The organism is Isoptericola sp. NPDC057191, assembly GCF_042670225.1.
In the GTDB taxonomy this organism is placed as follows: Bacteria; Actinomycetota; Actinomycetes; order Actinomycetales; family Cellulomonadaceae; genus Isoptericola.
In genome coordinates this window covers 1-40,383 of record NZ_JBHUWC010000016.1, presented here as the reverse complement: position 1 = coordinate 40,383, position 40,383 = coordinate 1, and the positions used below count along the sequence as shown (strand labels likewise).

The window sequence follows — 40,383 nt, the reverse complement described above, 5'->3', positions numbered from 1 at the left end:
CCCTCCCTCGGCTCCCGCCAGGCCCGACCAGCCCGGCGACGAGGAATCCCCCGCCCCCTCCTCGGCCTCTGCGGGCTCCGATGCCGACGTCCCGCCCGAGACCGGCGGGGAGCAGTCGTCGGCCGAGCGGCCGGCGACGGCGCCGGGGGACGAGAGCCCGGGGCGGTCGCCGTCGGGCGGCGACGCGAAGCCCGAGCCCGAGAAGGAGGGCCGCGGAGATGACTGACCTGATGCCGGTGCTCACGGACACGTGGGACGCGGACCGCTCGTGGAAGCTCGCCGCCTACGAGGCGGCGGGCGGGTACGCCGGGCTGCGCAAGGCCCTGACGATGGAGCCGGGCGACATCGTGCAGACCGTCAAGGACTCCGGGCTGCGCGGGCGAGGCGGCGCCGGGTTCCCCACGGGCATGAAGTGGGGCTTCCTGCCCCCGCCCGACGGCGGGCCGCGCTACCTCGTGGTCAACGCGGACGAGTCGGAGCCGGGCACCTGCAAGGACATCCCGCTGATGCTGGCGAGCCCGCAGCACCTCGTGGAGGGCATCGCGATCACGAGCTACGCGATCGGCTGCGACCACGCCTTCGTGTACGTGCGGGGCGAGGTGCTGCACGTGTACCGGCGGCTGCTCGCCGCGGTGCAGGAGGCCTACGACGCCGGGTTCCTCGGCAAGGACGTGCTCGGCTCCGGCTTCGACCTGGACGTCACCGTGCACGCCGGGGCCGGCGCCTACATCTGCGGCGAGGAGACGGCGCTGCTCGACTCCCTCGAGGGCAAGCGCGGCCAGCCGCGGCTGAAGCCGCCGTTCCCCGCCGTCGCGGGCCTGTACGCGCGGCCCACCGTGGTGAACAACGTCGAGTCCGTCGCGTCGGTCCCCGGCATCGTGGCTCGCGGGTCCGACTGGTTCGCCGGGATGGGCACGGAGAAGTCGCAGGGGCACGGGCTGTTCTCGCTGTCCGGCCACGTCACCCGCCCGGGGCAGTACGAGGCGCCGCTCGGCATCACCCTGCGCGAGCTGCTCGACCTCGCCGGCGGGATGCGGGCCGGGCACCAGCTGAAGTTCTGGACGCCCGGCGGCTCGTCGACGCCCCTGTTCACGGCGGACCACCTCGACACCCCGCTCGACTACGAGTCGGTCGCGGCGGCCGGCTCGATGCTCGGCACGCGCGCGCTGCAGCTCTTCGACGAGACGACGTGCGTGGTCCGGGCGGTCAGCCGCTGGACGGACTTTTACGCGCACGAGTCGTGCGGCAAGTGCACACCGTGCCGCGAGGGCACGTACTGGCTCAAGCAGGTGCTGCACCGCATCGAGGCGGGCCGCGGCGAGGAGCGCGACGTCGACCTGCTGCTCGACCTGTGCGACAACATCCTCGGCCGCGCGTTCTGCGCGCTCGGCGACGGCGCGACGTCGCCCGTGACGTCGAGCATCCAGCTGTTCCGCGACGAGTACCAGGCGCACATCGACTCCCACGGGTGCCCGTTCGACCCGCGCGCGAGCGCCCTGTTCCCCTACACCCCCAAGCAGGCGCCGGCGCTCGCCGGGGCGGGAGGTCACTGATGACGGCGACCGTCGACAACACCGGCGCGGCGGGCGGCGGCCCGGTCGAGCGACCCGTGGAGACCGTCACGCTCACCATCGACGAGGTCGAGGTGACCGTGCCGAAGGGCACGCTCATCATCCGCGCCGCGGAGCAGGTGGGCATCCAGGTCCCGCGGTTCTGCGACCACCCGCTCCTGGAGCCGGCCGGCGCGTGCCGCCAGTGCCTCGTCGAGGTCGCGATGCCCGACCGCGAGGGCAACGTGCGGCCCATGCCGAAGCCGCAGGCCTCCTGCACGATGACGGTGACGCCCGGCATGGTCGTCAAGACGCAGCGCACCTCCGCCGTGGCCGACAAGGCGCAGCACGGGGTCATGGAGCTGCTGCTCATGAACCACCCCCTGGACTGCCCGGTGTGCGACAAGGGCGGGGAGTGCCCCCTGCAGAACCAGGCGATGAGCAACGGCCGCGCCGAGACGCGGTTCGAGGACGTCAAGCGCACCTTCCCCAAGCCCATCGCGGTCTCCACCGAGATCCTGCTCGACCGCGAGCGGTGCGTGCTGTGCCAGCGCTGCACCCGGTTCAGCGACGAGATCGCGGGCGACGCGTTCATCGCGCTGCAGGAGCGCGGCGCGCACCAGCAGATCGGCCGCTTCGACGAGACCGTGCTCGACTTCGCGCCGCCGCAGGGCGAGCTCCCCGAGGCCACGTTCGGGTCCGCCGCCGCCACGGCCGGCGGGCAGCCGTTCGCGTCGTACTTCTCCGGCAACACCGTGCAGATCTGCCCCGTGGGTGCGCTCACGGGCGCGGCGTACCGGTTCCGCTCCCGCCCCTTCGACCTCGTCTCGACCCCGGGGATCTCCGAGCACGACTCGTGCGGCTCCGCGATCCGCGTCGACCACCGCCGCGGCGTCGTGCTGCGCCGGCTGTCGGGGGAGGACCCGGCGGTCAACGAGGAGTGGATCACCGACAAGGACCGGTTCGCCTTCACCTGGCAGGCCGCGCCCGACCGCCTCACCACCCCGCTCGTGCGCGACCGGGAGCTCGCGGCCGACGGCCGCGTCGTGTCCCGCGGCGAGCTGCGGCCCGCGTCCTGGGCCGAGGCGCTCGAGCTGGCGGCCGAGGGCCTGGCCGCCGCCCGCGCCGCGGGCGGCGTCGGCGTCCTCCCGGGCGGCCGGCTCACCGTCGAGGACGCCTTCGCCTGGTCGCGGTACGCGCGCACCGTCCTCGGCACGGACGACGTCGACCAGCGGGCCCGCGTGGGCTCCGCCGAGGAGGCGGCGTTCCTCGGCCACGCGGTGGCCGGCACCGGCGTCGGGGTGACCTTCGGCGACGTCGAGGCCGCGCCGGCCGTCCTGCTCGCCGGCCTCGAGGCCGAGGAGGAGGCGGGGATCACGTTCCTGCGGCTGCGCAAGGGCGTGCGCAAGCACGGGACGAAGGTCTGGTCGCTGGCGCCGTTCGCCAGCCGCGGGCTGGCCCGCCTGGACGGCACCCTGCTGCCCGCCGCGCCCGGCACCGAGGCCGAGTGGCTCGGCATCCTCGCCACCCGCGCCGGCGGCGGCCTCGTGCCGGCCGACTCCGACACGGGCAAGACCGGGGAGGCGCTCGGCGCCGTCGCCGACGGGCTCGCCGGACCCGGCGCGCTGATCCTCGTGGGCGAGCGGCTCGCCTCCTCGCCGGGCGCGTACGCGGCGGTGCTGCGGCTCGCCGCCGTCACCGGTGCCCGCCTCGCGTGGATCCCGCGGCGCGCGGGGGAGCGCGGCGGCCTCGAGGCCGGCCTCCTGCCCGGCCTGCTGCCCGGTGGGCGGCCCCTGACCGACCCCGCCGCCCGCGCCGAGGTCGCCGCCGCGTGGGGCGTCGGAACCGACGCCCTGCCCGCCGCCCCCGGCCGGGACGCCGCGGAGATCCTCGACGCCCTGTCCGTCGGACAGCTCGGCGGCGTCCTGGTCGGCGGCGTGGAGCTGGCCGACCTCCCCGACCCCGCGCACGCCCGCACGGCGCTCGCGGCCGCGGGCTTCGTCGTCTCGCTCGAGGTGCGCACGTCCGAGGTCACGCGGCTTGCGGACGTCGTCCTGCCGGTCGCCCCGCCGGCCGAACGAGCCGGCTCCTACTGGAACTGGGAAGGGCGCGTCCGCGCGTTCGGCGCGGCGCTGGAGAGCGCCGCGCTGCCCGACCACCGGGTGCTCGACGCGCTCGCCACCCACGCGGGCATCACCCTCGGCGCCGCCATGCCGCTCGACGCGCACCGGGCGATCGCGGCCCTGCCCGCCTGGGGCGGGGCCCGGGTGCCCGCCCCCGAGGGCGAGCCCGTCGAACCTCCGACCGTCCCGCCGGGATCCGCCGTCCTGGCCAGCTGGCACCTGCTGCTCGACGACGGCGCCCTGCAGGACGGCGAGCAGTTCCTCGCCGGCACGGCCAAGCGGCCCGTGGCACGGATGTCCGCCGCGACGGCCGCCGCCGTCGACGTGTACGACGGCGACCGCGTGACGGTCGCGACCGACCGGGGCGAGATCACCGTCCCGGTCGCGATCACCGACATGGTCGACCACGTCGTGTGGCTCCCGCTCGCGTCGCGCGGCTGCCGCGTGCACGACGCGCTCGGCGCCGCACCCGGCGACCTCGTCCGCATCGGGCCGCCCGTCGAGACCGTCGGCGCCGGCACGACCGCAGGCACGACCGACGCACAGGGAGGGGCCGCATGATCCCCGGAGTCGCCGCCGACTTCAGCAACGACTGGCTGTGGGTCTCGCTCATCAAGGCCGTGTTCATCGTCGTCTTCCTGCTCACGAGCGTGCTGTTCGCGATCTGGTTCGAGCGCAAGGTCGTGGCGCGCATGCAGGTGCGCCCCGGCCCCAACTGGCACGGCCCCTTCGGCCTGCTCCAGTCGCTCGCGGACGCGATGAAGCTGCTGCTCAAGGAGGACGTCAGCGTCACCCGCGCCGACCGGGTCGTCTACCTGCTGGCGCCGATGATCTCCGTGTTCTGCGCGCTGCTGGTCTTCGCGGTCATCCCGTTCGGCCCCGAGGTGACGATCCCGTTCACCGACTACACGACGCCCGCCCAGCTCACCGACTTCCCGGTCGCGATCCTCTACGTGCTCGCGTGCGCGTCGATGGGCGTGTACGGCATCGTGCTCGGCGGCTGGTCCTCCGGGTCCACATACCCGCTGCTCGGCAGCGTGCGCTCCACGGCCCAGGTCATCTCCTACGAGCTGGCGATGGGGCTCTCCCTGGTCAGCGTGTTCATCATGGCCGGGTCGATGTCGACGTCGCAGATCGTCGCGTCGCAGGCCGGCGTCTGGTGGTTCTTGCCGCTGCTGCCCGCCTTCGTCGTCTACGTCATCTCGATGATCGGCGAGACCAACCGCCTCCCGTTCGACCTGCCGGAGGCCGAGGGCGAGCTCGTCTCCGGGTACATGACCGAGTACAGCTCGATGAAGTTCGCCTGGTTCTTCCTGGCGGAGTACATCAACATGCTCAACGTCTCGGCCGTCGCCACCACGCTGTTCCTCGGCGGCTGGCGGGCGCCGTGGCCCCTGTCGGCGGTGGCCGACGGCATGCTCAACACCGGCTGGTGGCCGGTGCTGTGGTTCCTCGCCAAGCTCTGGCTCGTCATGTTCGTGTTCGTCTGGGTGCGCGGCACCCTGCTGCGGCTGCGCTACGACCAGTTCATGTCGTTCGGCTGGAAGGTGCTCATCCCGGTCGCGCTGTGCTGGGTCGTGGTGCTGTCCGTGTTCCAGTACCTCGGCCTCGCGGGCATCACCCGCACCCAGCTCATCACCGGCGTGATCGTCGCCGCCGCGGTCGTCGTCGGGCTGCTCTGGCTGTGGCCCGACCGCAAGGGCGCCACCGCCACGGCCGCCGCGACCGGGTCCTCCGGGCCGCCCGGCGGCGCCCGCCGGACCGGCGGCGACTTCGACGCCTTCGCCGACGGGTTCCCCGTGCCGCCGCTGCCGGGCCAGACCCTGCCCCCGTCGCCCCGTGCGCGCCGGCACGTCCCGCAGGCCGCCGAGGTCCCCGCCGCCGCCTCCGCCGTCGACCGATCCGAGGAGACGCGATGACCGACAAGCCCTACGAGCCGCTGCGCCCGAGCAAGGGGCCGCTGGGCGACCTGTTCGCCCCGGTCGCCGGGTTCGGCGTGACGTTCTCCTCCATGTTCCGGCCCACGGTGACGGAGCAGTACCCCCGCACCAAGACGCCGCCGCAGCGCCGCTACCACGGCCGCCACCAGCTCAACCGGTACGCCGACGGGCTGGAGAAGTGCATCGGCTGCGAGCTGTGCGCCTGGGCCTGCCCCGCAGACGCGATCTACGTGGAGGGCGCGGACAACGCCGACCTGGCCGACGGCGCCCACCTGTCGCCCGGGGAGCGGTACGGCCGCGTCTACCAGATCAACTACCTGCGCTGCATCTTCTGCGGGCTGTGCATCGAGGCGTGCCCCACCCGGGCGCTCACGATGACGAACGACTACGAGCTGGCCGGGCCCGACCGGGCGGGGATGATCTACGAGAAGAAGGACCTGCTCGCCCCGCTCGCCGAGGGCATGCTCGCCGCCCCGCACCCCATGGTCGAGGGCACCACGGACACCGAGTACTACCGCGGCGAGGTCAGCGCGCCCACGGCCGAGCAGGTCGCCTGGGTGCGCGAGCACCGGCCCGACGACCCCTCCCTGGACGCCGCCGCGCGCGTCGTCCACGGGGACGCGCCGCCCCCCACGCCGCGCCGGCACCGTCTGCGCGGCAGCGCGACCAAGGCGGCCGTCGCGACCCGGCAGGCCGCCGAGGGCGGGCACGTCGGCAACGTCGGCAGCGTCGGCAACGTCGAGAGCGAGGCCCGGTCGTGACCGCGTCGGGCGCGGAGGCCGCGCTGTTCTGGGTGCTCGCGCCGCTCATGGTGCTCGCCGCGCTCGGGCTGCTGTTCGCCCGCAAGGCGGTGCACGCCGCGGTCTGCGTCATGTTCGTGATGGTCGGTCTGGCCATCCTGTACGTGGCGCAGGAGGCGTCGTTCCTCGGCGTCGTGCAGGTGGTCGTGTACACGGGCGCCGTGATGATGCTCTTCCTGTTCGTGCTCATGCTCGTGGGCGTCGACGCCGCCGACTCGCTCACCGAGACCATCAAGGGTCAGCGCTGGGTGGGCGTCCTGCTCGGACTCGGGCTCGTCGTGGTGCTGCTCGGCGTGCTCGCGCAGGCGAAGTTCCCGCCCGCCGTCGGCCTGGAGACCGCCAACGCGGTCACCAACCCCGTCGCGCTCGCCCGGGTGCTGCTCGGCGACTACGTCCTCGCGATGGAGGTGGTCGGCGTCCTGCTCGTCACCGCGGCGCTCGCGGGCCTCGTGCTCACGCACCGCCGCCGGCTCAGCGTGCGGCCCACCCAGCGGGTGCTGGCCGCCGCGCGGGTCGCCGGCATCGAGCAGGGCCGCACGCTCACCCCCCTGCCCGCGCCCGGCGTGTACGCGCAGAACAACGCGATGGACACGCCGGCGCTCGGGCCGGACGGCGCGCCCCTGCCGCACTCGGTGCCCCGGGTGCTGCGCATCCGCGGCCAGGAGCGGTCCGCCACGGCCGTCCTCGCCGAGGAGGAGACGCTCGTGCCGCGCGACGACCTGCGCCTCATCGGCGTGGGGCCTGCCGGGGACACGACGGTCGAGCAGGCGGGCGACCCCGTGGCGACAGGCACGGCCGACGCCTCGGGCGGACGCCCGGCCGGCGCGGGCGACGAGGACGGGGAGGTGCGCTGATGGAGATCACGAACTACCTGGGGCTGGCCGCGATCCTGTTCGCGATCGGTGCGACGACGGTGCTGCTGCGCCGCAACGCCATCGTCGTGTTCATGGGCGTGGAGCTGATGCTCAACGCCACCAACCTCGCGTTCGTGACGTTCGCGCGCATCCACGGTGACGTGACGGGGCAGGTGCTCGCCTTCTTCGTGATGGTGGTCGCCGCCGCGGAGGTCGTCGTGGGGCTCGCGATCATCATCACGATCTTCCGCTCCCGCCGCTCGGCCTCGGTCGACGACGTCAACCTGCTCCAGAGCTGAAGGGCCCCGGTGACGACGCGATGATGCAGACTCTCTCCCTCGCCCCCTGGCTGGTCGCGACGCCCATGATCGGCGCCCTGGTGCTGCTGGTCGCGGGCCGGCGCACCGACCGGTGGGGGCACTGGCTGGGCGTGCTGGCCAGCGCCGCGACGTTCGTCGTCGGGCTGGTGATGCTCCTCGACATGCTGGGCACCCCCGCGGACCAGCGGGTGGGCACCCAGACCGTGGGCACCTGGATCGACTCCGGCCCGCTGCACGTGGACGTCGGGTTCCAGGTGGACCCGCTGTCGATGACGTTCGTGATGCTCGTGACGTTCGTCGGCACGCTCATCCACGTCTACTCGGTGGCGTACATGGACCACGACGTCGACCGGCGCCGGTTCTTCGGCTACCTCAACCTGTTCGTCGCGGCCATGCTGCTGCTGGTGCTCGCCGACTCCTACCTGCTGCTCTTCGTCGGCTGGGAGGGCGTGGGCCTGGCGTCGTTCCTGCTCATCGGGTTCTGGGACGGCAGGCGCGAGAACGCGGTCGCCGGCAAGAAGGCGTTCGTCATGAACCGCGTGGGCGACATGGGCCTCATCGTCGCGATGATGTTCATGCTCGCGACCTTCGGGGCGGTGGACTTCGCGACGGTGCTGCCGGCGGCGGGCGAGGGCGCGACGGCGGCCGGCCAGGGCGTCATGACGGCGATCGGCCTCATGCTGCTGCTCGCCGCGTGCGGCAAGTCGGCACAGCTGCCGCTGCAGGCGTGGCTCGGGGACGCGATGGCCGGCCCGACGCCGGTGTCCGCGCTCATCCACGCGGCCACGATGGTGACCGCCGGCGTGTACCTGCTGGTGCGCTCCGGCCCGCTGCTCGAGGTCGCCCCCGACGCGCAGCTCGTCATCGCCGTCGTCGGCGCGCTGACCCTGCTGTTCGGCGCGATCGTCGGCTGCGCGAAGGACGACATCAAGAAGGCCCTGGCGGCGTCGACGATGTCGCAGATCGGCTACATGATGCTCGCCGCGGGCCTCGGCCCGGTCGGGTACGCGTTCGCGATCTTCCACCTGCTCACGCACGGCTTCTTCAAGGCGGGGCTGTTCCTCGGTGCCGGCTCCGTGATGCACGCGATGGACGACGACGTGAACATGCGCCGGTTCGGCGGCCTGGGCCGGCTGCTGCCGGTCACCGCGGTCACGATGGGCCTGGGCTGGCTCGCGATCCTCGGCGTGCCGCCGTTCTCCGGCTTCTGGTCGAAGGACAAGATCATCGAGGCGGCGTTCGTCGGCGAGGGCTGGCGGCCGTGGGTGTTCGGCACGGCGGCGCTGCTCGGCGCGGGCATCACCGCGTACTACATGTCGCGGCTGGTCTTCATGACGTTCCTGGGCCGCCGGCGCTGGGACGACGGCCGTGACGGGGCGGCGGACGACGGCCGGCCGGTGCGTCACCCGCACGAGGCCCCGGCGCTCATGACCTGGCCGATGATCGTGCTGGCCGTGGGGTCCGTGGCCCTCGGCGGGATCCTGGCGCTGGGGAACCGGTTCGTCACCTGGCTGGAGCCGGTGACCGGGCACGCCGAGCACCACGAGCCCGTCCTGCCGGTCTGGCTGCTCGTGACGGTCACGCTGCTGCTCGTGGCGCTCGGCATCGTGCTGGCGTGGCGCCAGTACGTCGTCGCCGCGGTGCCGGTGGACCCGCCGCGGGCCTCCGCCCTCGTGCGCGCCGCTCGCGTCGACCTGCACCAGGACGACGTCAACGAGTCCCTGGTCATGCTGCCGGGCCAGTACCTGACGCGGTCGCTCGTCTACACGGACCGCGCGGCGGTGGACGGCGGCTGGCTCGGGATGGCCGGCGGGATCGGGCGGCTCGGCGCGAGGCTGCGCCGGATGCAGAACGGCTACGTGCGCTCGTACGCCGCCACGATGCTCGGCGGCCTCGGGGTCGTGGGCGTCGTCGTGTGGGCGCTGGCGAGCTGACGGGGCCCCGCTGATGACGCCGATGACCCGGACGAAGGAAGGATGACGATGTCCGCAGCAACGTCCACGGCCATGAGCGCAGGGTTCCCCTGGCTGACGGTCCTCATCGTGTGGCCGCTGGTGGCCGCCGCCGCGACGGCGCTCACCGGGGTGGGCCGGGGGCGCCCCGCCGCGGGCGCGGTCACGGGTGGCGGCAGGTTCGGTGCGGGCGCGGCCCGCACGGTCGCGCTCGTCGGGGCGCTCGTCGAGGTGGCGCTGCTGGTGGGGGCGTTCGCCGCCTTCGACACCGGCGACGCCGGGGCCCACCAGCTCAGCGAGACGCACTCGTGGATCCCGGCGCTGGGCGCCAGCTACGCGGTCGGGGTGGACGGCGTCGGCCTGCTGCTCGTCGCGCTGTCGGTGGGTCTCGTGCCGCTGGTGATCCTCGCCGCGTGGCGCGAGCAGGGCGGCGACACCGTGCGGCTGCGGCGCTACCTCGCCACCGTGCTGGTGCTCGAGGCGTTCATGGTGACCGTCTTCGCGGCGCGCGACGTGTTCCTGTTCTACGTGGTGTTCGAGGCGATGCTGATCCCCGCGTACTTCCTCGTCGGCGGGTTCGGGCAGGGCCCGCAGCGTCGGTACGCGGCCGTGAAGTTCCTGCTGTTCTCGCTCGCGGGCGGCCTGGTCATGCTGGTGGGCGTCATCGCGCTCTACCTGCAGGTGCCGGCGGGGGAGCGCGGACCGGAGACGTTCCTCACCGACAACCTCACGGGGCTGGCGCTCGACCCGACCACCGAGAAGCTCATGTTCTGCGCCTTCTTCCTCGCGTTCGCGATCAAGGCGCCGATGTTCCCCGTGCACTCGTGGCTGCCCGACGTGACGCAGCACGCCACGCCCGGCACCTCGACGCTGCTCATCTGCGTGCTGGACAAGGTGGGCACCTTCGGGATGCTCACGCTGTGCCTGCCGCTGTTCCCCGAGGCCAGCCGCTGGGCGGCGCCGTTCGTCGTCGTGCTGGCGGTGATCTCGATCCTGTACGGGGCGATCCTCGCCATCGGGCAGAGCGACGTGCTGCGCCTCATCGGGTACACGTCGGTGTCCCACTTCGGGTTCATCATCCTGGGCATCTTCACGTTCACGTCGCTGGGCACCGCCGGCTCGAGCCTCATGATGCTCAACCACGGCATCTCGACCGGGGCGCTGTTCCTGGTCGCCGGGTTCGCGATCGCCCGGCACCCGCGCCAGAGCCAGCTCATCGCCGACTACGGCGGCCTGCGCCGGGTGGCGCCGATCCTGGGCGGCACCTTCCTCGTGGCCGGCCTGTCGGCCGCGTCGCTGCCCGGCCTCGCGACGTTCGTCTCCGAGATCATGGTGTTCCTCGGCTCGTACTCCCGCTGGCCCGCGGCCGTGCTCGTGGCCGTGCCCGCCGTCGTCCTCGCCGCGGTGTACGTGCTGCTCACCTACCAGCGGATGTTCACCGGCGCGACGACGCCCGAGCTCGTCGGCGCGCGGGACCTCGACGGCCGGGAGAAGACGGTCGCCGGCGTGCTCGTCGGCGCGCTGCTGGTGCTCGGCCTCGTGCCCGGCCCGGTGCTCGACTACGTCCGCGCCCCCGGGGAGGTCGCCGTCGAGCAGGTGGGGGAGACCGACCCGCCGCCCGTCCTCTCGTCGTCGGCCGCCGACGCCGCGCCCGGCCCGTCCGCCTCCGTCGAGGGGAGCCTGCTGTGAACGACTTCGTCCCTCCGCCCGTCGACTGGGCGGCCGTGTCCCCGGTGCTGATCGTGCTCGGCGCCGGCGTGCTCGGCGTCCTGCTGGAGGCGTTCGTCCCGGCCCGGGCGCGCCGCGTCACGCAGCTGTCCCTGGCCCTCGTGGCCCTCGCCGGGTCGCTCGTGGCGATCGGGCTCCTGTGGGACCGGGTGCAGGACGGCGCGGTGTCGGTGGTCGGCGGGTCGTACCTGCTGACCCCCTTCGGCCTCGGCGTGCAGGCCGTCGTGGCCGTGTGCGCCCTCCTGGGCGTGCTCGTCGTCGCGGAGCGCACGACCACCGGCCAGGACGCGTTCGCGCCCGCGGCCGCCGCCGTGCCTGGTACCGCGTACGAGGACGAGACCCGCCGGGCGGGCCTGCAGCAGACCGAGATCTACCCGCTGCTGCTGTTCTCGACCGGGGGCATGCTGCTGTTCCCCGCCACGGACGACCTCATTGTCATGTTCGTGGCGCTCGAGGTGCTCTCGCTGCCCCTGTACGTGCTGTGCGCGACGGCCCGCCGCCGGCGCCTGCTCAGCCAGGAGGCGGCGTTCAAGTACTTCGTGCTGGGCGCGTTCGCCTCCGCGTTGTTCATCTTCGGCGTGGCGCTGGTCTACGGCTTCGCGGGCACCGTCCGCCTGCAGGAGGTCGTCGCGGTGCTGGCCGACCCGTCGACCTCGCCGCTCGGCACCATGCCGGCGCTCGTGGTGGTGGGTCTGCTGCTCGTGCTCAGCGGCCTGCTGTTCAAGATCGGGGCGGCGCCGTTCCACGCCTGGACGCCCGACGTGTACCAGGGGGCGCCCACCCCGATCACCGGGTTCATGGCCGCGTGCACGAAGGCCGCCGCGGTCGGGGCGCTGGTGCGGGTGCTGTTCACCCTGGCGAACGGTCTGACCCCGTCGATCCGCCACGACCTGGAGGTCGCGCTGTGGGCCGTCGCGATCCTCACGATGCTGGTCGGCACCGTCGCCGGTGCCGTGCAGACCGACGTCAAGCGGCTGCTGGCGTACTCGGCGATCGCGCACGCCGGGTTCCTCCTGGTGGGCGTGGTCGGGATGGACGAGACCGGGTCCCAGGCGGTGCTCTTCTACCTCCTCGCGTACGGGCTGGCGTCGATCGGGGCGTTCGCCGTCGTCACGCTGGTGCGGGAGCGCACGGTGTCGGGGGACGACGTTCCCGGTGACGGGCCGGTCGCGGACGACGGCGTGGTGCTCGGCGAGGCCACCCGCCTCGCGCAGTGGGCGGGGCTGGGGCAGAAGGCGCCGTGGCTCACCGCCGCGTTCTCGCTGTTCCTCCTCTCGATGGCGGGCATCCCGCTCACCGCGGGCTTCGTGGCGAAGTTCGGCGTGTTCTCCGCCGCCGTCGAGGCGGGGGCGTGGCCGCTGGCGCTGCTCGGCGTCCTCGCGTCCGCGGTGTCCGTCTTCTTCTACGTCCGCGTCATCGTCCTCATGGTGCTGACCCCGGCGCCGGGGCACGACGCAGCACCGGCTGCCGGGTCCGGCGCGCCCGCCGGGTCGCCGGCAGAGCGGGGCGAGGGCACGACGGGAGGCACGGCGACCCTGACGGGGGCGGCCACCCGCACGCTGGTCTCGCGCACGGTGGTGACGGTGGTCGGGTCGCGCGGCCCGGCGGCGTTCGCGATCGCGGTCTGCGCGGTGGGCGTGCTGCTGCTCGGCATCCTGCCCGCGGGCGCCCTGGACCTCGCCGCGCAGGCGGCGCAGTTCCGCCCGTGACGGGCGCGGCGGCGGGGCGGGCGTGAGCGAACCGACGCGGTCCGCGGGCGGTTTCGGTGCAGTGTTCAGCGCCGGGGACGGATAGGTTCGGACAGTGACTCGCGCACCTTCCGCACCGGCCCCCCGGCCGGGGCACACGCCGCCCTCGCCGCCGACGGCGATCCCGCTGTCCGACCCCGCGCTCGCCGAACGGCTCGCGGAGCGCATGGTGCAGGTCGACGCGGCCCTGGACGCGGCCGTGGCCTCGGCGGACGCCCTGGCCGACGACGCGTCGCGCCACCTGGTCGCGGCGGGCGGCAAGCGGTTCCGGCCGCTGCTGACGTTGCTCGCGGGCGAGCTCGGTGACGGGTCGCGCCCCGAGCTGGTCGACGCGGCGGTCGTCGTGGAGCTCACGCAGGTGGCGTCGCTCTACCACGACGACGTCATGGACTCCGCCCCGGTGCGCCGCGGTGCACCGTCCGCGCACACGGTGTGGGGCAACTCCGTCGCGATCCTCGTGGGCGACCTGCTGTTCGCGCGGGCCTCGGCGCTCGTGGCCGGCCTCGGTCCCGAGGCCGTGGTGCTGCAGTCGCGCACGTTCGAGCGGATGTGCCTCGGCCAGCTGCACGAGACCCTCGGCCCCCGCGACGGCGAGGACCCGGTGGAGCACTACCTGCAGGTGCTCAGCGACAAGACGGCGTCGCTGCTCGCGACGTCGGCGCGGCTCGGCGCGATGTTCGGCGGCTGCGCCCCCGAGGTCGTGGACGCGGTCACCGCCTACGGCGAGAAGGTGGGCGTCGCGTTCCAGCTCGCCGACGACGTGCTCGACATCTCCTCGACCGGTGACGAGTCCGGCAAGACGCCCGGCACCGACCTGCGCGAGCACGTCCCGACGATGCCGGTGCTGCTGCTGCGGCAGCGCGTCGCGCGCGGCGAGGGCACGGAGCAGGACGCCGCGCTCGTCGCCCGGCTCGACGGGGACCTGTCGGACGACGCCGTGCTGGCCGCCGTCGTCGCCGACCTGCGCGCCCACGACGTGCTGGCCGAGACCCGTGCCCTGGCGGCCCGCGGCGCACGCGAGGCCGCGGCCGAGCTGGCGCCCCTGCCCGACGGGCCTGTCCGGCAGGCGCTCGCCGACCTCGCCGAGACCCTCGCGGACCGCACCGTCTAGCTCGCGGGCCCGTCACGGAGCGCTTCCTGCGCTCCTGCGCGGGGACGAGGAGGAACCGCTACGTCGATCCCTCAGAGCCGGGCGACCGTGAGCGCCAGCGCCGCGCCCACGAGCATGTACGGCCCGAAGGCCATCGCCGTGCCGCGCCCCGCCCGACGGGTGACGAGGAGGACGAGGGCGACCACGCCGCCGAGCAGGAACGGCAGCACCAGGCCCGCCCACAGCACGGGCCACCCGGCCCAGGCGGTCACCAGGCCGAGCAGGACGGCGAGCTTGACGTCCCCGCGGCCCAGCCCGGCCGGGTTGACGAGGTGCAGCACCAGGTACGCGCCGCCGAGGACGACGGCTCCGAGCCCGGCGCGCAGCGCGGCGTCCCAGGCCCCCGTCGCGGCGGCCGCGAGCAGGAGCAGGGCCGCCGTGGCCGCGGTCGCGGGGTAGGTGAGGGCGTTCGGGAGCCGGTGGGTGCGGGCGTCGACGACGCCGAGCGCGGCACCGGCGGCGGCAGCGACCACCAGGGCCGGCGAGGACCAGCCCGGCCCGCTCACCCAGAGCGCCCAGGCGACCGCGACCACCACGGCCACCGCGACCCAGCGCCGGTACGGCGCGATCTCGTCGCGGGCGCGCTGGTAGACCGAGGACACCATCGGATGCTATGCGACGCCTGCGGGGACCGCGGCCGGTCACCCACAGCCCCCTGCACCCCGGGCGGCGCGCGGTCGGGGTGGTGCGAGCTCGGCCACCGGTCCTTCGCGCGCGGCTTCACCCGCGGTGACCGTTGACGGTGGAAACCGCGAGCCGTACGTTCCACCCATGTCGCGCGACGGGGCGGGTGGCCGGAGGCAGGGCGGGCATCCGCTCCTCCGGCTCGGTCGGGTGCCCGTGCGGCGCGCGGTGGTGCTCGGCGCCGTCGGTGCCGTGCTCGTCCTCGGGGCGGGGGGTTGCTCGAGCGACGGCCCACCGGAACCTGACGGGAGCGGGCTGCTGCAGACGGGGTACGTCGGCTCCGGGACGATCTCGCTCCGCCCGCCGAACGACCTGCGCCCCGGAGAGCGATGGAGCGGGACGTTCGGCAGCATCCTCCCGTGCGAGGCGCAGGACGTCGGACCGCTCCGGATCACCGGGCTGACGTTCGGCGACCGCTCCGGCCCCCGCCCCGTGTCGGCGGTGGCGTACGTGCGGACCTTCGACTCGTCGACGGACACACCGATCGGCAGCATGCTGGGAGACGCCAGGGACCCGCAGGTCGACATGGGGTCCCTGCGCCTGCACGAGGGCGTGGAGGGGCACGAGGTCGACGTCGGCTGCTCCGACCTGCTCGGCTACGACGGCCGGCCGACGGACGAGATCCTCGTCAGCCTCACCGCGGACGCACGCGGCGCCCACGTGGGTGGCCTGACCCTGACCTACGTCACGCAGGACGGCGACGAGCACGCTGTCCAGGCCGATTGGGACCTCTACCTGTGCGGGTCCCAGGTACCCGAGGAGAGGTGCGGCATGGCCGACAGCCCTCCGGACGCCGATCCCGGGGCGGCGGGCTAGCCGTACTGACCCGGCAGGACGGCGACCGCGTCGCCCGCGAGCACGAGCTGCGCGACGCACACCGCGGCCACCGCCATGCTCAGCAGGAACGGCGCCCGGCTGTGCGGCCGCCGCAGTCCCACCACCCCCGCGGTGGCGGCGAGCACCAGCGACGCCCCGGTCAGCACGGCAGAGGGCGCGGCGGGCGGACCCGGCGGTCCGAGGAGGGTCACCACGCCGCCCGTCGCCAGCACCACGGGCGCCAGCACGCTCGACGCCCGCCGCCCCAGCCGGTGCGGCAGCCCGCGGACGCCGGTGGCACGGTCGTCCTCGAGGTCGGGCAGCACGTTCGCCACGTGCGCGCCCACGCCGAGCAGGGCAGCCGCCGCGACCGTCCATCCCGCCACGACGCGCCCGTCGAGGCCCGCCGCCACCACGAACGCCGGGAGCAGCCCGAAGCTCACCGCGTAGGGCAGCCACGAGACCGGCGTCGACTTGAGCCAGGCGTTGTACGACCAGGCGCTCCCGACCGCCGCGACGTGCAGCAGGCCCGGCACCACCCCGGTCGCGAACGACAGGACGACGCACACGCCGAGCGCGACGAACGCCCCCGCACGCAGCAGCCGCGGCGTGACCGTGCCGGCCACGGTCGGCTTGTCCTGGCGCCGCACCAGGCCGTCCCGGGCGGCGTCCAGCCAGTCGTTGCTCCACCCCACCGAGAGCTGGCCGGCCGCGACCGCCGCGGTGACGAGCACCGTCCGCCCGGCCGGGAGCCCCACGCCGAGGGCGAAGACGAGGGCGAGCGCGGTGACGACGGCCGCCGGAGCCGGGTGCGTGGCCGCGAGCATGCCCCGCACCCGCGTCGTCGTGCCCGCCGCGTCGCCGCCCATGACCCGGAAACTACCGCTCCCCGGCCGCCCCCATCTCGCCGAACAGGTGGTTGTTCACGTTCTGAGCTGTGAAAGGGGGCGTAACCACCTGTTCGGCGCGGAAGAAGGGTGGGCAGTGGCCGGGTGACGTGACCGGTGCCACGATGCGAAGCATGTCGCGAGTCCTCGCCGTCGCCCCCGTCCTGCCCGGTCCGGCGCACCCGCAGGAGGAGATCGCCGACGTCGTCGCGCCGCTGCTCGCCCCCGCGGGACCGCGCCGCGAGCTGGCCCGCCGCCTGCACACCGCCTCCGGGGTGCGCACCCGCCACCTCGCGCTCCCGCTGGCCGACTACGCCCACCTGGCGGGCTTCGGGGCCGCCAACGCCCGGTTCGCCCGGGCGGGCACGGACCTCGCCGAGCAGGCGTGCCACGAGGCGCTCGCGGCGGCCGGCCTCGGCCCCGAGGACGTCGACCTGCTCCTCTTCACGACCGTCACCGGCGTCGGCGCGCCGTCGATCGACGCCACCCTGGTGGGGCGGCTGGGGCTGCGCCCGGACGTGCGGCGCATGCCGTCGTTCGGCCTCGGCTGCGCCGGCGGCGCGGCCGGGCTCGCCCACCTGCACGAGTACCTGGTCGGGCACCCGGACCAGGTGGCCCTCCTGGTCTCCGTCGAGCTGTGCTCCCTGACCTTCCAGCGTGACGACCCGTCGACGGCGAACCTCGTGTCGTCCGGACTGTTCGGGGACGGCGCCACCGCGGTGGTGGTGGCCGGGGACGACGTCGCGGCGCCCGCGGGCCGCCCGGTCCCGGAGGTCGTGGGCACGCGGAGCCGGATCTACGCGGGCACCGCGGAGCACCTGGGGTGGGACGTGCGGGACACGGGGTTCGCCATCGTGCTGTCGGCGGAGCTGCCGAGCCTCCTGGGCGCGCACCTCGCGGGAGACGTCAAGGACCTGCTCGCCACCCACGGCCTGGAGCTCGGCGACGTCGGCACCTGGGTGGTGCACGCCGGCGGCCCCAAGATCGTCGACGCCGTGCGCGACGCGCTCGGGCTGGAGGAGGCGGCGCTCGCCCGCACGCGCGCGACGCTGGCCGCGCAGGGCAACCTGTCGTCCTCGTCCGTGCTGCACGTGCTCGCCGCGACGCTCGACGACGGCGCGCCGCCCCCGGGCGGGTGGGCGGTGCTCATGGCCTTCGGGCCGGGGGTCTCGACCGAGCTCGTCCTGCTGCGCGGGCGGGACGACGCGTGACCGCGTCGGTCGCCCTGTACGTCGCCCTGGTCGCGGCGACCGCGCTGGAGCGACTCGCGGAGCTGGTGGTCTCCGCCCGCAACGCCCGCTGGTCGTTCGCGCGCGGGGGAGCGGAGTCGGGGCGCGGCCACTTCCCGGCGATGGTGGCGCTGCACACCGGCCTGCTGGTCGCGTGCGTCGTCGAGGTGGTGGCGCTCGACCGGCCGTTCCTCCCGTGGCTCGGCTGGCCGATGGTCGTGCTCGTCCTGGCGAGCCAGGGCCTGCGGTGGTGGTGCATCACGACCCTGGGCCCTCGGTGGAACACGCGCGTGATCGTCGTCCCCGGTCTCCCGCTGGTGCACGGAGGCCCCTACCGGTGGTTCCGGCACCCGAACTACGTGGCCGTCGTGGTGGAAGGGTTCGCCCTGCCGCTGGTGCACTCGGCGTGGCTCACCGCGGTCGCGTTCACGGTGCTCAACGCGTGGCTGCTGCTCGGGTTCCGCATCCCGAGCGAGGAGCGCGCGCTGCGGCTCGCGGACGGCCCGCGGTGATCGCGGCCGCAGACACCGACGTCCTCGTCGTCGGCGGTGGCCCCGTCGGGCTCGCCGCCGCGATCGAGGCGCGCCGTGACGGCTGGGGGGTCGTGGTGCTCGAACCGCGCGCGGCACCGGTGGACAAGGCCTGCGGCGAGGGCCTCATGCCCGGCACGCTCGCCGCGGTGCGGCGCCTCGGCGTCGACCCGGAGGGCCGGCCGCTCGCGGGGATCTCGTACCGGCAGGGCGGTGTCGTCGCGGACCACCGGTTCGACCGGGGCGTGGGGCGGGGGGTGCGCCGCACGGTGCTCCAGGGCGCCCTGCACGAGGCGGCGACCGCCGCGGGCGCCGTCGTCCTGCCGCGCCGGGTCGGCGGCGTGCTGCAGGACGGGACGTCGGTGGTGGCCGCCGGCGTGCGGGCACGCTGGCTGCTGGCGTGCGACGGCCTGCACTCGCGCGTGCGGCGCGAGGTGGGGCTGGAGACGCCGCCGCGGCGAGGGGGCCGGCGGTTCGGGCTGCGCCGGCACTACCGGGTGCCGCCGTGGACGGACCTCGTCGAGGTGCACTGGGGCCCGCACGTCGAGGCGTACGTGACCCCGGTGGCCGACGACGTCGTCGGGGTGGCGCTGCTGGGCCCGGCGGGTGTGGACTTCGACGCCGAGCTCGCGACCCTGCCGGAGCTGGCCGCGCGGCTGGAGGGTGCCGTCCCCGACGGTCCCCTGCGCGGAGCCGGCCCGCTGCGGGTCCGCACCCGGGCCCGCACGGCGGGCCGGGTCCGCCTGGTGGGCGACGCCTCGGGGTACGTGGACGCGCTGACGGGCGAGGGGCTGCGGGTGGGGCTCGCGCAGGCGCGTGCCGCCGTCGAGCACCTCGACCGCCCTGCCGCGTACGAGCGCGCCTGGGCAGCCGCGACCCGGGACTACCGGGTGCTGACCACGGGGCTCGTCGCCGCCGCGCGCTCGCCGCTGCGCCGGGGCGTGGTCCCGGCCGCGGCGCGCCTGCCCCGGCTGTACGGGACGGTCGTGGAGCGGCTGGCCCGCTGAACGCCCGCCCACGACGAGGGCGGGCGGGCGCACGGTGGGGACCTCTCCCCATGCCCGAGGGGCGGGAACCGTTGCCGGGAGCGGGTGAACTCTGGCTATCCTGGCGGCGCGATCGCCTCGGGCCGACGTCGGCCCGGGCAGGGGAGCAAGGGCCCCGTCGTCGTCCACCAGGGGAGTCTTGAGCGTGTTCACGCGTCTACGCGGCAACCGCCGTGCGTCCGTGTCGACGGCGGTGGTGCTGGCGGTCTCCGCGGGCATGGTCACGGCGGCGGTCCTGTACGACGGTCAGGCGACGGCGGACGTCGACCTCGACGACTCGGGCGTCTGGGTGACGAACCAGGCCTCGGGGCTGGTGGGCCGGTTCAACACCGCGGCGAAGGCGCTGGACGGCACGATGCTCGCCGGCAGCTCCGCCTTCGACGTCGACCAGCAGGCGGGCGAGGTCCTCGTGGCCGACCAGGGCTCCAACGCGGGCAGCGTCGTCGACGTCGCGCGGCTCAAGTTCGGGTCCACCACCAAGCTGCCCGCGGGGGCCGAGTCGTCCCTGGGCGGCGGGCGCGTCGCCGTGGTGGACGACGAGTCGGGCTCCCTGTGGGTCACGACCGTCGACCGCTTCGCCGGCCTGGACACGACGAAGACGGACCCGACGGCGGAGCTCGACGGGTCGGCGACGGCCGTCGTGTCGCAGGCGGGCACCACCTACGCCGTCGTGCCCGCCCGGGACGTGCTCTGGACGGTGGCCCCCGGCGAGCAGCCGCGGACCACCGAGCTCGGGATGCTGTCGGAGGGCGACGACGTCGCGCTCACGACGGTGGGCGACGACGTGGTGTTGCTGGACCGCACGACCGGCGAGCTGCGGCTGCCGGGGGGCGACACGGTCACCGTCGAGGACGCGCAGGACGCGGCGCTGCAGCAGCCGGGCGAGAAGTCTGCGACGGTCGCCTACGCGACGTCGGGCGCCCTGGTGCAGCAGCCGCTGGGAGGCGGCGCGGCGACGCAGCGGCAGGCCTCCGGCTCGCCGGCGCAGCCGGTGCAGCTCGGCGGCTGCCTGTACGGCGCGTGGTCGGGGTCGGGGCAGATCGTGCGGGACTGCGAGGGCACCGATCGCGACCTCGACCAGGTGCTCGAGGGCATCGACCAGACCACCGTCCTGGAGTACCGGGTCAACCGCGACAACGTGGTGCTCAACGACCTCACGGCGGGCACCCTGTGGATGGCCCTGGACGAGTACGAGAAGGTCGACGACTGGGACATCAAGCTCCCGGAGCAGGCCGAGGGGTCCGACGAGGACGCCGAGGACGCCAAGCCCGAGCTGGTCGACACCACCGTCCTCGACCGCAAGAAGGAGGACCCGCCGGTCGCCAAGGACGACGACTTCGGGGTCCGGCCGGGCCGTGCCACGGTCCTCGACGTCCTGTCGAACGACCTGGACCCGGACGGCGACGTGATGACCGCGTCCCTCGTCGGCGACCAGCCGGACGGCGTGCGCGTGGAGCGCGTCATGGGCGGCAAGGCGCTGCAGGCGGTCGTGCCGGACGACGCGTCGGGCTCGACGAGGTTCACGTACGAGGCGGCGGACGGCCGGGGCGGGACCGACGAGGCGACCGTGCGGCTGCGGGTGGTCCCGGAGAACGAGAACTCCGCACCGGAGCAGGACGGGTCTCCCGTGCTCCGGGTGGAGCAGGGCAAGTCGGCGTCGACCAAGGTGCTGCCGTACTTCAGCGACCCGGACGGCGACGACGTCATCCTCCTCACGGCGTCCCCGACGGTGCAGGGCGACGAGGTGCGCGCGTACCCCGACGGGACGGTCGAGTTCCGCGACGGCGGCACCTCCACCGGCCGCAAGAAGGTCAAGCTCACGGTCGGCGACGGTCGGGGCGAGGTCGTCGAGGGCACGCTCGACGTCGACGTGCTCGGCGACGGCAACGCGCCGCCGGTGGCGGTCGGCGACCACGTCGTGGTGACGGCCGGGCAGCCGGTGACGGTCGAGCCGCTCAAGAACGACTCGGACCCCAACGGCGACGAGCTGCGGCTGGCCCGGGTGGCCGACGCCGCGCCCGCCGAGATCACGCCGAACTACGACGCGGGCACGTTCACGTTCCTGGCGCAGGAGCCGAAGTCCTACGACGTGCTGTACCAGGTGACGGACGGGCCGGAGTCCACCACCGGCGTGGTGCGGGTCGACGTCCGGGACCCGGACGCGGCGCAGGGCGCGCCCGTGGTGGTCGCCGACACCGCGCTGCTGCCGGCGGGCGGCTCGACGCTCGTGGACGTCCTCGCCAACGACACGGACCCGGCGGGCGGGGTCCTCGTGGTCCAATCGGTGGAGGTGCCCGACGGCGCGGGGGTGAGCGTCGCGGTGCTGAGCCACCAGATGCTGCGCATCACCGAGACCCGCCGCATCTCCGAGGTCGTGACGCTGCGCTACACCGTCTCCAACGGCACCGAGACCTCGACCGGGCAGGTGCGCGTGCTGCCGGTGCCGCCGCCGGACCGCCTGCAGCCGCCGAGCGCGGCGCCGGACGAGGTCACGGTCCGGGTCGGGGACTACGTGAACATCGACGTCCTCGCCAACGACACCCACCCGGACGGCCTGGAGCTCACGCTGGCCGACGACCTGGAGCAGTCGGTGGACCCCGCCCAGGGCGAGCTGTTCGTCTCCGAGGACCGCCTCCGGTTCCGCGCCGGCTCGAAGCCCGGCACGGCGTACGCCATCTACAAGGTGCGCGACCCGAACGGCCAGGAGGACTCCGCCCAGGTCACGATCCACATCCGTGGCGGCAAGGACAACGCCGCGCCGCTGCCCCGCGACGTGGACGCCCGGGCCCTGTCCGGCGGCACGGTCCGCATCCCGGTGCCGCTGGACGGGATCGACCCCGACGGCGACTCGGTGCAGCTGACGGGCCTGGCCACGGGCCCGACCCAGGGTCGTGCCGACGTGGTGGACGGCTACGTGGACTACGAGGCGAGCAAGAACGCGCGCGGCCTGGACCAGTTCCGCTACACGGTCCAGGACGCGCGGGGCGAGGTGGCCACCGGGGTGATCCGCGTGGGCATCGCGCAGCCGCCCGCGACGAACCAGCCTCCCGTGGCCCAGGACGACGAGGTGACGGTGCGCCCCGACCGCCGGGTGGCGGTGCCGGCGCTGGAGAACGACTCCGACCCCGACGGCGACCAGATCGGCCTGGTCCCGGGGGCGATCCAGGGCGGGGAGGAGCTGCGGGCCAAGGTGTCCCAGGACCGCATCGTGGTGCAGACGCCGGGCAAGGAGGGCACCACGACGTTCTTCTACGCGATCGAGGACACCTACGCCGCCCGGGCGTCGGCGTCGGTGAGCGTGCAGGTCGCCAAGGACGCGCCGCTGCTCGCCCCGATCGCGCGGGACGACTCCGTGGCCGTGGCCGACGTCCTCGGCCGGACGTCGGTGACCGTGCCCGTGCTCGACAACGACGAGGACCCCGACGGCGCCGCCGACGACCTCGCGGTCACGACCGACGCGGTGGGCGTGACCGTGTCGCCGACGGGCGAGCTCGACGTGACGCTCACGGAGCAGCGCCAGGTGATCACGTACACCGTCACGGACATGGACGGGCTCACGGCGCGGGCGTTCGTCGTCGTGCCGGGGCTGGCCGCGGCCGAGCCGATCCTCAAGCCCGGGCAGGCCCCGCTCGAGGTGCTCGCGGGCGAGCCGCTGGACATCGACATCACGGACCACGTGCTCGTCGTGGAGGGGCGCACGCCCCGCCTGACGACCGAGGACGAGGTGACGGCGCTCGAGGGCGGCGTCGAGGTCACCGGCAGGACCACCCTCACGTACACGTCGCACGACGACTACACCGGCCCGGCGGGCGTGACCTTCGAGGTCACCGACGGCGACGGCCCGGACGACCCGGACGGGCACACGGCCGTGCTGACGCTGCCGATCACGGTGCTGCCGCCGGAGAACCTGCCGCCGGAGCCGGGCTCGCCGTCCGCGCAGGTCGCGGCGGGGGAGCAGAGCGCCGTCGACCTCGGGCGGTCCGCGAAGGACCCGGACGGGGACGACCTGCGCTTCGAGCTCGGCAAGCTGCCCGGTGGGCTCGGCGCCACGCTGCAGGGCGGCCGCGTGACGCTGGAGGCGTCGCCGGACGTGCCCAAGGGCACCTCCCTCACGGTCCCGTTCACGGTGACGGACGACGAGCACCCGCCGGTCGACGGCACGCTCGCGGTGGAGGTCGTGGCCTCCACGCGCCCGCTCGCCCGCGCGGTCGACGACGTCGTGCAGGACGCGCACCAGGGCGACCCCGTCTCCGTGCCCGTGCTGGCGAACGACTCCAACCCGTTCGCGGACCGCGGCCCGCTCGAGCTCGTCGGCCAGCCGGTCGTGGAGACAGGCCGGGGCGACGCGACGTCCGACGGCGGCAAGGTGGTCGTCACGCCGAAGGAGGACTTCGTCGGCACGATGGTCGTGCGCTACACGGTGCAGGACGCGACCGAGGACCCCGACCGGGAGGTCGAGGGCCGCGTGACGGTGAACGTCATCGGCGTGCCGGAGGCGCCCTCGAAGCCCGTGGTGGAAGAGGTCCGCTCGCAGACCGTCGTGCTCTCGTGGACGCCGCCGGCGAACAACGGGTCCGAGATCACCGGCTACACGGTGACGTCCGACCACGGCGACACGTTCGACTGCGCCACGACCACTTGCACCCTCGACGGCCTGACCAACAACGTCACCTACACGTTCACCGTGGAGGCGAACAACGAGGTCGGGGCGTCGGACGCCTCGCCGGCGTCCGCCGACGCCCGGCCCGACGAGAAGCCGGACCCGCCGGCCGCGCCCCAGCTGGAGTTCGGCGACGGCTCGCTCACGGTCACCTGGGTGAACGCGTCGTACAGCGACCGGTCGCCCATCCAGTCGGTGGACCTGGAGATCTCGCCCGCCCCCGCGAACGGCGAGACGCAGAAGGTCGGCGTCACCGGCCAGCGCATCGTCTGGGAGGGGCTCTCGAACGGCACCGCCTACAAGGTGCGGATCCGCGCGACCAACCTGGCGCCGGACCCGTCGGAGTGGGGCTCGTGGTCGACGTCGGAGATCCCCGCGGGCAAGCCCGACGCACCCGCGGCCCCCACGGCCACGCGGGTCAGCTCGGAGATCGCCCCCGACGGCGGTCAGGTCGACGTGTCCTGGACGGCGCCGAACGCCAACGGCGACGCCGTGAAGGCGTACACGGTGGACGTCCTCAAGGGCGGGTCCGCGGTCGACAGCCGCACGGTGACGGGCGCGACGTCGACCACGTTCGAGGGCCTCGACACCAAGGCCTCGTACACCTTCACGGTGACCGCGGAGAACAAGGCGGGCAAGGGCGCCACCAGCGCCGCCTCGAACGCCGTCACGCCGTACGGCAAGCCGACGACGCCGGGTACCCCTGGCGCGAGCGTGGGCACGGGGATGAGCGGGCAGGCGGACGTGTCGTGGGGTGCCGCCGACGACAACGGCGCCGCGGTGACGTACACGGTCGCCACGGACCAGGGCAGCAGCACGACGACGACCGCGACGTCGACGCGGTACTCCGGGCTGTCCAACGGCACGGCGTACCGGTTCCGCGTGCAGGCGTGCAACGCGGGCGGCTGCTCCGACTGGACGGCGTACTCGGGCGCGGTGACGCCGTTCGGGCCGGTCCCGACGCCGCAGGTGTCCGCGACCGGCGGCGACCAGAAGGTGTCGTTCAGCTGGTCGACGAGCACCAACGGCCGGCCCATCACGGTCAAGGTCTCGGGCGCGCTGTCGAGCACGGCGAAGTCGGGCAGCCAGACCGTGAGCGCGGGGTACTCCGACACGAAGCAGATCTGTGTGACGGCGACCGACAACGAGGGGCAGTCGGCGCAGAAGTGCGACGCGGCGACGTCCGACGCGAGGCCGCAGCCGACGCTCACGCTGCAGCGCGGCTCGAGCGCGGACGGTGAGACGCAGTACGGCGAGTGCTTCGGTAGCGCCTGCGCGTACCTGCAGGTCACCATCCGCAACTCCACGCCGAACACCACGTTCACGTACAGCTGCATCGCGGACGGCGAGAAGTTCAACACGGCGGGCACCAACTGGAAGCGGGCGGAGCAGACCCGCACCGACGCCAACGGCAACGCCGGACCGCGGGACCTCTGGTGCTACTACGGCCGCGCCGGCGCCAGCGTGAAGGTGACGACCAGCCTCGGCCTGACCAGCAACACCGTCATCTGGTGACCGGGACAAGCACATGACCGGCTCGTGACGTTTGCCCGGCTGCGCCTCGGTCATGGGGACCTCTCCCCATGACCGAGGCGCGGAACCGCTGTCCCGGGCGTGTCGCTTCTGGCTATCCTGTGCGGGCGCTGGGTGCGGTCGACGAGGGGCGTCGGCGGGCCGGCGCCATCACACTCCGGGGGAACAGTGAGCGTGCTCTCGCGCCTGCGCGCCGATCGTCGTGCGTCGATCTCGACCACGGTGGTCCTCGCGCTCTCCGGGGGCCTCGTCGCCGCCGCGGTGCTCTCCCAGGGTGAGGCCACCGCCGACATGGACCTCGACGACTCCGGGGTGTGGGTCACCAACGAGTCCTCGGGCCTGGTCGGCCGCTTCAACACGGAGGCGCGGTCGCTGGACGGCACCATGCTCGCGGGCAGCTCCGCCTTCGACGTGGACCAGCAGGCAAGCGAGGTCCTGGTGACCGACGAGGGCTCGAACAGCGCCAACCTGGTGGACCCGGCGCGGTTGAAGTTCGACTCCAGCACCGACGTCCCGGCCGGGGCACGCACCTCGATGGGCGGTGGCCGGGTCGCGGTCGTCGACGACGAGTCCGGCTCCCTGTGGGTCACGACCGTCGACCGCCTGGGCGCGCTGAACCTGACGAGCACGAAGGGGAAGCCGGCGAAGCCGACGGTCGACCTCGACGGCGCCGCGCGCGTCGTCGTCTCCGAGACCGGCATCGTGTACGCGGTGGTGCCCGCCCGCGACGTGCTGTGGACGCTGGCGCCGGGGGAGGCCCCCCGCACGACCGACCTGGGCCTCACGGCGGAGGGCGACGACGTCGTCCTCACCACGGTGGGGGACGACCTCGTGGTCCTCGACCGCACGCGCGGTTCGCTGCGCCTGCCGGGCGGCGACGTGGTGGACGTCGCGGACGCGCAGGGCGCGCAGCTGCAGCTGCCGGGCGCGGGGTCCGCCGCCGTGGCGTACGCGACGAGCAGCGCGCTCGCCGTGCAGCCGCTGGACGGCGGCGCCGCGACGACGCGCCGGGCCACCGGCACGCCCGCCGCCCCGGTCCAGCTGGGCGGCTGCCTCTACGGCGCGTGGTCCGGCAGCGGCCAGATCGTGCGCGACTGCGAGGGCACGGACCGCGACGTCGACCGGGTGCTCGAGGGCATCGACCAGGACACGCGCCTGGCCTACCGCGTCAACCGCGGCAACGTGGTGCTCAACGACCTCACCGCCGGCACGCTCTGGATGGCGCTCGACGAGTACGAGAAGGTCGACGACTGGGACATCCAGCTGCCGGAGGAGGGGGACGGCGACGACCCCAACGCGGACGACGACACCCCCGAGATGGTCGACCAGAGCATCGTCGACCGGGAGAAGCAGGACCCGCCGGTCGCGAAGGACGACAAGCTCGGGGTCCGGCCGGGCCGCGCCACCGTGCTCGACGTGCTGGCGAACGACCTCGACCCGGACGGCGACGTCATCACCGCGAGCCTGGCGGGCGACCAGCCCGACGGCGTCACGGTGCAGGAGGTGCTGGGCGGGGCGGCCCTGCAGGCCGTCGTCCCCGAGGACGCGACCGGGTCGGTGACGTTCCCGTACGTCGTGTCGGACGGCCGCGGCGGGCACGACGAGGCGACCGTCCACCTCAGCGTGGTGCCGTGGTCGCAGAACGACGCCCCCGAGCAGTCGGGCGAGCCGGTGCTCACGGTGCCGCAGGGCGGCAAGGGCTCGATCCGCGTCCTGTCGTACTTCCGCGACCCGGACGGCGACGACGTGCTCCTCGCCACGGCGTCGTCCACGGTCAAGGGCGACGAGGTGCGGGCCTACCCGGACGGCACGGTCGAGTTCCGCGACGACGGCAAGACGACGGGCCGCAAGAAGGTCGCGCTCACGGTGGGCGACGGCCGCGGCAAGGTCGTCGACGGGACCCTGTGGGTCGACGTCGTCGGCGCGACGCAGAAGCCGCCCGTCGCGGTGGGGGACCACGTGGTCGTGGCCGCCGGCCAGCCGGTGACGGTCGAGCCGCTGAAGAACGACTCCGACCCGAACGGCGACGACCTGCGCCTGGCGAGCGTCTCGGAGGCCTCGCCGGCCCGGATCACACCGAACTACGACGCGGGCACCTTCACGTTCCTCGCGCAGGAGCCGAAGTCCTACGACGTGCTCTACCAGGTCACCGACGGGCCCGGCGCGACCACGGGCGTCGTGCGCGTGGACGTGCTCGACCCGGACGCCCTGAGCGGCGACCCCGTGGTCGTGGCGGACACGGCCCTGCTGCCGGCGGGCGGGTCCACCCTGGTGGACGTGCTCGCCAACGACAGCGACCCGGGCGGCGGCGTGCTCGTGGTGCAGTCGGTCGACGTGCCCGACGACGCGGGCGTGGCCGTGGCGGTGCTGGGGCACCAGATGCTGCGCGTCACCGAGAGCCGCCGCATCTCCGAGGTCGTCACGCTCACCTACACGGTCTCCAACGGCTCGGGCACGGCGACCGGCCAGGTCCGCGTGCTGCCCGTGCCGGCGCCGACGCGGCTGCAGCCCCCGAGCGCGGCGGCCGACGAGGTGACGGTGCGCGTGGGCGACTACGTCAACATCGACGTGCTCGACAACGACACGCACCCGGACGGCCTCGAGCTCACCCTCGACGACGAGCTGGTGCAGGACGTCGAGCCGGACCAGGGCGAGCTGTTCGTCTCCGAGGGCGTCCTGCGGTTCCGGGCGGGCAAGGAAGCGACCACCGCGTACGCGATCTACACCGTGACGGACGAGAACGGGCAGGAGGACTCCGCCCAGGTCACGATCCACGTGCGCGACGGCAAGGAGAACCGCCCGCCGACCCCGCCGGACGCGCAGGCGCGCGTCGTGTCCGGGGGGACCGTGCGGGTGCAGGTGCCGCTGGACGGCGCCGACCCGGACGGCGACTCCGTGCAGCTGGTCAACCTCGTGCGGCCGCCGGCCAAGGGCATCGCCGAGATCGTCGACGGCCGCTACATCGACTTCAAGGCGACACGGGGCGTCGTCGGGCAGGACACGCTGACGTACGCCGTCGTCGACGCGCGGGGCGCGACGGCGGAGGGCGCGGTGCGGATCGGCATCGCGCCGCCGCCCACGACCAACCACCCGCCGGTCGCGGAGGACGACGTGGTCACGGCGCGGCCCGGCCGCGACGTCGTCGTCGCCCCGCTGCGCAACGACTCCGACCCCGACGGCGACCAGTTCGGCCTCGTGCCGGGCGCCCTGGAGGCGAAGGAGCCCCTGGCGCCGAAGGTCGAGAAGGGTCGCGTCGTCGTGCGCACGCCGGACGACGACGGCTCGTACGGCTTCTACTACGCGATCGAGGACACGTGGGGTGCGCGCGCCATGGGCGCGGTGACGCTCGAGGTCGCCGCGGACGCGCCGCTGCTCCCGCCGATCGCCCGCGACGACATCGTCCTGCCCGGCGCGATCACGCCCGACCAGTCGTCGGTGACCGTGCCGGTGCTCGACAACGACGAGGACCCGGACGGCGCGGCGAGCGACCTGCAGGTCACCGCCGACGCGGACACCGCGACGGTGGGCACCGACGGCACGATCGAGGTGCGCCTCACCGCGGAGCGGCAGGTCCTCACCTACACCGTGACCGACCAGGACGGGCTGCGGGGCAAGGCCTTCGTCCAGGTGCCGGCGACGAAGAAGCCGAGCGCCGACGACGCGGAGGACCCCGAGGGGCCCGCGCCGATGCTCAAGCCGAGCTTCTCGCCGCTCCAGGTGAAGTCGGGCGAGGCCCTGACCGTCGACCTCCGCGACGCCGTCGTCGTCGCCGAGGGCGGGAAGGTCGCGATCGCGGACGCGGACAGCGCCAGCGCCGTCGCGGGCACCGTCGTCGTGAAGGACGCCCAGCGGCTCGTGTACACCTCGCAGGAGGACTACGTGGGGCCGGCCGCCGTGAGCGTGCTGGTCACCGACGGCCTGGGCGAGGGGCCCGAGGACGACGCGCACACCGCCGTGGTGCAGGTGCCGATCACGGTGCTGCCCCCGGAGAATCTGCCCCCCGAGCCCGGTGCGCCGTCCGGCTCCGTCGCGGCCGGCGAGGAGAGCACGGTCGACCTGGCACGCTTCGCCACCGACCCCGACGGTGACGCGCTGTCGTTCTCGCTCGGCTCCGCGCCGCAGGGGCTGACGGCGTCGCTGACGGGCTCGGTCGTGACGCTGCAGGCCGCACCCGAGGCGGTCAAGGGCGCCAGCCTGACGATCCCGTTCACGGTGTCCGACGGCGAGAACAAGCCCGTGCAGGGCACGCTCGCCGCCACGGTCGTCGCGTCCACGCGACCGCTCGCCAAGGCGAACCCCGACAGCGTCGACGGCGCGCACCAGGGCAAGGCCGTCGCCGTCCCGGTCCTCGCCAACGACATCGACCCCTTCGACCCGAAGGGGCTGGAGCTGATCGGCAGCGGCGTGGAGACCGGCGAGGGCGACGCCGTCGTCGACGGCGACAAGGTCGTCGTCACGCCCGCGGGCGACTTCGTCGGGACGCTGGTGGCGTCCTACCGCGTGCAGGACGCGACGAAGGACCCCGACCGCCTCGTCGAGGGCCGCATCACGCTGACCGTCCTGGGGGTGCCGGAGGCGCCCGCGACGCCGGTCGTCGAGGAGGTGCGCTCCGAGACGGTCGTGCTGTCGTGGACGCCGCCGATCAACAACGGCGCGGACATCTCCGGGTACACGGTGACGTCGAACCGGGGCGACTCGTTCGACTGCCCCACGACCACGTGCACCCTGGAGGGGCTGACCAACGACGTGAAGTACACGTTCAAGGTCGTGGCCACCAACGAGGTGGGCGACTCCCCGGCGTCCCCGGCCTCCGCCGAGGCACGGCCGGACGAGAAGCCGGACCCGCCGGCGGCACCGACCCTGGCGTTCGGCGACAAGGCGATCGACGTCACCTGGGTCAACGCGACCTACACCGACCGCTCGGCCATCAAGTGCGTCAACCTGCGGATCTCGCCCGCTCCCGCGACCGGAGTCTCGGAGGTCTCCTGCGTCACGGGCCAGTCGTACACCTGGGAGGGCCTGGCCAACGGCACGGCGTACACCGTGGCCGTGCAGGCCGTGAACAAGGCGCCCGACCCGTCCGACTGGGGCGCCCCCTCGGCGGAGGAGATCCCCGCCGGCGTGCCGCTCGGTCAGGGTCAGCCGTCCGCGACGCGCGTGGCGGACGAGCTCGGCGGCCGGATCGACGTGACCTGGCCCGCACCGGACGGCAACGGCGACAGCGCCATCACGTACCACGTGTCCACCCTCCAGGGCGGCGCGGTGGTGAAGACCGAGGACACCACCGAGACGCTCTACCACGCGACGGGCCTGGACAACGAGGCCGCGTACACGTTCACCGTGGTGCCCGAGAACAAGGCGGGCCAGGGCGCGGCCAGCCCGGCGTCGAACCAGGTGGTGCCGTACGGCAAGCCGGGCGTCCCGACCGGCGTGAAGGCCCAGGACAGCAGCGGCGTCCCGGTGATCTCTTGGAACGCCGCCGACGCCAACGGCTCGCCCGTGACCTCCTACCGGGTCGTCGCGAGCAACGGACAGGCGATGACGGCCTCCGGCGGCGCCGGCAGCCTGCGGTTCACGTCGGGGCTGTCCGAGGGGACGACCTACACCTTCCAGGTGCAGGCCACGAACGCGGGCGGCACCTCGGCCCTCAGCGGGAACACCGGCGGGGTCAAGGTGTACGCCAAGCCGGACGCGCCGCGGGTGGTCTGGACGCAGGCGTCGTCGACGGACGGGTACTTCACCGTGAGCGGGCCGAGCTCCTGGCACGGCGACTCGGGCTCCCTGAAGTGGACCCTCACCGGGTCGGACGGCACGAAGTCGGGCAGCTCCGCCGGCCGGATCGACGTGAGCGGCTCCCCGGACTACACCTCGGGGAACAAGTCGTACAGCGTCACCGTGACGGCGACGAACAGCGCGGGGTCGGTGTCGGCCTCCGACAGCGGCCGCACGACCGCCCCGCCGCCGCCGAACCCGAAGATCTGGGCCACGGACTCGGGCATCGTGTACCGGGTGAACGGGTGCAACACCAGCAACTGCACCCGGGTGCGGGCCAACGCGAACGCCGACTTCCCGTCCGGGACGTACGACTTCCACTGCTGGGACAACTCCGGCGGCTCGACCAGCATGTTCTCGACCCAGACCGCCTACCTGTCCGCCGGCGGGTACGTGAACCTGTACTGCGTGGCCGGGATCATGAACGGTGCCGACGTGTGGCTGACCGTCGACGGCCACCCGGAGTGGACCGAACGCAGGGCGTGGCCGCGGTGACCCGCGTGCCGACCGCCGACACCCCCGACAGACCGAGCTTGACGATTGGGAGAACCCCCTGATGAGCACGATGACCCCCGAGCAGGCGACCTGGTTCGCCCAGACCTTCGACCGCATCGTCGGGAACGTCGCGCAGGCCGTGCTCGGCAAGGAGGACCAGATCCGGCTGGCGCTGACGTGCATGCTGGCCGAGGGCCACCTGCTGCTGGAGGACGCCCCGGGCACCGGCAAGACCATGCTCGCCCGCGCGATGGCGGCGAGCGTCCAGGGCACGAACCACCGCATCCAGTTCACGCCCGACCTGCTGCCGTCGGACGTCACCGGCGTGACGATCTACGACCAGAAGACCGGCACGTTCGAGTTCCACAAGGGCCCGATCTTCGCGAACATCGTGCTCGCGGACGAGATCAACCGCGCCTCGCCGAAGACGCAGTCCGCGCTGCTGGAGGTCATGGAGGAGGGCCAGGTCACCGTCGACGGCGTCACCCACCACGCGGGCAGCCCGTTCATGGTGGTCGCGACGCAGAACCCGATCGAGCAGGCCGGCACCTACCGCCTGCCGGAGGCGCAGCTCGACCGCTTCCTCATGAAGACCTCGATCGGCTACCCCGACCTCACCTCGACGGTGGAGATCCTCGCGGGCTCGGCCGTCCGTGACCGCAGCGCCGCCCTGCAGCCCGTCATCACCGGCCAGGCCGTGGTGGAGATGGCGAACCTCGCCGCCGCCACCCACGTGGACCCGGCCGTGCTGGAGTACGTCTCCCGCCTGGCGGAGGAGTCGCGCGCCGCGGCCGACGTGCACGTCGGCGTCTCGGTGCGTGGCGCGCTGGCGCTGGTGCGCTGCATGAAGGTCTGGGCGGCGGCGCACGGGCGCAACTACGTGCTGCCCGACGACGTCAAGGACCTGCTGCAGCCCGTGTGGGCGCACCGTCTCGTCCTCGACGCGGAGGCGGAGTTCGGCGGCGCCACCGCCGAGGGCACCATCTCCCGCCTGCTGAGCGACGTGGCCGCCCCGCAGGAACGCCGCTCCGCCTGACCGTCCGCACGGCCCGACGCCGAGAGGAGGCGACCCCATGACCACCACCACCGACCGGGAGACCGACGCGCCCGCCGAGCAGCCCGCGGTCGCGACGCCCGAGCCCGCGGCCGGGCCCGCGCGTCGTGCCCCGCGCCGCCTCCCTGGCCGCCTCACTGGCCGCCTCCCTGGCCGCCTCACTGCGGGCGTGCGCGGCACGGGTGCCTCCGCCGTGGGCGCCGTCCGCCCCGCCGTGGCCCGCGCCTGGGCGCGCACCACCCCCGTGCTGGGGGTCGTGTCGCCGTTCGGCTGGGCCGTCCTCGCGCTCACGGCCGCGGCCTGGTGGGCCGGCGTCGCGCTGCGCTGGGAGGAGTGGGCCGTCGTCGCGGCGACCGTGACCGTGGCGCTGCTCGGCGCGGTCGTCTTCGTGCTCGGCCGGCTGCGCTACGACGTCACGCTCGACGTCGCGTCGCGCCGCGTGGTCGTGGGGGACCGGGCCGTCGGCCGCCTGCTGGTGCGCAACGGCTCGACCCGGACCATGCTGCCCGCCGTCATGGAGCTGCAGGTGGGGCAGGGCATCGCGACGTTCCCCGTGCCGCGCCTGCGTCCCGACAGCGAGCACGAGGAGATCTTCGCCGTCCCCACCCACCGCCGCGCGGTGATCCCCCTGGGCCCGGTGCGCTCCGTGCGCGCCGACCCGCTGGGCCTGCTGCGCCGCGAGCTCACGTGGACGGAGCCCGAGGAGCTGTTCGTGCACCCGCGCACGCTGCCGCTGTCGGGGTCGTCCACGGGTCTCCTGCACGACCTCGAGGGCCGCGTCACGCCGGACATCTCCGACTCGGACGTGTCGTTCCACGCCCTGCGCGACTACGTGCCGGGCGACGACCGCCGCCACATCCACTGGAAGTCCACGGCCCGCACGGGCCAGCTCATGGTGCGGCAGTTCGAGGAGACGCGCCGCTCGCGGCTGGCCGTCATCCTCTCCACGCGCGAGGACGACTACGCCGACCCCGAGGAGTTCGAGCTCGCGGTGTCCGTGTGCGGGTCGCTCGGCCTGCAGGCCATCCGCGAGGACGGCGGCCTCACCGTGCTGGTGCAGCGCGGCCGGGTGCGGGGCGACCACCGCACGCGCCTGCTGGACGACCTGACCCGGCTCGAGCTCAGCCCCGCCCGCACCAGCCTCGCGGAGGTGGCGCGCGTCGCGTCCGCGACGGTGACCGACGCGTCCGTCGTCGCGGTGGTCGTGGGCTCCCGGGTCACCCCGACCGACCTGCGTGCCGCCGCCGTGCGCCTGCCCGTCGACGCCCGCCTCGTGGCGATGCAGTGCGTGCCGGGCGCGAAGGTGAGCCGCGGCCGGGTGGCCGACATGCAGGTGCTGACGCTCGGCGAGCTGGCCGACCTGCCGAACGCGCTGCGGAGGATGAATGACTGAGGGCCACGCCCCCGCCGAGAACCCGGACGACCGGACCTCGCACGCGGGGCACACCGGCAGCACCGGACGCACGGGCGGCACGTCGCGCACGTCGGTGCGCGCGGGCACGACCCGCGCCACCGCGCGCCGCGAGGACCGCGGCCGCGCCACGTCGGCCGCCGGCGCCGTGGACGGGGGCGTGCTGCTCGCGCTGCTGGGCGTCGTCGCCGTCGGCTTCGGCCCGGCGTGGGGGACCACCGGCTACCTGGTGCCCGCGCTCGGCGGGGCCGTCCTCGGCCTGCTCGTCGCCTGGCTCGGCGCGTGGCTGCGCTGGTCGGTGCTGCTGACCACCGGCGCCACGGTGCTGGCCTACTTCCTGTTCGGCGGGGTGCTCGCGCTGCCGGGCACGGCGATCGCGGGCGTCGTGCCCTCGCTCGAGACCCTCCAGGAGCTCGCGGTCGGGGCGGTGCAGGGCTGGAAGGCGTTCGTCACCACCGTGCCGCCCATCGCGTCGTTCCCCGACCTCGCGGTGGTCCCGTACCTGCTGCTGTACCTGACGGCGGTGCTCGCGGGCACGATCGCGTGGCGCGCCCGGCACGCGGCCTGGGCGCTGCTGCCCGTCGTCGTCGCGCTGGCCGGGGTGGCGCTGCTGGGCACGATCCTGCCCGCGTACCCGCTGGTGCAGGGCCTCGTGGTGGCCGTCGTCGGCCTGCTGTGGGCGTCGTGGCGCGCGGCGGAGAGCCGCATGGGCGCCAACCGGCTGCTGTCCGACGCGAGCCGGTCGGCCACCCGTCGCCTGCGCGCCCAGCGCGTCCGGGGCGGCGCGGGGCTCCTCGCCCTCGGCGGGGTCGCCGCCGTCCTCGTCGCGCCCCAGGCGGCGCAGGGCGAGCGGATGGCGCTGCGCGAGCTGATCACGCCCCCGCTCGACCTGCACCAGTACACGAGCCCGCTGGTCGGCTTCCGGCACTACACGAAGGACCTCGCCGAGACCGAGCTGTTCAGCGTCACCGGCATGCCGGAGGGCGGCCGCGTCCGGCTCGCGACGCTCGACACCTACGCCGGCACCGTCTACGACGCGTCCAGCAGCCGGGCGACCGGCGTGTTCAACCGCGCGGGCGAGGTCGTGGACACCGTCGCGGCGGGCACGCGCAGCCCGGTCGACGTGACGGTCCTCGGGTACTCCGGCGTGTGGGTCCCCGACGTCGGCCAGCTCGCCGGCATCACGTACACCGGGGACCGGGCCGCGGAGCTCGCCGCCGGCACGTACTACAACGCGACGTCCGGCACCGCGCTGACCACGGCCGGCCTGCAGCCGGGCGACGGGTACGAGCTCCAGGCCGTCGTGGCGGCGCCGCCGGACGAGAAGACACTCGCCTCCACGCCCATCGAGCACGTCGACCTCCCGAAGCCGCAGGACGTGGCCGACGCCGTCCCGGGCAAGTCGGCGCAGTTCGCCGCGGACGCGACGGACCCCTTCGAGCGGCTCGTCAACATCCGCGACACCCTCAAGGCCACCGGCGTGTACTCCAGCGGCCTGGAGAACCAGCCGCCGTCGCGCCCCGGCCACTCCGCCGCGCGGATCGACGCGCTGCTGGCGCAGGACGAGATGGTGGGCGACGACGAGCAGTTCGCCACGGCGTTCGCCCTCATGGCGCAGCAGGCCGGCGTGCCGGCCCGCGTCGTCATGGGCTTCTACCCGGACAAGGACGCCCTGAAGTCCGGCGAGCCGTACGTCGTCACCGGCGAGGACGTGCACGCCTGGGTCGAGGTGCCGTTCCAGGGGTACGGCTGGGTGCCGTTCGACGTCATCCCGGACGAGGACAACAAGGTGGAGCCGCTGCCGCGCTCCAAGCAGGTGCCGAAGCCGCCGGTCCTCGAGACGCCCGAGTCGCCCGAGGAGCCGCCGCAGGCGGAGGCCGGCGACGTCGAGGAGGACGACCAGGACGACGACCAGTCCGCGATCGACTGGCGACAGGTCGCGATGATCGCGGTCACGGTCGGCGTGCCGCTGGCGCTGGTCGCGCTGCCGCTGCTGCTCATCCTCGGCTACAAGCGTCGCCGTCGCCGGGGCCGCCGCACGGCCCCCGTGCTCGCCGACCGGGTCTCGGGCGGCTGGCGCGAGGTGGTCGACGTGGCGACGGACCTCGGGGCCGGCGTGCCGCGCGCGGCGACCCGCCGCGAGGGCGCACGCCTCCTGGCGGAGAGGCTGCCAACGGCGAGCAGCGGCACGGTGCTGCTCGCGCACCGCGCGGACGCCTCGGTCTTCGGGGCGGAGACCCCCACCGACGACGAGGTCGCGCAGTACTGGGCCGACGTCGACTCGGCGGTCGGGGAGATGCGCGCCGGCGTGCCGTGGCGGCGCCGCGTCGCGGCCCGGCTCTCGCTGCGCTCGGTGCGCGGCGCCGACGCCCCGCCGCTGCCGGCGGTGCTGCGCGGCTGGATGGCCGCGGTGCCCGCGGCGCTGGCCCGGGCCGGCCGGGCGGTCGTCCGTCCGGTGCATGACAGGATGGCGCGCGCGCGACGCCGCAGGCAGCGCGCCCGGCGGCAGGAGGATCGATGACCACGACGTGCACCGCCTGCGGTGCCAGCGAGCAGAGCGGCGCGTTCTGCTCCGTGTGCGGCACGCCCACGGTGGCGACCGCGTACCGCACGCCCACGGCGCCCGGGGCCTCGGCCTCCGGGCCGCCGACCTCCAGCCTGGAGGTGACGACGGAGCCGGAGCTGCGCGAGCGCACCCGCCGCGCGCCCGCCGGGCTGGTGCAGGGCACCGCCGGGACGCCGGGAGCATCGCCGAGAGCACCCGCGGAGCTGCCGCTCGCCGGCGTGGGCCGGCGAGCCGGCGCCTACGTCCTCGACCTGCTGGCGCTCTCCCTGCTCACCGGCGTCGTGGCGGCGGTCGTCGCGATCGCGACGCGGCTGCCGGCCCGCCTCGCGGACCTGGGCGCGGCGACGACGGAGATGGGGCAGGCGGCGGCTCAGCAGGAGGTGCTCGGCGCCTTCGTCGTCATGTACGTCGTCGCCGGGCTGGTCGGCTTCCTCGGCTGGCTCGGGCTGGCGCTGTGGGACGGCCTGGCGGGCCGCACGGTCGGCAACAGCCTGCTCGGGATCCGCACGGTCGCCGCCGACGGCGGTGGCCCGGTCGGCGCGGGGCGGGGCCTGCTGCGCTGGCTCGTCCTGGCCGGCTGCGGCGTGGTGCCGCTCGTCGGGACCGTGCTGGTGCTCGTCTCGCCGACGTTCGACTCCTCCGGCCGTCGGCAGGGCTGGCAGGACAAGGCCGCACGCAGCCTGGTGCGCGACGTCCGCGACGCGCCGCCGCGCAGCTTCGCCCCCGCGTCGCCCGCGAGCCCCGGGACCGCCGGCGCCCCCGCCGCCGCACCCGTCGGGGCACCTGCCGCCGCGTCGGCCGACCCGTGGGCGTTCCCGGCAGGCCAGGGCCGTGCCGACGGACCCGCGGGCGGCGTGATCACCGGCGTGCCGGGGTCCTCGCCCGCGGCACCCCCCTCTGCACCCGCCGCACCCGTCGCACCCGTCGCACCTGCCGGGTCTGCCGGCGCGGGGCTGTCCGGGATCGAGGCGCACACCGTGCACCGGGGGGCCGCCGGCGCCGCCGCACCCGCGGAGCAGGCCGCGCCCACCGCGGCTTCGCAGCGACCGATCGGCACCGTGTCGACGCCCGTCCAGGCGCCCGCACCCGTCGCGCCCGTCGCACCCGTCGGACCGGTCCAACCCGCGGCGCCGGCCCCCGTGGCGGACGACCTGGAGGACCTGGAGGCCACGCGGTTCAGCGTCTCCTCGCGCCGCAGCACCGGCGACGGCAGCGCACCGCCGCGGATCGTCGTCGAGGTCGACCCGGAGCGCCGGGTGCACGTCGCGACCCGCACGCTCGTCGGCCGCCACCCGCAGCAGGACGGCGGCGCCCCGGCGACGCTGCTGCGGGTCGACGACCCGACGCGGTCGGTCTCCAAGACGCACCTCGAGCTCGTGCCCACGGCCGACGGGCTGCAGGTCACGGACCTCGGCAGCACGAACGGCAGCGCGGTCATCGACCCCACGGGCGCCGTGCACGAGCTCACCGCGGGGCGGCCGGTCACGGTCGGGGCGGGCTGGGTCGTGCAGGCGGGCGCGCGCCGGCTCACCGTCGTCGGGCAGGACGCGGGCGCATGACCGTCCCCGTGAGCCTCGGGCTGCTGTGGGGCGCGGCGACGCACCAGGGCGCCCGCCGCAAGCTCAACGAGGACTCCTACCTCGCGGGCGGGTCCGTCTTCTTCGTCGCCGACGGGATGGGCGGGCACGACGCGGGAGAGGTCGCGAGCGCGGCGGCCGTCGAGGCGCTCGCCCCCCTGGGCGGCGCGGACGTCGTCGGGGTGGACGCCGTGCGGGGGCGCGTGCGCGCCGCCCACGACGCGGTCCGCGCGATCGAGACCGCGCCCGGCCGCGGCGCCGGCACGACGCTCGCCGGGGTGGTGCTCACCGAGCAGGGCGGCGAGCCGTACTGGCTGGTCGTCAACATGGGGGACTCGCGCACCTACCGCAGCGCCGACGGCGTGCTGGAGCAGGTCAGCGTGGACCACTCGGAGGTCCAGGAGCTCCTGGACGCCGGCCGCCTCACCGCGCAGGAGGCCCTGACATACCCGCGCCGGCACGTCGTGACGCGGGCGCTCGGCGCGCCCGACGACCCGGAGCCGGACTTCTGGTACCTGCCCGTGCACCCGGGGGACCGGATGCTCGTGTGCTCCGACGGGCTGACCGCGGAGCTGACCGACCGGCGAGTGGCCGAGGTGCTGCTCGTCGAGGCCGACCCGCAGGTGGCCGCCGAGCGGCTGGTCCGCGAGGCGCTCGTCGCGGGCGGCCGGGATAACATCACCGTCATCGTGGTGGACGCCACGGGGCTGACGGAGGCCCTGGAGAGCACGGCGCCGAGGGACGGGCGCGGGAGCCACGACGACGACGAGGATACGGTGCCGCGGCGGTCGCCGTGGAAGGGGGCCATGACGTGACCGTGCGCTACGTGATCGGGCCGGCGTACGCCGTGGTCCGGGGCGGTGCCGTGGTGGTGCTGCCGGAGAAGGTGACGCCGGAGCTGGTCGACGAGCTGTGGACGCGGCTCGGGGACGGCGGCGGCGTGGTGCCGGTGCTGGAGGTGCTCACCGGGTCGTTCGGCGCGAGCCTCGCGTCGCTGCCGCCGTTCGCGATCGCCGTCGTCGACGGTCGTCGGGTGCAGGTCGCCAGCCGTGGCGCGACGTCCGTCACCGTGGACCGCGCCGGCGGGCGCGAGCACGTCTCCGGCGAGGGCGTGACCACCTGGGCGGAGCGGACCTTCGACGAGGTCGTGGACCTGTCCGTGCAGGTGGGCGTGGGCGAGCCCGAGCACCTGGTGGACGCCCGCGCCCTCCCGCTCGACGCGGGCGTGACCCTGGTGACCTCGGTGGGCGCCCGGCTCACCGGCGACGCGCTGCCGACGGCGCCCGTCCGGCACCCCGAGCGCGTGCGCGAGCCGTGGGAGGACGACGGTCCGGCCTTCGCGCCGACGCCCGCGACGTCCCAGGCTCCTGCTCCTGCTCCGTCGCCGCCTGCGTCGCCGGTGCCCTCCGCCCCGGTGGGGCCGGCGATCTCCGTGCCCGTCCCGGTCGCGGAACCGGCGCCCCCGGGAGCCCTGGCCGGCGAGGCCACCATCGCGCCGGAGGCGACGATGGTGCCCAGCCTGACCGTGGTGCCCGACGACGTGCCGCGGGTCGCGGGCGACGGGGAGGCCGCACCGGACTCTCGCGAGGGTGACCGGGCGGACGACGTCGTGGGCCCCGACGAGGTGAGCCCGGACCAGGTGAGCCCGGACCAGGCGTCCCCGGACGAGACGACGGGCTACGGGCACCTGTGGGGCTCCACGGTCCACTCGTCCGTCGAGGCGGCAGCCGTCCGTCCTCCGGACGAGGACGAGGACGAGGACGAGGACGGCGAGGAGCCCGAGGGTGCGCCCGCCTCGGCACCCGCGATCGTGTCCGCGGTCCCCGCCCCCGCGGCGCCCGCCCCCACGGCACCCGCTCCGGCAGCTCCGGCTCCCGCAGCGCCCGCCCCGGCTCCGGCGCCTCCGGCGCCCGCGCCCGAGGCGGTGGACGAGATCGACGGCAGCACGGTGCTGTCCT

Annotated in this window: 24 protein-coding genes and 1 pseudogene; 23 read left to right on the top strand and 2 right to left on the bottom strand. The window is 74.6% G+C overall.

Going from position 1 to position 40,383, the window contains the following annotated elements; all coding sequences use genetic code 11:
• The 11 genes and pseudogenes from ACFT55_RS04600 to ACFT55_RS04550 all read left to right on the top strand — a co-directional run.
• A pseudogene (locus tag ACFT55_RS04600) lies at positions 1-226 on the top strand (hypothetical protein); the annotation flags it as partial.
• A complete protein-coding gene (nuoF, locus tag ACFT55_RS04595) occupies positions 219-1,553 on the top strand; it encodes an NADH-quinone oxidoreductase subunit NuoF (protein ID WP_380241981.1) in 1,335 nt (444 codons plus the stop codon). The pseudogene ACFT55_RS04600 and the gene nuoF, both read left to right, overlap by 8 nt.
• On the top strand, positions 1,553-4,234 hold the full coding sequence (locus tag ACFT55_RS04590; protein WP_380241979.1) for an NADH-quinone oxidoreductase subunit G: 2,682 nt from the start codon (positions 1,553-1,555) through the stop codon (positions 4,232-4,234). The genes nuoF and ACFT55_RS04590 overlap by 1 nt, the downstream gene beginning before the upstream one ends.
• Positions 4,231-5,592, top strand: coding sequence for an NADH-quinone oxidoreductase subunit NuoH (nuoH, locus tag ACFT55_RS04585; RefSeq protein WP_380241977.1), 1,362 nt, complete (start codon positions 4,231-4,233; stop codon positions 5,590-5,592). Before ACFT55_RS04590 ends, nuoH begins: the two co-directional genes overlap by 4 nt.
• Positions 5,589-6,374: an NADH-quinone oxidoreductase subunit NuoI gene (nuoI, locus tag ACFT55_RS04580; protein ID WP_380241974.1), complete on the top strand. Its 786-nt coding sequence runs from the start codon at positions 5,589-5,591 to the stop codon at positions 6,372-6,374. The genes nuoH and nuoI overlap by 4 nt, the downstream gene beginning before the upstream one ends.
• A complete protein-coding gene (locus ACFT55_RS04575; protein WP_380241972.1) occupies positions 6,371-7,267 on the top strand; it encodes an NADH-quinone oxidoreductase subunit J in 897 nt (298 codons plus the stop codon). The genes nuoI and ACFT55_RS04575 overlap by 4 nt, the downstream gene beginning before the upstream one ends.
• Positions 7,267-7,566 carry an NADH-quinone oxidoreductase subunit NuoK gene (nuoK, locus tag ACFT55_RS04570; RefSeq protein WP_380241969.1) on the top strand — a complete coding sequence of 100 codons (300 nt, stop codon included), beginning with the start codon at positions 7,267-7,269 and terminating at the stop codon, positions 7,564-7,566. Before ACFT55_RS04575 ends, nuoK begins: the two co-directional genes overlap by 1 nt.
• A 23-nt stretch (positions 7,567-7,589) precedes the next feature.
• Positions 7,590-9,521, top strand: coding sequence for an NADH-quinone oxidoreductase subunit L (nuoL, locus tag ACFT55_RS04565; RefSeq protein WP_380241967.1), 1,932 nt, complete (start codon positions 7,590-7,592; stop codon positions 9,519-9,521).
• Positions 9,522-9,593: 72 nt separating this feature from the next.
• Positions 9,594-11,228: an NADH-quinone oxidoreductase subunit M gene (locus ACFT55_RS04560; protein ID WP_380241983.1), complete on the top strand. Its 1,635-nt coding sequence runs from the start codon at positions 9,594-9,596 to the stop codon at positions 11,226-11,228.
• Positions 11,225-12,976, top strand: coding sequence for an NADH-quinone oxidoreductase subunit NuoN (nuoN, locus tag ACFT55_RS04555; RefSeq protein ID WP_380241965.1), 1,752 nt, complete (start codon positions 11,225-11,227; stop codon positions 12,974-12,976). Before ACFT55_RS04560 ends, nuoN begins: the two co-directional genes overlap by 4 nt.
• 94 nt (positions 12,977-13,070) lie before the next feature.
• The gene (locus tag ACFT55_RS04550) at positions 13,071-14,126 is read left to right on the top strand and encodes a polyprenyl synthetase family protein (RefSeq protein ID WP_380241962.1); all 1,056 of its coding nucleotides are present in this window, start codon (positions 13,071-13,073) and stop codon (positions 14,124-14,126) included.
• Between the two features lie 71 nt (positions 14,127-14,197).
• Here ACFT55_RS04550 and ACFT55_RS04545 read toward each other — a convergent pair whose 3' ends face one another.
• Positions 14,198-14,770, bottom strand: coding sequence for a prepilin peptidase (locus ACFT55_RS04545; RefSeq protein WP_380241960.1), 573 nt, complete (start codon positions 14,768-14,770; stop codon positions 14,198-14,200).
• A gap of 166 nt (positions 14,771-14,936) precedes the next feature.
• Here ACFT55_RS04545 and ACFT55_RS04540 point away from each other — a divergent pair, with 166 nt between their 5' ends.
• Positions 14,937-15,665: a hypothetical protein gene (locus ACFT55_RS04540; RefSeq protein ID WP_380241958.1), complete on the top strand. Its 729-nt coding sequence runs from the start codon at positions 14,937-14,939 to the stop codon at positions 15,663-15,665.
• Here the strand turns inward: ACFT55_RS04540 and ACFT55_RS04535 are convergent.
• Positions 15,662-16,534 (bottom strand): UbiA family prenyltransferase, encoded by an 873-nt coding sequence (locus tag ACFT55_RS04535; protein WP_380241956.1) that lies wholly within the window; start codon positions 16,532-16,534, stop codon positions 15,662-15,664. The two genes, ACFT55_RS04540 and ACFT55_RS04535, sit on opposite strands and share 4 nt — an antisense overlap.
• Before the next feature lie 152 nt (positions 16,535-16,686).
• Here ACFT55_RS04535 and ACFT55_RS04530 point away from each other — a divergent pair, with 152 nt between their 5' ends.
• The 11 genes from ACFT55_RS04530 to ACFT55_RS04480 all read left to right on the top strand — a co-directional run.
• Positions 16,687-17,763, top strand: coding sequence for a type III polyketide synthase (locus ACFT55_RS04530; protein WP_380241954.1), 1,077 nt, complete (start codon positions 16,687-16,689; stop codon positions 17,761-17,763).
• Positions 17,760-18,293 (top strand): isoprenylcysteine carboxyl methyltransferase family protein, encoded by a 534-nt coding sequence (locus ACFT55_RS04525; protein ID WP_380241952.1) that lies wholly within the window; start codon positions 17,760-17,762, stop codon positions 18,291-18,293. Before ACFT55_RS04530 ends, ACFT55_RS04525 begins: the two co-directional genes overlap by 4 nt.
• Positions 18,290-19,318, top strand: a complete 1,029-nt coding sequence (locus ACFT55_RS04520) for an NAD(P)/FAD-dependent oxidoreductase (RefSeq protein WP_380241950.1) — start codon at positions 18,290-18,292, stop codon at positions 19,316-19,318. Before ACFT55_RS04525 ends, ACFT55_RS04520 begins: the two co-directional genes overlap by 4 nt.
• A 184-nt stretch (positions 19,319-19,502) precedes the next feature.
• Positions 19,503-25,532, top strand: coding sequence for an Ig-like domain-containing protein (locus tag ACFT55_RS04515; RefSeq protein WP_380241947.1), 6,030 nt, complete (start codon positions 19,503-19,505; stop codon positions 25,530-25,532).
• A gap of 186 nt (positions 25,533-25,718) precedes the next feature.
• Entirely contained in the window at positions 25,719-31,817 is a 6,099-nt protein-coding gene (locus ACFT55_RS04510; protein ID WP_380241945.1) for an Ig-like domain-containing protein, read from the top strand.
• Between the two features lie 61 nt (positions 31,818-31,878).
• Positions 31,879-32,853, top strand: coding sequence for an AAA family ATPase (locus tag ACFT55_RS04505; protein WP_380241943.1), 975 nt, complete (start codon positions 31,879-31,881; stop codon positions 32,851-32,853).
• 37 nt (positions 32,854-32,890) lie between these two features.
• Positions 32,891-34,264, top strand: coding sequence for a DUF58 domain-containing protein (locus tag ACFT55_RS04500; RefSeq protein ID WP_380241940.1), 1,374 nt, complete (start codon positions 32,891-32,893; stop codon positions 34,262-34,264).
• Complete coding sequence (locus ACFT55_RS04495; protein ID WP_380241938.1) at positions 34,257-36,803, top strand: transglutaminase domain-containing protein; 2,547 nt, start codon at positions 34,257-34,259, stop codon at positions 36,801-36,803. The genes ACFT55_RS04500 and ACFT55_RS04495 overlap by 8 nt, the downstream gene beginning before the upstream one ends.
• Positions 36,800-38,407 (top strand): RDD family protein, encoded by a 1,608-nt coding sequence (locus ACFT55_RS04490; protein WP_380241936.1) that lies wholly within the window; start codon positions 36,800-36,802, stop codon positions 38,405-38,407. The genes ACFT55_RS04495 and ACFT55_RS04490 overlap by 4 nt, the downstream gene beginning before the upstream one ends.
• Positions 38,404-39,240, top strand: a complete 837-nt coding sequence (locus tag ACFT55_RS04485) for a PP2C family protein-serine/threonine phosphatase (protein WP_380241934.1) — start codon at positions 38,404-38,406, stop codon at positions 39,238-39,240. The genes ACFT55_RS04490 and ACFT55_RS04485 overlap by 4 nt, the downstream gene beginning before the upstream one ends.
• Positions 39,237-40,383, top strand: a 1,147-nt coding sequence (locus ACFT55_RS04480; protein WP_380241932.1) for a hypothetical protein, incomplete at its 3' end; no start/stop codon positions are given. The genes ACFT55_RS04485 and ACFT55_RS04480, both read left to right, overlap by 4 nt.

Coding starts and splice junctions, on each gene's coding strand:
- nuoH (WP_380241977.1), top strand. CDS start 4,231: ATGATCCCCGGAGTCGCCGCCGACTTCAGCAACGACTGGCTGTGGGTC.
- nuoI (WP_380241974.1), top strand. CDS start 5,589: ATGACCGACAAGCCCTACGAGCCGCTGCGCCCGAGCAAGGGGCCGCTG.
- nuoL (WP_380241967.1), top strand. CDS start 7,590: ATGCAGACTCTCTCCCTCGCCCCCTGGCTGGTCGCGACGCCCATGATC.
- ACFT55_RS04495 (WP_380241938.1), top strand. CDS start 34,257: ATGACTGAGGGCCACGCCCCCGCCGAGAACCCGGACGACCGGACCTCG.
- ACFT55_RS04505 (WP_380241943.1), top strand. CDS start 31,879: ATGAGCACGATGACCCCCGAGCAGGCGACCTGGTTCGCCCAGACCTTC.
- ACFT55_RS04485 (WP_380241934.1), top strand. CDS start 38,404: ATGACCGTCCCCGTGAGCCTCGGGCTGCTGTGGGGCGCGGCGACGCAC.
- ACFT55_RS04540 (WP_380241958.1), top strand. CDS start 14,937: ATGTCGCGCGACGGGGCGGGTGGCCGGAGGCAGGGCGGGCATCCGCTC.
- ACFT55_RS04560 (WP_380241983.1), top strand. CDS start 9,594: ATGAGCGCAGGGTTCCCCTGGCTGACGGTCCTCATCGTGTGGCCGCTG.
- ACFT55_RS04535 (WP_380241956.1), bottom strand. CDS start 16,534: ATGGGCGGCGACGCGGCGGGCACGACGACGCGGGTGCGGGGCATGCTC.
- nuoF (WP_380241981.1), top strand. CDS start 219: ATGACTGACCTGATGCCGGTGCTCACGGACACGTGGGACGCGGACCGC.
- ACFT55_RS04530 (WP_380241954.1), top strand. CDS start 16,687: ATGTCGCGAGTCCTCGCCGTCGCCCCCGTCCTGCCCGGTCCGGCGCAC.
- ACFT55_RS04500 (WP_380241940.1), top strand. CDS start 32,891: ATGACCACCACCACCGACCGGGAGACCGACGCGCCCGCCGAGCAGCCC.
- ACFT55_RS04590 (WP_380241979.1), top strand. CDS start 1,553: ATGACGGCGACCGTCGACAACACCGGCGCGGCGGGCGGCGGCCCGGTC.
- ACFT55_RS04490 (WP_380241936.1), top strand. CDS start 36,800: ATGACCACGACGTGCACCGCCTGCGGTGCCAGCGAGCAGAGCGGCGCG.
- ACFT55_RS04545 (WP_380241960.1), bottom strand. CDS start 14,770: ATGGTGTCCTCGGTCTACCAGCGCGCCCGCGACGAGATCGCGCCGTAC.
- nuoK (WP_380241969.1), top strand. CDS start 7,267: ATGGAGATCACGAACTACCTGGGGCTGGCCGCGATCCTGTTCGCGATC.